The sequence below is a fragment of the Rhizobium mesoamericanum STM3625 genome (assembly GCF_000312665.1).
GTDB classification, from domain to species: Bacteria; Pseudomonadota; Alphaproteobacteria; order Rhizobiales; family Rhizobiaceae; genus Rhizobium; species Rhizobium mesoamericanum.
Genome location: NZ_HF536772.1, coordinates 3,720,030 through 3,766,785, shown reverse-complemented (window position 1 = coordinate 3,766,785; position 46,756 = coordinate 3,720,030). Strand labels below are relative to the sequence as shown.

At 58.8% G+C, this 46,756-nt stretch carries 45 protein-coding genes and 1 pseudogene (1 of these 46 running past the window's edge); 26 read left to right on the top strand and 20 right to left on the bottom strand.

Translation table 11 applies throughout. The features are described from left to right. Nucleotides 1–117 precede the first annotated feature (117 nt). Nucleotides 118–447: a MarR family winged helix-turn-helix transcriptional regulator gene (locus BN77_RS18345; RefSeq protein ID WP_244426193.1), complete on the top strand. Its 330-nt coding sequence runs from the start codon at nucleotides 118–120 to the stop codon at nucleotides 445–447. A 249-nt stretch (nucleotides 448–696) separates the two neighbouring features. Beyond that, nucleotides 697–1,323, top strand: coding sequence for an HAD hydrolase-like protein (locus tag BN77_RS18340; protein ID WP_007534626.1), 627 nt, complete (start codon nucleotides 697–699; stop codon nucleotides 1,321–1,323). Between the two features lie 391 nt (nucleotides 1,324–1,714). On the opposite strand, the pseudogene BN77_RS18335 reads toward BN77_RS18340, so the two are convergent. After that, nucleotides 1,715–2,622, bottom strand: a pseudogene (locus tag BN77_RS18335) (sigma-70 family RNA polymerase sigma factor). Then, the gene (locus tag BN77_RS18330) at nucleotides 2,619–3,362 is read right to left on the bottom strand and encodes an SDR family NAD(P)-dependent oxidoreductase (RefSeq protein ID WP_007534625.1); all 744 of its coding nucleotides are present in this window, start codon (nucleotides 3,360–3,362) and stop codon (nucleotides 2,619–2,621) included. The pseudogene BN77_RS18335 and the gene BN77_RS18330 overlap by 4 nt, the downstream one beginning before the upstream one ends. Nucleotides 3,363–3,708: 346 nt before the next feature. On the opposite strand from BN77_RS18330, the gene BN77_RS18325 reads away from it, so the two are divergent. Both BN77_RS18325 and BN77_RS18320 read left to right on the top strand, forming a co-directional pair. Beyond that, a complete protein-coding gene (locus BN77_RS18325; RefSeq protein WP_007534624.1) occupies nucleotides 3,709–4,398 on the top strand; it encodes a GntR family transcriptional regulator in 690 nt (229 codons plus the stop codon). Nucleotides 4,399–4,400: 2 nt separating this feature from the next. Next, nucleotides 4,401–5,105 carry a GntR family transcriptional regulator gene (locus BN77_RS18320; RefSeq protein WP_007534623.1) on the top strand — a complete coding sequence of 235 codons (705 nt, stop codon included), beginning with the start codon at nucleotides 4,401–4,403 and terminating at the stop codon, nucleotides 5,103–5,105. A 125-nt stretch (nucleotides 5,106–5,230) separates the two neighbouring features. Here the strand turns inward: BN77_RS18320 and BN77_RS18315 are convergent, their stop codons facing one another. Further along, nucleotides 5,231–7,120 (bottom strand): bifunctional sugar phosphate isomerase/epimerase/4-hydroxyphenylpyruvate dioxygenase family protein, encoded by a 1,890-nt coding sequence (locus BN77_RS18315; RefSeq protein ID WP_007534622.1) that lies wholly within the window; start codon nucleotides 7,118–7,120, stop codon nucleotides 5,231–5,233. A gap of 225 nt (nucleotides 7,121–7,345) precedes the next feature. Between BN77_RS18315 and BN77_RS18310 the strand changes: the two genes are divergently transcribed. The 7 genes from BN77_RS18310 (at nucleotide 7,346) to BN77_RS18280 (ending at nucleotide 11,990) form a co-directional block, all read left to right on the top strand. Next, complete coding sequence (locus tag BN77_RS18310; protein ID WP_007534621.1) at nucleotides 7,346–8,176, top strand: transporter substrate-binding domain-containing protein; 831 nt, start codon at nucleotides 7,346–7,348, stop codon at nucleotides 8,174–8,176. 106 nt (nucleotides 8,177–8,282) lie between these two features. After that, complete coding sequence (gene aroQ, locus BN77_RS18305; protein WP_007534620.1) at nucleotides 8,283–8,747, top strand: type II 3-dehydroquinate dehydratase; 465 nt, start codon at nucleotides 8,283–8,285, stop codon at nucleotides 8,745–8,747. Further along, nucleotides 8,744–9,412 (top strand): amino acid ABC transporter permease, encoded by a 669-nt coding sequence (locus BN77_RS18300; RefSeq protein ID WP_007534618.1) that lies wholly within the window; start codon nucleotides 8,744–8,746, stop codon nucleotides 9,410–9,412. Before aroQ ends, BN77_RS18300 begins: the two co-directional genes overlap by 4 nt. A 10-nt stretch (nucleotides 9,413–9,422) precedes the next feature. After that, nucleotides 9,423–10,067, top strand: coding sequence for an amino acid ABC transporter permease (locus BN77_RS18295; protein ID WP_007534616.1), 645 nt, complete (start codon nucleotides 9,423–9,425; stop codon nucleotides 10,065–10,067). Nucleotides 10,068–10,145: 78 nt separating this feature from the next. Next, nucleotides 10,146–10,874 (top strand): amino acid ABC transporter ATP-binding protein, encoded by a 729-nt coding sequence (locus tag BN77_RS18290; RefSeq protein ID WP_040677922.1) that lies wholly within the window; start codon nucleotides 10,146–10,148, stop codon nucleotides 10,872–10,874. Nucleotides 10,875–10,884: 10 nt separating this feature from the next. Next, complete coding sequence (locus BN77_RS18285; protein WP_007534612.1) at nucleotides 10,885–11,166, top strand: Gfo/Idh/MocA family oxidoreductase; 282 nt, start codon at nucleotides 10,885–10,887, stop codon at nucleotides 11,164–11,166. Then, complete coding sequence (locus tag BN77_RS18280; RefSeq protein WP_007534610.1) at nucleotides 11,163–11,990, top strand: shikimate dehydrogenase family protein; 828 nt, start codon at nucleotides 11,163–11,165, stop codon at nucleotides 11,988–11,990. The genes BN77_RS18285 and BN77_RS18280 overlap by 4 nt, the downstream gene beginning before the upstream one ends. A gap of 184 nt (nucleotides 11,991–12,174) precedes the next feature. Here the strand turns inward: BN77_RS18280 and BN77_RS18275 are convergent, their stop codons facing one another. Continuing rightward, nucleotides 12,175–12,375: a hypothetical protein gene (locus tag BN77_RS18275; protein WP_007534608.1), complete on the bottom strand. Its 201-nt coding sequence runs from the start codon at nucleotides 12,373–12,375 to the stop codon at nucleotides 12,175–12,177. Nucleotides 12,376–12,588: 213 nt separating this feature from the next. Between BN77_RS18275 and BN77_RS18270 the strand changes: the two genes are divergently transcribed. Continuing rightward, nucleotides 12,589–12,921, top strand: a complete 333-nt coding sequence (locus tag BN77_RS18270) for a GYD domain-containing protein (RefSeq protein WP_007534606.1) — start codon at nucleotides 12,589–12,591, stop codon at nucleotides 12,919–12,921. 302 nt (nucleotides 12,922–13,223) lie between these two features. Here the strand turns inward: BN77_RS18270 and BN77_RS18265 are convergent, their stop codons facing one another. Genes BN77_RS18265 through BN77_RS18255 form a run of 3 tightly spaced genes read right to left on the bottom strand, consistent with a single transcriptional unit; the run spans nucleotide 13,224 to nucleotide 18,668 of the window. After that, nucleotides 13,224–16,484, bottom strand: a complete 3,261-nt coding sequence (locus tag BN77_RS18265) for an error-prone DNA polymerase (RefSeq protein WP_007534604.1) — start codon at nucleotides 16,482–16,484, stop codon at nucleotides 13,224–13,226. Then, nucleotides 16,481–17,992: a Y-family DNA polymerase gene (locus BN77_RS18260; protein ID WP_007534602.1), complete on the bottom strand. Its 1,512-nt coding sequence runs from the start codon at nucleotides 17,990–17,992 to the stop codon at nucleotides 16,481–16,483. The genes BN77_RS18265 and BN77_RS18260 overlap by 4 nt, the downstream gene beginning before the upstream one ends. Then, nucleotides 17,913–18,668 carry an ImuA family protein gene (locus tag BN77_RS18255; protein ID WP_007534600.1) on the bottom strand — a complete coding sequence of 252 codons (756 nt, stop codon included), beginning with the start codon at nucleotides 18,666–18,668 and terminating at the stop codon, nucleotides 17,913–17,915. Before BN77_RS18255 ends, BN77_RS18260 begins: the two co-directional genes overlap by 80 nt. Before the next feature lie 444 nt (nucleotides 18,669–19,112). Between BN77_RS18255 and BN77_RS18250 the strand changes: the two genes are divergently transcribed. After that, nucleotides 19,113–19,754 (top strand): GNAT family N-acetyltransferase, encoded by a 642-nt coding sequence (locus BN77_RS18250; RefSeq protein ID WP_051177158.1) that lies wholly within the window; start codon nucleotides 19,113–19,115, stop codon nucleotides 19,752–19,754. Between the two features lie 145 nt (nucleotides 19,755–19,899). Here BN77_RS18250 and BN77_RS18245 read toward each other — a convergent pair whose 3' ends face one another. Further along, nucleotides 19,900–20,679 carry a thermonuclease family protein gene (locus BN77_RS18245; protein WP_007534596.1) on the bottom strand — a complete coding sequence of 260 codons (780 nt, stop codon included), beginning with the start codon at nucleotides 20,677–20,679 and terminating at the stop codon, nucleotides 19,900–19,902. 171 nt (nucleotides 20,680–20,850) lie between these two features. Here BN77_RS18245 and BN77_RS18240 point away from each other — a divergent pair, with 171 nt between their 5' ends. Continuing rightward, nucleotides 20,851–21,624: an SOS response-associated peptidase gene (locus BN77_RS18240; RefSeq protein ID WP_007534594.1), complete on the top strand. Its 774-nt coding sequence runs from the start codon at nucleotides 20,851–20,853 to the stop codon at nucleotides 21,622–21,624. Nucleotides 21,625–21,717: 93 nt separating this feature from the next. Then, nucleotides 21,718–22,761 carry a non-homologous end-joining DNA ligase gene (ligD, locus tag BN77_RS18235; protein WP_040677913.1) on the top strand — a complete coding sequence of 348 codons (1,044 nt, stop codon included), beginning with the start codon at nucleotides 21,718–21,720 and terminating at the stop codon, nucleotides 22,759–22,761. A gap of 236 nt (nucleotides 22,762–22,997) precedes the next feature. Here the strand turns inward: ligD and BN77_RS18230 are convergent, their stop codons facing one another. Beyond that, nucleotides 22,998–23,255, bottom strand: a complete 258-nt coding sequence (locus tag BN77_RS18230) for a hypothetical protein (RefSeq protein WP_007534590.1) — start codon at nucleotides 23,253–23,255, stop codon at nucleotides 22,998–23,000. 329 nt (nucleotides 23,256–23,584) lie between these two features. Beyond that, a complete protein-coding gene (locus BN77_RS34415) occupies nucleotides 23,585–24,244 on the bottom strand; it encodes a hypothetical protein (protein ID WP_007534588.1) in 660 nt (219 codons plus the stop codon). A gap of 416 nt (nucleotides 24,245–24,660) precedes the next feature. On the opposite strand from BN77_RS34415, the gene BN77_RS18220 reads away from it, so the two are divergent. From BN77_RS18220 to BN77_RS18210, 3 genes are all read left to right on the top strand, one after another. Beyond that, nucleotides 24,661–25,614, top strand: coding sequence for a C45 family autoproteolytic acyltransferase/hydrolase (locus BN77_RS18220; protein ID WP_040677383.1), 954 nt, complete (start codon nucleotides 24,661–24,663; stop codon nucleotides 25,612–25,614). A 343-nt stretch (nucleotides 25,615–25,957) separates the two neighbouring features. Then, a complete protein-coding gene (locus BN77_RS18215; protein WP_040677379.1) occupies nucleotides 25,958–26,191 on the top strand; it encodes a hypothetical protein in 234 nt (77 codons plus the stop codon). 178 nt (nucleotides 26,192–26,369) lie between these two features. Beyond that, entirely contained in the window at nucleotides 26,370–26,573 is a 204-nt protein-coding gene (locus BN77_RS18210) for a heavy-metal-associated domain-containing protein (protein WP_007534582.1), read from the top strand. A gap of 40 nt (nucleotides 26,574–26,613) precedes the next feature. Here BN77_RS18210 and BN77_RS18205 read toward each other — a convergent pair whose 3' ends face one another. Beyond that, nucleotides 26,614–28,080, bottom strand: a complete 1,467-nt coding sequence (locus tag BN77_RS18205) for a multicopper oxidase family protein (protein ID WP_007534578.1) — start codon at nucleotides 28,078–28,080, stop codon at nucleotides 26,614–26,616. A 565-nt stretch (nucleotides 28,081–28,645) separates the two neighbouring features. Here BN77_RS18205 and BN77_RS18200 point away from each other — a divergent pair. Together BN77_RS18200 and cueR are read left to right on the top strand one after the other, a co-directional pair. Continuing rightward, a complete protein-coding gene (locus BN77_RS18200; protein WP_007534577.1) occupies nucleotides 28,646–31,123 on the top strand; it encodes a heavy metal translocating P-type ATPase in 2,478 nt (825 codons plus the stop codon). 53 nt (nucleotides 31,124–31,176) lie between these two features. Continuing rightward, nucleotides 31,177–31,647 carry a Cu(I)-responsive transcriptional regulator gene (gene cueR, locus BN77_RS18195; protein ID WP_007534575.1) on the top strand — a complete coding sequence of 157 codons (471 nt, stop codon included), beginning with the start codon at nucleotides 31,177–31,179 and terminating at the stop codon, nucleotides 31,645–31,647. 4 nt (nucleotides 31,648–31,651) lie between these two features. On the opposite strand, the gene BN77_RS18190 is transcribed toward cueR, so the two are convergent. Beyond that, on the bottom strand, nucleotides 31,652–32,182 hold the full coding sequence (locus tag BN77_RS18190; protein ID WP_007534573.1) for a cytochrome c: 531 nt from the start codon (nucleotides 32,180–32,182) through the stop codon (nucleotides 31,652–31,654). 160 nt (nucleotides 32,183–32,342) lie between these two features. Between BN77_RS18190 and BN77_RS18185 the strand changes: the two genes are divergently transcribed. The 4 genes from BN77_RS18185 to BN77_RS18170 all read left to right on the top strand — a co-directional run bounded on the left by BN77_RS18185 (nucleotide 32,343) and on the right by BN77_RS18170 (nucleotide 35,590). Continuing rightward, entirely contained in the window at nucleotides 32,343–32,657 is a 315-nt protein-coding gene (locus BN77_RS18185) for a hypothetical protein (protein ID WP_007534571.1), read from the top strand. Between the two features lie 115 nt (nucleotides 32,658–32,772). Further along, nucleotides 32,773–34,899: a copper-transporting P-type ATPase gene (locus BN77_RS18180; RefSeq protein ID WP_425280239.1), complete on the top strand. Its 2,127-nt coding sequence runs from the start codon at nucleotides 32,773–32,775 to the stop codon at nucleotides 34,897–34,899. After that, nucleotides 34,896–35,084, top strand: coding sequence for a DUF2933 domain-containing protein (locus BN77_RS18175; RefSeq protein ID WP_007534566.1), 189 nt, complete (start codon nucleotides 34,896–34,898; stop codon nucleotides 35,082–35,084). The genes BN77_RS18180 and BN77_RS18175 overlap by 4 nt, the downstream gene beginning before the upstream one ends. After that, nucleotides 35,084–35,590, top strand: a complete 507-nt coding sequence (locus BN77_RS18170; RefSeq protein WP_007534563.1) for an SRPBCC family protein — start codon at nucleotides 35,084–35,086, stop codon at nucleotides 35,588–35,590. Before BN77_RS18175 ends, BN77_RS18170 begins: the two co-directional genes overlap by 1 nt. A 36-nt stretch (nucleotides 35,591–35,626) precedes the next feature. Here BN77_RS18170 and BN77_RS18165 read toward each other — a convergent pair whose 3' ends face one another. Further along, a complete protein-coding gene (locus tag BN77_RS18165) occupies nucleotides 35,627–35,959 on the bottom strand; it encodes a four-helix bundle copper-binding protein (protein ID WP_007534562.1) in 333 nt (110 codons plus the stop codon). A gap of 8 nt (nucleotides 35,960–35,967) precedes the next feature. Beyond that, nucleotides 35,968–36,426 (bottom strand): CopM family metallochaperone, encoded by a 459-nt coding sequence (gene copM, locus BN77_RS18160; RefSeq protein ID WP_007534559.1) that lies wholly within the window; start codon nucleotides 36,424–36,426, stop codon nucleotides 35,968–35,970. Nucleotides 36,427–37,041: 615 nt separating this feature from the next. On the opposite strand from copM, the gene BN77_RS18155 reads away from it, so the two are divergent. After that, the gene (locus BN77_RS18155; RefSeq protein WP_007534557.1) at nucleotides 37,042–37,551 is read left to right on the top strand and encodes a cytochrome b; all 510 of its coding nucleotides are present in this window, start codon (nucleotides 37,042–37,044) and stop codon (nucleotides 37,549–37,551) included. A gap of 468 nt (nucleotides 37,552–38,019) precedes the next feature. Here the strand turns inward: BN77_RS18155 and BN77_RS18150 are convergent, their stop codons facing one another. Continuing rightward, the gene (locus BN77_RS18150; RefSeq protein ID WP_007534554.1) at nucleotides 38,020–39,804 is read right to left on the bottom strand and encodes a trimethylamine N-oxide permease; all 1,785 of its coding nucleotides are present in this window, start codon (nucleotides 39,802–39,804) and stop codon (nucleotides 38,020–38,022) included. A gap of 248 nt (nucleotides 39,805–40,052) precedes the next feature. Between BN77_RS18150 and BN77_RS18145 the strand changes: the two genes are divergently transcribed. Then, the gene (locus tag BN77_RS18145) at nucleotides 40,053–42,422 is read left to right on the top strand and encodes a trimethylamine N-oxide demethylase (protein WP_007534553.1); all 2,370 of its coding nucleotides are present in this window, start codon (nucleotides 40,053–40,055) and stop codon (nucleotides 42,420–42,422) included. 5 nt (nucleotides 42,423–42,427) lie between these two features. Here BN77_RS18145 and BN77_RS18140 read toward each other — a convergent pair whose 3' ends face one another. The 5 genes from BN77_RS18140 to BN77_RS18120 all read right to left on the bottom strand — a co-directional run. Beyond that, nucleotides 42,428–43,024 carry a methyl-accepting chemotaxis protein gene (locus BN77_RS18140; protein WP_040677910.1) on the bottom strand — a complete coding sequence of 199 codons (597 nt, stop codon included), beginning with the start codon at nucleotides 43,022–43,024 and terminating at the stop codon, nucleotides 42,428–42,430. 117 nt (nucleotides 43,025–43,141) lie between these two features. Then, nucleotides 43,142–44,479, bottom strand: a complete 1,338-nt coding sequence (locus BN77_RS18135; protein ID WP_007534551.1) for an NAD(P)-binding domain-containing protein — start codon at nucleotides 44,477–44,479, stop codon at nucleotides 43,142–43,144. A 66-nt stretch (nucleotides 44,480–44,545) separates the two neighbouring features. Next, the gene (locus BN77_RS18130; RefSeq protein ID WP_007534550.1) at nucleotides 44,546–45,586 is read right to left on the bottom strand and encodes a heme-dependent oxidative N-demethylase family protein; all 1,041 of its coding nucleotides are present in this window, start codon (nucleotides 45,584–45,586) and stop codon (nucleotides 44,546–44,548) included. 29 nt (nucleotides 45,587–45,615) lie between these two features. Beyond that, nucleotides 45,616–46,581 (bottom strand): PDR/VanB family oxidoreductase, encoded by a 966-nt coding sequence (locus BN77_RS18125; protein ID WP_007534549.1) that lies wholly within the window; start codon nucleotides 46,579–46,581, stop codon nucleotides 45,616–45,618. Then, nucleotides 46,578–46,756, bottom strand: the end of a protein-coding gene (locus tag BN77_RS18120) for a dimethylamine monooxygenase subunit DmmA family protein (RefSeq protein ID WP_007534547.1). Its footprint extends 427 nt past the window's final position; only the last 179 of its 606 coding nucleotides appear in the window; its start codon lies beyond the right edge, outside the window — the gene reads right to left on this strand; its stop codon occupies nucleotides 46,578–46,580. The genes BN77_RS18125 and BN77_RS18120 overlap by 4 nt, the downstream gene beginning before the upstream one ends.

The following is a 46,756-nucleotide window of genomic DNA, read 5'->3' as shown; positions in this document are numbered from 1 at the left end:
GGTTCCAGGTGACTAGCTTCTCGGTGCCGTCAAAGTCCCCGATCGGCGTGCGGACTGCGAATGGGATGGGGTGCTGTGCTGCGGGGGCATCTCGACACCCAACTTAGGAACATCGGATTGACGACTCCACAGTACTCGGTACTGGCGGGGCTTGAATTCAGCGCCGGCTTATCAAGTGCGGAGCTTGCGCGGCGGGCCTTCGTAACGCCGCAGACGATGCAGTCCATCATAGCGACACTCGAACGGGACGGACTCATCAGGCGAACGGCCCACCCAGTGCATGGCAGGGTCTTGACGACCGAACTGACGCCGGACGGGCGGTCGGCATTGCGTGCGGCTCACGAGATTGTCGCTGAGGCCGAGACTCTGACGCGAAACGCCGTTGCGCCAAATGATCCGGAGATCATTTATGCAGCCTTGCTACGGATAGCAGAAGCCATGCGGTGAGGTCCTCCGCTGACAAACGGCCGAAGATGCTTGACCGTCGAGCCTATTTCGCGACCCCGGGGCGAAACCCGTCTAACGGCCACGCGCCCTCGTGCGCGACATTGCGGATCAGGGCGAAGCCGGAAGGCCGCCATTCGCTACGTGGCGCGCGGATACCTTTCAATATCATCCGGAACGGCAGTGGGTGATAAATGCCTTTGCGCGCTCGACGTGTTGCTTGGCCGGCTGCTGTAAGGCAAAGTTCCGGCGATGAGACATGATCTAGTCATTTTCGACTTCGACGGAACGCTTGCAGATAGTGGAGAGTGGTTCTTCGGCTCGCTCAACGACGTGGCTGATCGTTTTGGTTTCCGACGGACAACCGTCGAAGAGAGAGAGGCGCTCCGGCGTTTGGGCAACCATGAGATAATTCGGAAGCTACGAGTGCCGATGTGGAAGATGCCGGCTATCGCCGCATATATGCGGCGAAGGGCGACAGAGGACATCGAATCGATACAGCTATTCGAAGGGGTGGCACCGGCATTGAGAATGTTGCGCCAGCGCGGCATGAAGCTCGCGATCGTCAGTTCCAATACAGAGCAGAACGTACGAACGGTTCTTGGCCCGGAGCTTGTCGAACTCATCAATTTCTATGGATGCGGGTCTTCAATGTTTGGCAAAGCCGTGAAATTTAGACGCGCGATGAAGCAGCTCGGGACCGCGCCCGAGCGCACCATCTGCGTCGGCGACGAGACGCGCGACATCGAGGCAGCCAACGCAGTCGGTGCGTCATCCGCGGCGGTCACTTGGGGATTTGCAGCACCGGAATCGCTTCGGCGGCTGAAGCCGACGCTGCTGCTCGAGCAAGTGCATGAACTAGGGAGACTGGCCGGGTAACCATCCAAGCCTGCTTATCGCAATCGCCTTGGATCGTTCGCGATACCATGGCGGTCCGGGCGGGGCATGCCTTGGAACAGAGACTGCCAAAGCTCGCTAAGTAGTGCCCGTGTCATCACTTAGGCTAATCTGACCTGATCCAATCCTCGTTTGTTTAACCGCTCGTGGGCCTGAGGAACACTCGCGCAGACTATTAGAGGGGTACTGGTGCGAAGGGGCAAAGCCATTAAGTAATTTCCCTGCCTCTTCGCTAGCAGAGAAGTTGCATGGCGATGTAGCATGGCGCCTTTTGCGGCTGCGTCTCGCGAGCTACCGCGTAGGTTTATTGCTTGGTCGCATGACAGCCTTCGACCGCGCATAGCGGACCGCGAGACAGCTCTATCGACCACGGTCACTGCGATGCGGCCGGCATGACATCAGCGCCATCCATGATATATCTCGCATAACGATGGTCGCGGATCAGGCTTATCTTCTGCTCCCGCCATTCGAGCAGCATGAAATAGGAAGGACCGCCCGACGGTTCGGCCGATACCAGCAATATTTCCCGGCCCTCCAACCAGGCCGGTTCGATCCTGACCCGTGGATATTCGGCATAATAGGTGAAAAATCGACCGACGTCGGCGGCACCCGAAATTTCCGGCCGTCGCGCCTGACGAAGCCGCACGTCGTCGGCAAGCATGCGACGCAACGCGTCCCAGTCTCGGGCGTTGAAGAGCGCTGCAAAGTTCACGGCCTCTGGACTTGGCGATGGCACAACCTCGGACCGCACGTCGGAGATCGCGCGCAATCTCGCCCGACCCGCGACAGATGGGCCTTGACGGCATCGACACTCAGTTCCAACAGCGCAGCGATTTCCGCAAGCGACTCCCCCAACAAATCCTTGAGGATCACCGCGCTTCGTTGCGGTACCGACAATTCTGCAAAATGACTGAGGGCGACCCGCACTGTGTCCTGCCGGATCAGCGCGTCCTCGGGGCCGACGGCGCTGATGTCGGCCAGATCAAAGACCGTCTCAAGCGGCTCCGACCGGCGCGTCCTGCGCTGGCGCAGGGCATCTATGGCTCGATTGTGTACGATGCGAAATAGCCAGGGTCTAAGAGGCGTGCCCGGTGGCATCGATCCAGCCGTCGCCAATACCCTGGCAAATGCGTCCTGAATCACGTCCTCGCCGTCGATCACCGAACCCACCAGACGAGCAGCATAGCGATGCAATTCGGGGCGAAGCGCGTCCGCTTCCCTGGCCAGGTCTGCGAGCAGTGTTTTCCGCTCTTCGGCCCCGAGGGCTGCGTCTTTTGTCATTCGATGACCGTCACGCCCGTATCCCCACGCACGGCATAGACCACGGCCTCAGCGAGGCCCGTCTTGCCGATCAGTTCGGCGACCGTATCACCGAAAGCCCGAGGCGTCATGTTCGGCCAGGTGGCGGCCTGTGCGGCAAACGTCCGACCTGCCTTCGCCGCATAGGCCCCGATGCCGATATCGCCCACACCGGTTCCGACGAACATTTGCCGGGGAACGATGATCCGGAAGCGCAAACCTAGCCCGAGTTCAGCCGACAAGTCATCGGCATATTTTGCAATGAACCACTGCGCGCGCTTGGCGCCGGCATAACCTCCCGACAGCGGCGACCCCTGCACGGCGGCTCCGCTGGAGACCAGGACGACGAGCCCGCCTGGCGCCATTGGCAAGGTCAGGGCAGCCTGTACCCAATGCAGTGCGGCCTTTACGTCTACATTCCAGTTGGTCGTGAATGCCTCCCAGCCAATCCGGTCGATCCGTTCCATGGGCGGTTCGGCACCGGCATTCATGATGACGACATCAGGTCGCGTCTGCTCCATGATCCGCCACGCCGCGTCGGCATCGGTTGCATCAGCCGACATGGCGGTGACGGCCGGTTCGTCAGCAGGCCCCTGCACGGCCGCCGCCTTTCGGGCAACCACGGTGACTTCGCTCGCGCGAGCAACGAATGCCTCGGCAAGCCCCCTCCCCAAGCCGCGGCTCCCGCCGACGATCACAATTCGCTTTCCTTCGAGATCCATTTCTCAGTCCTCCTTCCAGTCGTTTCGACCACTCGATGACGGTCGCAACAACGACGTTTCAAGGAGGTGAAAAGAGTCATCGCCATCTGCGATTTGTGGAAGCCGCAGTCAAAGAAGCCTGGCTCGACCAACTGCCGCCGTGGTGACGGCCGGCCATTGCGGTCGTCAGCTCGTGCGACGAACTAACCATCGCAAAGACGAGATATGACGGCGCTTCCTGCGACATGACAGATATCGGTGCCCTGGTACCCGCTCAGCCACAGGACCAGAACGCAAAACATCAGACGCCTGATTGAAAAGAGCGGCGTACATATATATGACAAAACTGAAAATCTCTGAGGGACCCATGTACACCGAGCTTCCCATCGAAACGATAGCAGAAAGCAGTTATCGCCGGATACGCGGAGACATCATCTTTGGTCGGTTGACCCCGGGCCAGAAGTTGAAACTCGATGGTTTGAAAGTCACCTACGAGACCAGCGTCAGTACCCTGAGGGAAATTCTTAACCGGCTGACCTCAGAAGGCCTGGTTGTGGCCGAGGGCCAACGCGGGTTCGAGGTCGCGGGGGTTTCCGTTGCGGATCTGCGCGAGATCGCGGCGCTGCGGCTGCTGTTGGAGGAACATGCACTGGAACAGTCCTTTGAACAGGGCGATGTGGAATGGGAGGCGCAGCTTGTTTCGGCTCATTACAAGCTCGCGTGCATGGAAAAGGTGATGGCTTCGGGCGATACCAGCCAGACCGAAAACTGGAAACGTTATGACTGGGAGTTCCACCAGGCACTGATTGCAGCCTGCGGCTCGCGCCTGCTGATGGAAACCCATGCTGCCGTCTTCGACAAGTATCTGCGCTACCAGATGGTGGCCCTGTCGTATCGCGGTGGTGTTGCCGAACAAGAGCACAAGCAGTTGCTCGATGCGGCACTCCATCGTGACAGCAAGACGGCCAAGGAGATCCTGCAGCGACACATCCAGGGCGGCGTTGAGCATGCTCTGGGTAAAGGCCCGCTTTCCTCCACCCGCAAGCCTGCGAGATAGCCATGGGGCTGGCGCACAAGACAGAGAAATCGATCCCCAAGAATGCGGGCGAACTTTCCGAGACCGTCAGCGACGTCGTCTTCCGACAGATCCGGCAGGATATCATTTCAGGGATTCTGGCGCCGGGGGCAAAGATCAAACTGGAACAGGCGAAGGAGCACTATTCGATCAGCGTCTCGTCGCTGCGCGAAATACTTAGTCGCCTTGCCATGGAAAACCTGGTCCTAGCCGAGGGCCAGCGCGGCTTCGAGGTGAGCCCGGCTTCTCGCAAGGAGTTGGAGGAGCTCGCTGATCTGCGCACCGTGCTCGAGACCCATGCGGTGGCGCTTTCCTTTGAGGCCGGCACATTGGAGTGGGAAGGCCGCATCGTCGCTGCCCATTACAAGTTGGCGGCGGCCGAGCGCAAGCTCCTTGGCGGAGATGACTCCAGGACCGTCGACTGGGTTCGCTATGATTGGGAATTCCATCAGGCGATCGTCTCGGCCTGTAATTCGACGACCTTGATGGCGACGCTCTCTTCCGTCTTCGACCGCTTTTTGCGCTATCATATGCTGGCAAGAAGCTTTCGTGGCAAGGACGTCGCCGATGATCACAGGTTGCTGTTCGAGCTTGCGCTGAAGCGCGACGTCGAAGCGGCAAGAGCAGTCATCCGCAGGCATGTCCAGAGCGGCGTTGACCATGTGCTAGCGAGCGGTCGGATCAACTGAGCGCCTTATTGTTTGCCGTCATCGCTTCGGCTTGTCGCATGGAGATCTAACACGCGGCGACAGATATCAAGGACAGGCTTCCGGCAAGATGAAAGTCGCTTAACGCCTCAGCGGCAGACCCCAACTCACACGGCATCCTTGGGGACACCCTCCGGCCGCATCTGCTTTTTCAGAGCCGCAATGCGAAAGATCGCATTCTGCGCCCCATAGCCGCGATAGGCACGTCGTTCAACGACCTCGAAGAAAAACCCTTCTCCGTATGTGCCGCTATAGAGCTGGAAATATTCGCCTTGCTCATCTCGATCGTAGAGGATGTTTTCTGCCTTCAGCCGTTCGGTAAGCTCGGGTTCAAGACCGAAGCGGGCCTCGACGTCGCCGTAGTAATTGGGGGAGATCGGCAGGGGCTTGAAGCCCTTGGCGCGCAGGCGCGCTGCAGTCAGAAAGATGTTGTCCGTCGAAAAGGCAAGATGCTGTATGCCAGCGCCGAATTTTTCGGCCATGAAATGTCCGGCCAGCGTACGGCGGTTTTCGGCGCCATTCATGGTAATGCGCAATGTGCCGGTCTGATTTTCAATCACCTGGCTACGCACCACGCCGGAGGGATCGATGATATCGACCATTGGGGTTTTGCGGGTTTCGAAGATGGAGGTGTAGAAAAGCAGCCAAGTCAGCATCTCGTCATAGGCAACGGTCTGGGCAATATGGTCGACCTGGAGAAGACCGGCATCCTCGTCCTCCCCCTCCTGCTCCACGGCCTCAAAGTCAATCTCGGAGAAGCGGCCGAGTGGGCTCTTCTCATCGATGAGATAAATCAGACCGCCGCCGACCTCGCGGATCCCGGGTAACTGCAACTCACCCTCGGCTACAGGCTCGGCGAAAGGCTCGGCATCGAGAGCCAAGGCGCGAGCATATGCTTGCGTGGCATCATCGACGACAAGCGCCATCGCATAGGCGAAGGTACCATGCACGGCGTAGGCGGCATTGGCGAAGCCCAACGGATCGACGTTGATCACGATGCGGATGTCGCCCTGCTGATAGAGTGTCACTTTCTTGGAGCGATGTACCGCAACCTTGCGGAAACCGAGTGCCCGGAGGATGTCGACCAATTCCACGGCCCCCCCCTCATCAGTCGCAAATTCGATGAAGCCGACGCCTGTGACGGCGGCGCGATCGGGCATTTCGATGCCGATCGGTGTCTCCACTTTGCGACGAACCTGGTCCGCCAGATAAATCAGCGAACGATGCCCATCTGCGGCGATCTTCCGTGTCGACCCGCCTCGGAACTGATCGTTGAAAATCTCGAGCGAGAAGAAGCCGTCATAGCCGGTCGAGGCCACGGCTTCGGTAAACTCCGCCACCGGCAAATCCCCCTCTCCCGGCATGTTGCGGAAGTGCCTAGACCAGTAAAGCAGGTCCATGTCGATCAGGGGTGCGTCGGCAAGCTGTACGATGAAGATCTTTTCCTTTGGGATCGAGCGGATCGAATTGATGTCGATCTTGCGTGACAGCGAATGAAAACTGTCGAGGATCAGCCCGACATTCGCATGATCAGCACGACGTACGATCTCCCAGGCATCACGATGGTCGTTGACATAACGACCCCAGGCAAGCGCCTCGTAACCCACCTTGAGGCCGCGTTTTGCAGCCCTCTCCCCCAATTCACGGAAGTCTGCGGCCGCCCGGTCGATGCCGCCGAGGGCTGCCTGCGAGACATTGGAGCATACGAGCACCATGTCGGTGCCAAGCTCCTGCATGACGTCGAACTTGCGCTCGGCGCGGTCGAAGGTACGCCCTCGCAATGCCTCTGGCATGCCCTCGAAATCGCGGAACGGCTGGAAGAGTGTGATCGTCAGCCCGAGATCCCTGGCCATCTTTCCGACATCGGCCGGACTACCGTCGAAGGCGAGGAAGTCGTTCTCGAAAATCTCCACGCCCTCAAAGCCGGCTCTTGCAATCGCTTCCAGCTTTTCTGGCAACTCGCCGGATATCGTCACCGTCGCTATCGAGGTCTTCATGGCACGCTAATCCTCCTCATGTTCTGACGCGACGGCTTTAGCGCCGCGGTCGGCAAGACGGTATTATGGCGAATGTCGTTGGCAATTCAAATCAATTGGTCAAACACAAAGTATCATATGATTTTGAAAAACTATGTTGCTTTCTCGATGGCCCTCTGGCAAAGGTTGCTCATGCAGTCTGGAGGATGACTGTTGGTCCGTGCGACCGCCAAAGAGGAGGAATCCATGTTGAAGTCTATGCTGACGCGCCGAAATGCCATGCTTTGTGCCGCTGCGCTCGCAACTGTGATCGGGCTCGCAGGCCCGGCCGCCGCTGTCACGCCAGAGGAAATCAAAGCCAGAGGAAAACTTATTGTTGGCATCCAGGGCGACAACCCACCATGGGGGTTCGTCACCAGTGCTGGCAAGCAGGATGGCCTCGATGCCGACGTCGCCACCCTCTATGCCAAGGAACTGGGTGTTGACGTCGAATTCGTACCGCTGGAAGTCAACAACCGCATTCCCGCGCTGACGACCGGCCGCGTCGACGTGCTCTTCGCCACTATGGCGATGCTGCCGGACCGCGCCAAGGCCGTGCAGTTTTCCAAACCATATGTCGCCAACGCAATTGTGCTGATCGGCGCGAAATCCGCCTCGATCAAATCCAATGCCGACATGGCAAATCTCACGATCGGCGTTGCCAAGGGTGCAGCACAGGATACCCAGGTGACGAAGAACGCGCCCCCGAGTGCCACAATCCGTCGCTTCGATGGCGATGCGGCGAGCGTCCAGGCGCTTGCCTCCGGCCAGGTGCAGGCTCTCGGAGGAAACATCTTCTACATGGACCGGGTAGAAAAGGCTCGGCCCGGCGAATTCGAAAACAAGCTTGAGTTTCAGAAACTCTATAACGGCGCCTGCACGCGTCTCGGAGAAAAGGAAATCAATGCCTCGATCAATGCCTTCATCGATAAGATCAAGGCCAATGGCGAATTGAAGAAGATTTACGACAAGTGGATGAAGGTGCCGGTTCCGGAATTCCCCGAGAGCCTTGAGGGCATTCCCTTCAGCGCGAACTGAGCCATGCGCTCATCCTCTCGGAAAGTGACAGGGCGGGCATTTCGATGCCCGTCAACACCACCCTTAAATCGCCACGCCCTTGGATTTGTCCCGTTGAGGTGACGACATGACCAGAACGATCTTTGTGCTCAACGGACCAAACCTCAACCTTTTGGGTGAGCGTGAGCCTGCGATATACGGCTCAGTCACACTTTCCGACATCAGGCAGAGGTGTCTCGCCAAAGCAAAGAGCCTTGGCTTAGATATCGATTTCCGCCAGACGAACTACGAGGGCGAGCTGGTGGAGAGCGTGCATCAGGCTCGCAAAAGCGCGTGCGGCATCATCATCAATCCTGCCGCCTACACCTTCACCTCGATTGCGCTACTCGATGCACTCAAAACCTTCGACCCGCCGAAGATCGAGCTGCATATCTCCAACGTCCATGCCCGTGAAGAGATCTACCATAAATCGCTCATCTCCCGCATCGCGACCGGCATCATGATCGGCTTTGGTGCGCGCGGCTATGAGCTGGCGATAGAGGCGATGGCTGGAATGCTGGAGAGCGGAATGGGGGGCCAAAAGGCATCATGAACTATCAGCTGGATTTCACGCCCGTCATCGACGGTCTGCCGAACCTGCTGCTCGGCTGCCTCGGCACCTTTCTGCTGGCGCTCTGCGGCATGGCGCTTGCCATCGTCATCGGAATAGGCGGGGTGGCGCTCAGGGACTCGCCCATCAAAATTCTGCGCTGGTCGGTCATCGGCTTCGTCGAGGTCATCCGCAATACGCCTTTTCTCGTGCAGATCTTCTTTCTCTATTTCGCCCTGCCCTTCGCCGGCATTCGCCTCGAACCGACACCGACCGCCATCATCGCCCTCGGCATCAATGGTGGTGCCTATGCAATCGAGATCATCCGAGGCGGCGTGCAATCCATTCCCAAGGGTCAAATGGAAGCGGGCCTGGCACTCGGCTTGCATAAGGTGCAGGTCTTCCGCCTGATCATCCTGAAGCCCGCGCTGCGAGCCATCTACCCGTCGCTCACAAGCCAGTTCGTGCTCTTGACGCTATCGACAAGCATCGCCTCGGCAATCTCAGCCTATGAGTTGACGTCGGTTGCCCAGCGCATTGAATCCGACAGCTTCCGCAGCTTCGAGGTCTATTTCACCGTCACCATCTTCTATCTCGTCATTTCCTGGCTGATGATGCGCCTCTTCGCACTCTTTTCGGCCCGCTATTTCACCTATCCGGTCAAGTGAGGGCGCCAACATGGGCAGCGAAGAATTCACCTTCCTTCTGATCGGCCTAAAATGGACCGTCCTTCTCTCCGCCGTCGGTTTCATTTGCGGCTGCCTTGCTGGTCTTGGAGTGGCCCTTGCGCGCACGTCGGGCATATCGCTCCTGGAACGGGTAACTGCGACCTACATCGCCGTCTTCCAGGGCACGCCGCTGTTGATGCAGCTCTTCGTCACCTACTATGGCCTGGCGCTCATCGGCCTCAAGCTCGATGCCTGGGAAGCGGTCGCAATCGGTCTGACACTTCATGCCAGCGCCTATCTCGGCGAGATCTGGCGCGGTTCGATCGAGGCCGTGCCGCGGGGGCAGACTGAAGCGGCCAAGGCACTCAGCCTGAGATATGTATCACGAATGAAGGATATCATTTTGCCGCAGGCAATCCGCATCTCGTTGCCAGCGACGATCGGCTTTCTGGTGCAGCTCATCAAGGGCACGTCGCTCGCCTCGATTGTCGGCTTCACGGAGCTGACGCGCGCCGGCAACATCATCTCCAACCAGATCTTCCAGCCCCTCACCGTCTTCGGCATTGTCGGCGCCCTTTATTTTCTGATGTGCTGCCCGCTGACGATCGTTGGCGCGCGCCTGGAGCGGCGCTTTGCCGCCGCCCATGCGCGATAATGGGGACCGAGCAATAATGGAAACACGATCATGACAACAGCAACTGCCCCCACCCGGAACACGATCACGGGCGAAACCATGATCGCCATGAGACATGTCGAGAAATGGTATGGTGCTTTTCAGGCCCTCCACGATATCAATATCGAAGTGCGCAGAGGCGAGCGCATCGTGCTTTGCGGGCCGTCGGGCAGCGGAAAGTCGACGCTTATCCGCTGCATCAACCACCTTGAGACCTATGAGAAGGGCGAGATCCGCGTCGGCGGCATCCTCCTTGGCAATCAGGCCAAGGCGATCGATGCAATCAGACGCGAGGTCGGCATGGTCTTCCAGCAGTTCAACCTCTTCCCGCATCTGACCGTACTCGAAAACTGCATGCTGGCGCCGATGCGCGCACTTGGCATATCGAAGGTCGAAGCCGAAGAGCGGGCGCGCATCCTGCTTGCCCGCGTGAAGATTTCCGAGCAGGCGTCCAAATATCCCGTGCAGTTGTCGGGCGGCCAGCAGCAGCGCGTGGCAATTGCACGGGCGCTCTGCATGCGCCCCAAAGTCATGCTTTTCGACGAGCCGACCTCGGCGCTAGATCCGGAAATGGTCAAGGAAGTGCTCGACACCATGATCAGCCTCGCTGAGGAAGGCATGACGATGATCTGTGTGACGCACGAAATGGGCTTTGCCCGCCAGGTGGCCAACCGGGTGATCTTCATGGCAAGCGGCGCGATCGTAGAGGAGGCGCCGCCCAGCGAATTCTTCACCAATCCTCGCCATGAACGCACCCGCAAATTCCTTGGCGAAATCCTGCGAAACTAGGACAGGAATTATGCGAGAACTGTCGCAGGGGCGAATAAACATCGCGATAGCGGGCACTGGCCTGATCGGCAGGCGCCATATCGAAGGTGTCCTATCGGAGCCGCGTGCAGCACTTGCTGCCATCATCGAACCCTCCGGATCCGCCCGGGATTGGGCCCTCGCCGAAGGTCTGCCACGGTTTGCGAGCCTTTCTGAGATCTTGGCAGAGAGCCGCCCCGATGTCGTGATCGACGCGATCAAGCAGTCGGCCCGAACAGCCCAAACGATAGCTCTCGAAAGGTCACGCCCATGATTAGCGGAACCACCCGGCTGATCGCCCATCTCGGCTACCCGACGGAAAGCTTCAAGGCACCGTTGATCTACAATCCCTATTTCGAGGAGCAGGACATCGACGCCGTCGTCGTGCCCATGGGTTGCAAGCCGGAAGACTACCCTGATTTCCTGCAGTTGATCTTCCGCCTGTCAAACATCCACGGCGCGCTGATCACCATGCCGCACAAGATCACAACCATGGGCCTGCTGGACGAAATATCCACCAACGCCCGCGTGGCAGGTTCCTGCAATGCCGTTAAACTCGATTCATACGGCAGGCTGATTGGCGACATGTTCGACGGTGAAGGCTTTGTGCGCGGGCTTAAGCGCAAGGGCCAGACGATATCAGGCGCCAAAGCGCTGATGATCGGCGCGGGCGGCGTCGGGTCTGCAATCGCGGCTTCACTGGCAGCTGCCGGGCTCGCCCATCTCGCGCTTTACGACGACAATAACGCGGCGCTTGCGGGCCTTAAGGCCCGCCTAAATTCTTATTATCCGTCAACCGAAGTCGCCACTGGTTCCAATGACCCGGTAGGCTTCGACATCGTCATCAATGCCACGCCGCTCGGCATGAACCAGAACGATCCCCTGCCCGTGGATATCAACAGACTGTCACCTGAGACCTTTGTCGGAGAAGTGGTGATGAAGGAGGAAATCACGCCGTTTCTGGCTGCCGCGCGTGAGCGGGGATGCCGGTATCAGGTGGGCACGGATATGCTGTTCGAGCAGATACCGGCCTACCTGGAGTTCTTTGGTTTTCCGACGACAACGGCTGAACATTTGAGGAAGGTTGCGCGGATTTGATATCCCCCGAGCGATGTGTGGATGTCCACGAATTGAAATCTGTACGCACGGCAAGTGGTGGAAAGACAGTCATTTAGATCAGGATCTTGCATGATCTCGTCACTTGGCCCTTCTGAGGAAAAGGCATATTCGACCTTATTCAACCCACTGCGCGGAACTGAAAGTCCGCTCCAGAACGGCGGTTCTAGTGGCTCGCGATGCAAGCAACCTCTGGAGCCCCCCCTGCTTGAACCCGCAGCCACGCGAGAAGCCCTTCGGCCTCGGACTGAGTGAGCTGAATCGATGTCGCACCGACATCGGCGGGAACGCCTGTCACGATGTCGACAACCGAATAGAGACCGTGATCTGCTTTGCGCACTTGGTATCGAAACGAGTGCTTGCTCATGCTCAATAAGCCCTGAAAGACGCCCGCGCATGTTTCAAGCCGAACCTGCTTGGAGTCAAGAAAGCGGGCATCCTGTGAGACTTCAGTCTGATGACGCGGCGTGCGCTCGCGTGTTGGGCTCTGCAGCTTAACACTCGTCTTACCCCAAGATTTTTGAGATAATGAGCATTGGGCAGAGCATCCGCTCTGCCCAATTTTCGAGGGAGGATGTCCATGCCACTTTTCGTAACAACAGGGCGCTATACAGCCACGTCAGCGAAGGGAATGATTGACAATCCATCGAACAGAGAAGCGGCGGCCCGCGGCGTAATGGAAGCAGCGGGCGGAAAACTGCATTCTTTCTACGTCACGACCGGCGAGACCGACTGGATGGCAATCACCGAATTCGACGACGGTGCTGACTTGGTGCCTGCACTTCTCGTCATCGGCGCGTCGGGAGCCGTATCGCATGTCAAAACCGTAAGAGCTTATACAGGCGCAGAATTCAAGGCTGCGCAGGAGAAGGCGGGCACAATCGCATCTTCCTACAAGCCTCCGGCAAGATAATGCCACTCGTTGAAACATCTCTGGCAGCGGATCGAACCTCCGCTGCCAGATGCGATGTGTGCCTTTCAGGCCTCTTGCGGTCATTAAATCCCCAATTCTGTGGCAAGTTGCCAGTCCCTTTCTGCTTGCTGTGGTGAGGCGCCATCAACTGTGCAGGACAGCCAGCCAAGGTGAGATAGCTACGGCTTCTAGTCGGATAGAGCCGCTTGTATCGCTCCGCGGACGAGCACGGTGTCGCTGTCCCGCCCGTTAGCTGAGACTGTAAGCTGAATCCTTCGCGACGTACGCGCGCTTGGCGCAACCTAGTGAAAGTTCCTGCTCTTCAACTTCAGCGTATCAATGCGCAGATCCGGAACGAAGATGTCGCGAGGTCTCGCTGCCGCCCGGTCTCTCGAATCCACAGCTCCTGAAGAACCGTGCGCGAATTCGTCGCCTCGGCCGGTCGGCAACCGGAATTCCGCATCGCGATCTGCAAGACTTGAGAGATCGCCTGAGAGATCAAAAAGCTGTTGTGCAACGAGATGCACGACCTCCCCTTCCCGCTGAATGCGGCCGTTGATCGCCATCATCGAAGCCCCAAGGGCGACGCCTCGACGCCGCTCGAACAGGCTCGGCCAGATCACGACGTTGGCAGGAGCCGTCTCGTCTTCAATCGTCATGAACATCACGCCCTTGGCAGATCCGGGTTTCTGACGGACCAACACAAGCCCCGCCGTCATGAGCCAGCGGCCGTCACGCGCGTTCATGGCTTCCGCGCAGGTGACGACCCGGCGTTCACTCAAGTCCTTCCTAAGGAACGAAACAGGATGATCCCGCAGGGTCAGGCCAACATGGCCGTAATCCTGAACGACGTTATGTCCTTGTGTCATCTGGCGAAGCGCCACCACAGGCTCCTGTTGTTCTGCGATCACCTTTTCCTCGCGCTCCGAAGCCGCGGCAAACAACGGTAGCGGCTCGTCGCGAAGCGCCTTGATCGCCCACATGGCATCCCGGCGCTTCAGGCCCAAGGAAGGCAGGAACGCGTCAGCTTTGGCAAGCTGCACCAGCGCTTCGGTTGGAACACTTGATCGTCGCCAGACATCGTCAACGGATTGGAAGGGTGAACTCATCCTTGCAGCCACGATGCGCGCGGCGTCTGCGACTGCCAGCCCCTTGACCATCCGCATGCCCAGCCGAACCGCATGGCGGTCGGTATCTCCGATGCGTTCGAGCGTGCAGTCCCACCGCGACTGATTTATGCAGACAGGTCTAACCTCGACACCACGTGCGCGCGCATCGCCGACGATCTGGGCAGGTGCATAGAAGCCCATCGGCTGCGAGTTCAGAAGCGCCGCACAGAAGGCGTCCGGGAAATGGCACTTCACGAAACTACTGGCGTAGGCGATCAGTGCGAAGGAGGCGGCATGGGATTCCGGAAAGCCATAAGAACCGAATCCTTCGAGCTGGCTGAAGGTCTTCTCGGCGAACTCGGCAGAATATCCGTTCTTGATCATCCCGGAGACGAGCTTGTCCTTGAAGCGCGAGACGCCGCCCGTGAACTTGAAGGTCGCCATCGACTTGCGGAGTTGGTCCGCCTCCCCACCGGTAAAACCGGCGCAGACCATCGCGACTTTCATTGCCGACTCCTGGAAGAGCGGGACACCAAGCGTCTTGCCGAGGACGGCTTCCAGCTCGGGCGTCGGGTATTCGACCGCTTCCTTGCCTTCTCGACGTCTCAGATAGGGATGGACCATGTCCCCCTGGATCGGGCCCGGACGGACGATCGCGACCTGGATGACGAGATCATAGAAGGTCCTCGGCTTCATGCGCGGCAACATTGCCATCTGCGCGCGGGACTCGATCTGGAACGTCCCCAGCGTGTCTGCCTTGCGGATCATCGCATAGGTCGCCGCATCCTCTTGAGGTATCGTAGCAAGATCGAGGTCTATGTCCTTGTGTTGACTCAACAAGGCAAAACTCTTCGCCATGCAGGTCAGCATGCCGAGCGCCAGAACGTCGACCTTCATGAACTTGAGCGCCTCGATGTCGTCTTTGTCCCATTCGATCACCTGGCGATCGGCCATTGCCGCCGGCTCGATCGGAACGAGATCGTCGAGACGATCGTTCGTCAACACGAAGCCGCCCGGATGCTGGCCAAGGTGGCGTGGAGCGCCCATCAACTGCTGCGCAAGCTTGAGCGTCAATGCAAGACGTCGGTCTTCCGGATTGAGGCCTTGCTCGCGAACCTTGCGATCGCTGACCAGTTCCTCGGACCACGACCACATGCCAGATGACAGCGCCTTGATGATGTCCTCGGGAAGGCCAAGTGCCTTGCCGATGTCGCGGATTGCACCTTTGGCACGATAGCGGGTGACGGTTGAGCAAAGCGCTGCCTTGTCATGACCATAGGTCCTGTAAATCCACTGGATCACCTCCTCCCGCCGCTCGTGCTCGAAGTCGACGTCGATATCGGGTGGCTCGTCGCGCTCTTGGGATATGAAGCGCTCGAACAGGAGATCGTTGGTCTCCGGGTCGATCGAGGTAATGCCGAGGATGTAGCAGACGGCCGAATTGGCCGCCGACCCTCTGCCCTGGCAAAGAATCCCTTGGGAGCGCGCAAAGCGGACGATGCTGAAGACCGTCAGGAAGTACGGCGCGTACTTCATCGACCGGATGAGGTCGAGTTCGTGTTTGACGACCTTGAGCACCTTGCGCGGCAGACCTTCGGGATAGCGGATCGGGATGCACGCGCGGACATAATGCTCGAGCGACTGCTGGGCATCCATGCCCGGCACGATCGCTTCTTCCGGATACTGGTAGGAAAGCTCTTCCAGGCTGAAACGACAGCGGGCAACGATCTCCATCGTCCTCGCAATCGCATCCCGATAGCGGGGAAACAGACGCTCCATCTCTTCCGGGGGCTTCAGGTAGCGGTCGGCATGCCGCTCCCGCTCGAAGCCGACATCATCGATCGTCGTGTTGTTGCGGATGCAGGTGACGACGTCTTGGAGCTGCCGGCGGCCCGGCTCATGGAAAAGGACGTCGTTGGTGACGACCGTGCGCACGTTGAAGCGCGCGGCCATGGTCGAAATCTCATGAAGCCGCAACTGGTCGTTCGGACGTCGCCTGAGGCAGAGCGAGACGTAGGCTCTGTCCTTGAAGAGGTCGGCCATTTTTCGAAGCTGGATCGCACAGGTCTCGTCCGCGAGGTCGGGCACGAGGATGCCGATCAAGCCGTCTGCGTAGAGTGCAACGTCCTCAAGCGTCAGGATGCACTTTGCCTTGCCGCCGCGGCTCTTTCCAAGCGTCAGAAGCCTGGTCAACCGAGAGTATGCCGCCCGGTCCGTCGGATAGAGGAGGATCGACATTCCGTCCTTAAGATCGAGGCGGCAACCGACGACAAGACGCAGTCCCGTGGCGCGCGAGGCTTCGAGAGCACGAACGACGCCTGCGAGGCTGTTGCGGTCGACGACGCCGATCGCTTCGATGCCGAGTTCCTTGGCCGTTGCAAACAGCTCGTCTGCCGAGGAGGCTCCTCTCAGGAAGCTGAAATGCGTCGTAACCTGAAGCTCGGCGTACATCATGCGAATATCCCGTGCAGGAACCAGCGGTGCGATCCGGTCCCCGGATCGATCCCGTCACCGGAGCGGAAAACCCAGAGCCGCTGGCCGCGTTCATCTTCGACCACAAAATAGTCGCGGACCGCCTCAAGCTCGCTGTCGCGCTTCCACCATTCGCCGAACACCCGTTCAGGACCGTCCGCCCGAACTATTCTGTGGCGCTTGCCGCGCCAGGTGATGCTGACCGGCGGCCGGTCTGGGAGGAGCGCGATGGCTTCGATAGGGTCCGGACTATTGAGAAGCCGCACGGGCCGTGGCCAATAATGGACCCACGCCTCCTCGACTTCCGCGACAGCGGCGGCGACCCTCCGTACGCTACGCTCGGGGACGTCAGAGGCGACGGGAGCGACCCGGTAGACGCGCTGCCCGCGATTGCCCAAAATATCGATCAATGGCGTGATGTCGGTCGTATCCTCCTCCACGAGAGACGTCGATCGCTGCTCCTCCTCGAGCGGCTGCGTCATGATCGCAACGAGCGAAAGCTTTTCGATCCCGAAGCCAGGATCGATCTTCTCGGTCCTGTCGCGGAAGAGTTTAGTCAGCCAGGCGACGTCGCGGGCAGGCTTGGCAGTGCCAGCGCGGATCGCCTGCCTGGTTCCATCGACCTTCTCGACGATCAGGTCGGTTCTGCGGACGCCGAGCCCCTTTCGCTGCAGCTCCGACACGAGCCGCACCACAAGCCGCCCGACGTACTTGTTGATCGTCTCTGCTGCGCCGATCGGCTCAGCAAACGAGCGCGACACCTCGATCAGTTCGGGGCTCCTGATGGGCTCGATCGGCTCGGCCAGACGCCCGTGCATCTGATCAAGACGTCGGCCGATCTCGGGGCCGAACCGTAGGGTCAGCGGCGCGCGCGGCGTTGCGGAGAGTTCGCCTGTTGTCTTGAACCCCAACGTCCTCAGATCGATGACGATTTTCTCGGGAAGCCGAAGCAAATGGACCGGGAGGTGTTCGACTGCGCTGATGGTTTCTCCGCGCGGTACGATGATGGTCTCCTCTTGGATCGTGCGCGCGCAGGCATGAGCCGCACCCCAGGTGTCGGCGATCGCCACGCGAACTGTGAGGCCCTTCGCCCTGAACCGGTTCGCGATACCGGTGAGCATCATGTGCTCGCCACCCTGGAGATGATCGGCACCCTCGGTGTCCATGACGATCCCGTCCGGCGGATCGACAGCAACGATCGGCGAATATTGGGTCAGCGCCCAAAGCGTGATGCGTTCAAGGGCATTCGCGTCCGCGACGGTGTCGGCATCCACGAGCATCAGACCGCGAAACATGGCCTGCGCCTTGGCTGCTGGCATACCCACATGGACGCCTGATTTCCTTGCCGCAGCATCGGCAGCGGAGACCCAGCGCTTGGAACCGCTCCGGGCAATAACCGCGATCGGCTGCTCAACTGGAATGGACGGATCGGCCCGTCTGATCCTGTCGGTCGACAAATCCGGTAGAAAGATCGATACGACCCTGGGCATCACACGCTCCAACTGTAAACTCTGCGCACTCGCCCGCTTTCACTCTCATCAGCTCGACAAGCCACCGTGCCCGGCCGACGCCTGGAACCGGAAGCTCTTCCGACGGCAGCACACTCACGCGCCAGCGTGTCGTCGACGCCGTCGGCTGACCGAAATCACTAGCCTCCGTTTGCCGACGCCATCGTCGGACGACAAGCCCCATGGTTCCCGTCTTTTCGGCCGCAAGCTGCAGCCTCCGCGAGGCCGTCATCGGCAGGCGGACAAGTTCGGCGACGACCGCTCCGAGACCACCGAACGATAGGGCTTCCTCCATGGAGGCCAATACGTCCTCTTCCCTGTGGGCCTCGACGAAGACGACGCGGTTCGGATGAAGGCCGGCTTGCGCCAGCGCCGGGAAAAAGAGGTCGGGCCTTGTGAGACACCAGATCACCTTGCCCATTGTCCGTGCTGCAATCCCGGCTGCGAACAGGGCCGCGGCGGCCCCATCCACGGTTCCGGCTCCCCCACCGGCGAACTCGTGTAATGCTCCATAGGACAATCCGCCACCGGGCAGATGGTCATCGATCTCGCGCACGCCGAATGGCAGGGTCTGCTTCCGGCGTGAGATGCCGCCTTCGAGATGCGAAATGCGTTCCCGAAGCTCGGTGATGACGGGGTTTGCGCCGGATTGCGCCATCTGTGGCCTTCGTCAATTCAAGGGTTCCATCTCGTTCAAAAGCGAGGATGTTCTACATTTGTTCCTTTCTGGATTTCGAGTCAACGGCCGCGTTTTGGGTGGATTTTGAAACAACAGGCCATCCACAGCCATACCGGCTCGCGATCCATCAGGAAAACCAATGCGGTAGCGACAATTGCTCCACAGGTGTACGATATTTTACGGATGAGAAAAAATTCCTGCGATGAAAGAACTGCGCGGCAGCATCGAGGTGCGCCATCCCCATCTCAACCAACGGCCTCGACCTGCTCATTCGACTGCAGACGACGATCCTGACCTGTGAGCCGATCGTGATCGCTCGCGCTGTCGAAGGATGTTACGCTTGGGGGGCAGCGGTTCGCAGCTTTTGTATCGTCCTGCATCGCGCCGACATAAGGGGTGGTTGCGATAAGCTCACAAACTGAGATGGTACGAGAAATCGTGGAGCGTCGGGTGAAAGATTTGGAAGAAATTGCACTTTTGGGTCGGTACGTTGATCTGGTGCCTTTGGTGCACGAGCATCACGACGGGCTTGTTGACGCCGCAAGTGACGGCAATCTCTGGCAGTTGTGGTACACGGGCGTTCCAGCGCCTGATGCGATGTCAGCGTACATAGATCGATGCCTTGCGCTTAAAGCCGCAGGTACCATGCTGCCATTTGCCGTGATCGACAAAATCGGCGAGCGTATCGCCGGGATGACAACATACCTCAATATCGACCTCGAAGTTCCGCGTCTCGAAATAGGAGGAACCTGGTACGCCAACCGCGTTCAAAGAACTCCCTTGAATACCGAAGCAAAGCTGCTCTTGCTTTCACACGCATTCGATAGCTTAGGCTGCTTGGCGGTCGAGTTCCGGACCCATTTTCTGAACCATCAAAGCCGCCGAGCCATCGAACGTGTCGGGGCAAAGCTCGACGGCGTTTTGCGCCAGCATATGCGTATGCGCGACGGCACAGTTCGTGACACCTGCGTTTACAGCATTATTCCATGTGAGTGGCCTGCAGTACGCTCAAATCTCAAATGGCAACTGGAAAAACCTCGCCCACCAGCAGACTCATCGGGCTAGTCGCTTTTACGACATGGACAGGCTCCGCCTGCGGTGTGACTGCGGTCGGATGATACCGCCAATCATACCCAATGCGCGTTGCTGTGTCAGTTGTCTACTGAAGCCCATGCAACTCGGCCATGGCCGATCCTAAGAAGCGGCTAACTCAACCGCACCACGGTCGCGGCGTCGGCGGGCACCTGGTTCCACTGCATACGAACGGCACTGCCAGACCCTCGCTGATCATGATGCTGCTGACATCGTGCCCCCCTGCATAAAGAACGGCACAGGAGCGACCATAATTGCATCGGTCCGTTCCTTCGGTACCAGGCTTGCATGCGCACGGAACCCTTGTGAGCTTTACCGGACCGGCAGCCACCAATTCCTGGAGACGAGCCGTTGCACGGTCTCCGAGATCCTTCTCGGATGCGCAGCGCGGAGTGAACACCTCGGGTGCGTTGTAGCCGACGAGCCGGGTACCGTTGATTTCGCCTTCGATATGGATCGTGTCGCCATCGGTAACCGTGAACTTCGAGGACGCGAACCCGCCCCCGGCCGGCAACGGCACCACGCTTGCCGCATCGAACTTGCTGCCGGTGACAAACTGAATGCACGCAATCGCCGCCAGGACAACGGCTGCTGCCAGGAACCTCTTCTCGCTCCAACTCAGGCGGTAGGACCCCCGCCTGACAAACCTTGGTCGACGGTAGCTGGCTAAACGGTGATGACCGGACGATGATGTCCGCGGTTGAAATTGGACGACGTTGGGGCGATGTCCGAGAATCTCGAAGACCTTTCTCCACTGCTTGTTGCTGAGAGCGAAGTTGTCGCCACTGCAATCGATGCGATCCAGGATGTCGCTGAGGAATTTTCGCTGCCAAGCATTCAGATCGGGGCGGCGCAACGCGACCTCGATATCCCTTTTGAGATTACTGGTGGTTTCCATGGAGCGCCCGGTCCTGTTTGATGGACTTTAGACCGCAAACAACTAAGGGATGCTTTCAATAGCAACTGGCGCCTGAAGTCGAACAGGGCTGATACCGTTATCCGATTGATGCCTTGAATGTTCATCCAGGATATCGGAGGTTCGGTTCGGGAACAGGGAGATGACTGGCGCATGTGTAATCTCTACCGGATGGATGATCGCGACTGGGTCAACAAATGGGCGCAGGATGCCGAAAGCCTGATCAACCTGATGCCGGCCTACCAGATCAATCCCGATCAGTGGGCACCCGTGATCCGAAATACCGCCTATGGCAAAAGGCAGCTTGCAAACTGCCGTTGGGGCCTTCCCTCTCCGCCATATATGCAGAGGAAGGCGGCTGAAGCCCGAGCCGAAAAACTAAGGAAGAAGGGCGTTCCGATTGACATGGACGAAATTCTGCGGATGGAACCGGATGGCGGCGTAACGAACATCCGAAATCTGACTTTACCCCATTGGAAGCGCTGGTTCGGTGTACAACACAGATGCCTCGTGCCCGTGACAACCTTCGCGGAGCCGGACCCGGCGAGCAAAGAAGACGGCGGAAAGACCCCGAACGCCTGGTTCTCCGCTGGCCCCGACAAACCGCTGATGTTCTTCGCGGGCCTATGGGTGCCTCAGTGGAAGAGTGTGCGCAAGGTCAAGGATGGCCTGACGACTGACGACCTCTACGCTATCCTGACAACCGAACCCAACGACATCGTCCGGCCGGTACACGAGAAGGCGATGCCCGTTCTTTTGCAGTCTCGTGAGGAGACTGAAATCTGGATGCACGCTCCCTGGGAGGAAGCCCAAAAGCTGGCCCGACCACTTCCGAATGATCGCATCGTGATCACATCGCGAGAACCTTACGGCTCCACCATTGTGAGCAAGACAGGCGAGCCTCTCGAGCATCCGATGGTGCTCTAACGCAACCCCACCGGGACCTGATGAAAAGCATTAGCGCGCCTACAACCGAAAGATGGAGTGGATTCAACCGGCCTTCTCTGGCGTAATGAAGACATGGCAAAGTCCCCGCCTTCCAAGCCGTTGGTCGCATCCGAGGAACCGGTTCGTAGCAGATCTCGGAAGCCTCGCGATCCGTCGCAGCCGCGCCTTCCCCTCGATCCGATGCCATCGCGTGTCGAACCCTGCCTTGCCCTCAGCAAGCAGAGACCACCGAGAGGCGACGAATGGACCTACGAGATCAAGTGGGACGGCTATCGTATCTGTGCCCACCTTGAGAGCGGACGTGTGCGAATCCTGACGCGTGGCGGTCACGACTGGACGCATCGGTTTCCAGCCATCGAGGACGGCGTCAAGCGCTTGGGTGTCGGAACCGCGATCCTCGACGGTGAAGCGGTGGTGCTCGATGAGTTTGGCCGTCCGGACTTCGGCAGACTGCAACAGTCGCTCGGCGGACGGCTTGGAAAAAGGTTGTCGGACGTCGCGATCATGATGGCATTCGATCTTCTCTACTTCGACGGCCACGACATTCGCAGCCTGGAACTTTCGGCGCGGCGCTACTTCCTAAAATCCCTGCTGCGCGACGAAGATGGTGCGGTGCGTCTGTCGGAGGAGATCGACGGCGACGGCAACGAAATCTTCGAAGCTGCCCGCGAGCATGGGCTCGAAGGCATCATCGCCAAGAACAAAGACAGCACCTACGCGTCCGGCCGCACCGGCGACTGGATCAAGGTGAAGACCACGCAGAGCGACAGCTTCATCATCGCCGGGTACGAACTGTCCGGCGTTGCGCGCGCAGGCATCGGCAGTCTCGTCCTTGCCGCTCGCAAAGGAAATGATTTCGTTTACGTCGGCTCGGTCGGGACCGGTTTCAATGAACAGAACGCCGAGCAACTCCGCAGGATGCTCGATCGATTGAAACGAAAACGTCCATCCGTCGACTATTCAGGTCGAGGAAAAAATCTCGTCTGGGTTCAGCCCACGCTCATCGCTGAAATTGAGTATCGTGCCTGGACGCACGATGGGAAGCTTCGGGCGGCCTCCTACAAGGGGTTGCGGGACATTCAGGACAACGCGGCCATCTACGAGATCGAAACCTAGCAACACTTCGGCCCATAGCAGTCAACGAAATATCAAAGCTGGTCGGGTTCTCGACGCTTCCGTGGCCTTGTTACCGCCCACGTGCAACTTCGCGACGCACGCAACGATTGCCGGGACGGTGATCATTTGATTTCCGACATACGTCCACCCTTTCCAACGGCCACAAGATAGAAACCGCTATGTGGACGCACTCGGGATGACGGCGTGAATAGCGCTATGGGCGCCGCTATTCCTGCCTAGCGATCGGCGCCATCCGTCTGGGCAGCCGGCCAATCGTTCGAGGGCTCGTCCACGACATCACGTAGAGAAGCCGCGGCAGCTCGATCTCCAACGTGGTCCGGCTCCCTCCGGAGCCGCTCCACGGTAGCGGCGATCGCGTTGATTATTTCTTGTTGTTTCACTCCGACGTCAACATACCTGCCGATAAGCTCAAGCAGGCGCAGTTCAAGGTCGGTGCGCCAAGTCGATGGGTCGGGCTCAGTTGAATTGTCCATCGCGCATACCTCAGCGGGAGAGACGACGCCACGTCTTCAGCAAGCTGGTGCTGGGAGAGCGGGAGAAACCCTTCTGCTCATTCAGTGCCCCAGCTGATCTCGCCAAGTCTTCCCCCGGCTTGGCTAAGAACACTATTATCTAACGCTTTCGGCCCAATGCATGCAAGTTCATGGAATCCAGGACCAGCATTCGAGTGGGGAGGCCCCAAGGTCTTGGTGACCGTGTGGCGTCCGGAGAATTCAGAGCTTCCCCGGAGCTGAACGCGAAGATGGGTCCGTAGAGTGGCCATGTCCCGGACCAAGCTAGCGGCCAATCGCCTGCCTGCCCCCTATTCGTCAGGCGTTTTGGGAGCGGACTTCTCCAACGACGCGCGGATTTGGTCGATCTTTCCGTTGGCATCTCCAACGCCAAGGATGGTCTTGGCTTGATTAAGAACAGCGGGGCTGACCTCGCCCGTCTTGGTTGCCGAGGCCAGCGCATCCTCCAAAGCCTCATCCCCGAGGATCGGATCATCGACAGACGGCTCAGTTCCATTGTCGATTTCATATTGGGCATAGGCCATCGCATAAGCGGCAATCGCCGTCATTCGCGGGTCTGAGGTGTGCATGTAGGCCTTGTAGCTCCGGTTCAGGGAGTTCAGGCCTGCAAGCTGCGCCGAGGCATTCTTTTCCTTGGTGACCGTTCCCACCATGTCAGTCTTCGGTGACTGGGACTTGCTGCCAGCCTCCCCGGACTTGCCCTTGACGGCACCTTGAGACTTGTGGCTGCCTTGGTTGTCGCTGCCATCGCTGCTGCTTCCACCGCCATTTCCGCCGCCATGGCCTCCGCCATTGCCGCCGCCATTGCCTCCGCCATTGCCGCCACCATTGCCTCCGCCATTGCCGCCATCTTTGGCTATGGCGGAGATATTGACGCCGGCAATCGTCATAGGGCTCACGGCAACAGCGAGGGAAAGAGCCACCACAGACGCCAAGGTTGAAATACGCATTGCTTTCTCCAAACAGATCAAAATGTCGAGCCAATCGACATACGCAGTCGATGAAACTCGGCTGGCTGAGTCGGAAGTTAGACAGTGGACGTGGATCGCACATCGGGCGGAGGTCCAACATCGATCGGACCATAGTCTTATGGCGCCTGATATCATCAGCAAATGCGAAGAGCTTAGGAACGCGATCTCTCACCCCATCGCGTCTTGTCGGGTTGGTCCCTCCGACAACGACAATCGAGACCCGAATTTACGCACGACGCCTCACCGATTTCGTCAACATCATGCGGTCTGGGGGGGGGCCGCTGATCGGTCTTCATTGACACTATCGTGTCCGGTGCCGCGCCTATGTCTCCTCTTAAATATCGCGCCAGCTCGGCTTGCCACTCAAGGGGAGCGGTTCCTATACTCCTGTTGCTATGGACAAGACGTTCGTCACAGCAAGGGAGGATAGGCCTGGGAAAGCGTGGCTGTCCCGGTTCGTCGAAGGGCGAGCGGAGGCCGAGAAGTGGTATTTCGGTCAAACACGGTCATCTTCGCCATCCGCTAAAGACTGCCGTGCCGCCTTGCGGCAGCATATGCCCGAGTTGATGCCATACTATGAGAGCGCATGTGCCCATGTCGGAGATGATGAGGTGGCGCATCGGATGCTCAGTCACTACCGACCCGCACCGGAACGCTTTGGCTGCAGTCAGGCTGTCTGGCTGGGAAGCGAAGGGCCCGCATTGGTCCGGAACTTCGACTATCCCCCTGATGTCGTTTCGGATCGTTTTGAGCTGTCAGCATGGTCGCAACTGCGGGTCATCGCCAAGGCGCAGCGACCATGGGGAGGTTGTGTAGACGGCATGAATGAGGATGGACTGGTCGCCAGCGTCACTCTCGGCGGGAGCCGCGCTCAGGGCGTCGGGTTCTCGATTATCCTGGTAATCCGTTACATCCTTGAAACTTGTCGTCGGCTTGACCAGGCCGTTGAAGCGCTATGCCGAATACCGGTCGCACTTCCACAAAACGTCACCGTCCTCGACCGCTCGGGCAGCTATGCCACCCTATTCCTCGGCCCTCACCAGCGGCCGATCATTACGCGCCTGAAGGCATGCACGAACCATCAGCGGACCATCAGGCCCTCATCGTCTTCAGTGGCGCGACAGCTTGTTATTAATCAAGCGCTGGAGCAACCGTCCATGTCGCTTTCACGGCTGACCGATCTTTTTCTTCTGCCGCCCTTGTACTCCAACAGCGGTTCGTCCCCAACTCTCTACACGTCCATTTACCGACCTGCAGAAGGACGAGTGGATTATGTCTGGCCAGGCAAACGTTGGACCCAAACGTTCCAGGACTTCCGAGAAGGCTCGTACACACATAGCTTTGCGTAGCTTTCAGGTGATGGCCTCATATGGTGCAAGCAGGTGTGTTGCCTCCTGGTCCCTTGCCGACGAACTCCCCTGGTGCGCGGTCGTTCCTGAACAACGAGCTGGCGGTAGGTGGCTTGGATATTGATCCCTAGCCAACGTTGCTCAAGAAACCCCTCAGGCGACCAACCTGGAAAGCGACGGGCGACTGTCCGCCACACCGGCCATACTTTGTTCGTTGTCCAGCCGTGACATCGCCGTGAATGCCGCCAACAGGATACTTATTGTCGTTATTTCGATACCTGACATTTGGGGCGCGCCTAAGGTTCACGCTCTGCAAACAGACTACGAATCGATTGGACTGAGCATGAGAGCCTCGGAATACAGGGCTGCGGTTGCCGTCACAGGTTTGAGTACCGCAGATATCGAACAGCTGTTCGAAGTCGATCTGGCAACGCATCAGGCTTTGGCCGCCGGCGATCTGGCGGTTCCCCCGGCCGTTGCGCTCAGCCTGCTGCTCATGTTGGTGACGAATACCAACGCCAAAAGCGCTCGCATTCTCGTGGCCGCCAATCATCCCTCCAGGTCGAAAGCTGCTTAAAAGCGGCAATGGCGCCGGTCGCCGCCAGACACATGAAAGCTCGACGTTTTAAGCTCATCATTCCGGGCTGTCATCTCGGGGCCATAGCCTTGCCTCGTCCCGAAAGTGTTGGCTCCTCTTGACCTTCCCATCCTGGGAAGCCCCACATGTTGCTTGTTCCTTGAACTGGAGACCTTCAATGTACGAATTCAGCATCCAGAATATGACATGCGGCCACTGCGCGGGCACGGTAGAAAAGGCAATCAAAGCCACCGATCCGACTGCGCTGGCCAAGGTCGACCTGCCGACCCGAACTGCGAAGGTGGAAACCACCGTCGACCCCGCAACCATTGCGGCAGCCATCGAGAATGCCGGATATCCGAACAGCTTCAAGTCGCTTTAGGACTTCGCGGGGGCCGCCTTCGCAGCCCCCTGCTCCGCCTTCAGGCTTGGTATGCCACATAGGTCATCATGCCGCTCGCCATGTGGTAGAGGTGATGGCAGTGGAACGGCCAGTGGCCCGGATTGTCGGCATCGAAGGCGATGGTGACCTTGGACATCATCGGTAACAAGACGGTATCGCGGATCGCTCCGTTTATCGCCCGGCCGTTGACACCGACGACCTGGAACTTGTGGCCGTGTAGATGCATCGGGTGTGACATCATCGACATGTTGCTGATGGCGACTTCAACGCGGTTACCGACGGCAACATCAAGCGCGTCCCCTTGAATGCTCCAATTGTATGTCGCCATGTCTCCAGTCAGAGCGACCCCGTACGACCGAGGGGACCGACGATCCCCAGCGGGCTTCAGCGGACGCAGGCCCTGTTCGAGATCAAGGCCGAGCACCGGACCGTCCTCATCACCGACGGTGGCAACCCTTGAGACCTTCGCACCAGGCGTTGCGAGGACAAAGCCGGTCCGTTGACGAGCGCCTTCGCGAAGCGCAAGGACCGGGAAGCTGCCGCCTTCCTTTGGAATCTCAACGACAATATCGAGACGTTGGCCCATCGTGGCCGGAAACCGCCGTCCCCGAACCGGCTCGATATCGTGGCCGTCGACGGCAACGAGCGTTGCGTCTATTCCGCCAGTGTCGATGGTGAAGCCCGTGGAAGTCGCGCCGTTGATCAATCGGATTCGAACCCGACCGCCCTTCTCGACCCGGAAGACTTCGGGATCATCCAGCGTGCGGTCATTGGCAAGGTAGGCATCATATTCGATGTCGTTGATGTCCATTCCCGCCATCGCCGTTCCATGGCCCATCGACATGTTGCCCATATCCATCTTCATGGAACCGCCGGACATGTTCATCATTGCCCCCATGTCATGCCCCGACATGTCCATGTCTCCGCTGCCCTTGCCTTTCAGTGCGGCAAGCAATTCCTCGGGGGATTTGAACGAGAAGTCATGCAGGAGAACGACGACCTCCTGCTCGTCGCGCTTCTTGTCGTCCGCGGTGTGGACGATCAACGGCGCAGCAAGGAGGTTCTGCTCCAGGAGCGTGTGGGCGTGCATCCAGTGGGTTCCACCGTATGCAAGGGGGAAGTTATAGTGCCGGCTTTCGCCGGGTGTGATCAGGGCGGCGGGATTGTCCGGTACGCCGTCCTGGTCCCACGGCGGTGTCAGCCCATGCCAGTGGATCAGTGTCGGTGCGTCGATCTGACTAGAAAGCTCGACATCAAAAGGCGCTTCGGCATCGAGTATTAGTCCTGGCGAGCCATCTGGCCGCGTCAGGCCGAACACGCTCGCCGGTTTTCCATTCACCTCGATGGTTCTCTTGACGATTTTCAGCTTCTGGGCTGATCCAGTAACCGCTGTGTTCCCGGCGCTGGCTTGGGTGACGATAGGATTGACAAGGGCATAAGCGGCGGCCCCAGCCAATGTGCGGGTAAGAAATTCGCGTCTGTACATATTCGTTGTCCGGTTTCGAGAGTTGGGCGCAATGCGACCGTGAAGAAACGTCAGACAGCAAGACGGGGCGGATCGAGCCCGGGCGGTACCGATTGTCCCGTCAACGGCGAGACCTGTAGAAAATAGACGGCAGGGTTGGATAGGAGCAGGAACTCGGAGGCTCCAGAGGTCAAAGGCGTCGCACATATCGAACAAATCGAGGCGCAACAGTTTCCGGCGGGCAAATGCGACGGTTCGGAATGTCGGTGGGCATGGACCGCCATCGCAGCGGGATGATCCTCTGCCATAAGGTGCGTAGGAGTTGGAGGATCGGCGCATGGCGCAGCATGTGCAGCTGCAAACGGCGCGAAGGCCAAAACGATGGCCAGGATGACCATCGTGGCGAAACGCATCAATGCTCGATCAAAATTCGCTGCCATGCCATCCAGCTTATTATGGATCCGCTACCAGAGTAAACGCGAATGCGTGTGCGGCGTTGATCTTTATCAAACAGGTGAAAGAAGGCCCTTGACCTTCCCATCATGGGAAGGATTACCTATCTGTGCAGTGAAATGAGGATTCTTCCATGACTGCGCTATCCCAGTTCGAAAAAAGCCTGGCACAGCCTATCCCGACCGAGTTTGAAGTCGAGGGCATGTCGTGCGCATCCTGCGTCGTGCGCGTAGAGAAGGCGATCAAGGCTCTCCCCGGAGTGAACAGCGCATCTGTCAATCTCGCAACTGAACGCGCCAGCGTGACATTCAAGGACGTTGTTGATCCGGGCTCGGTCTTACGCGCCATCGAAGAAGCAGGCTATCAGGTCAAGGTCGATACGGAGGAGTTTGGCATCGAGGGAATGACCTGCGCTTCCTGTGTTGCGCGTGTGGAAAAGGTACTGAAGGCTGTGCCAGGCGTCATCGGTGCGTCGGTGAACCTTGCGACCGAGCGGGTGACCGTCCGTGTGGCCGCTGGTGCTGTGCAGACACAGACGCTTGAAGCTGCCGTGAGGAATGCCGGATATGAAGTCCGCCGCCTGCAACCGACGCATACCCCGGAAGCCAAAGACCATCGAGCCGCCGAAATCTCCAAGCTCAAGGCCAAGCTTGCGGTAGCCGCAACGTTGACCTTGCCGCTCTTCCTGCTGGAAATGGGGTCTCACTTCATCCCCGCGGTCCATAATCTGATCACGGACACGATCGGCATGCGGAACAATCTCTACCTGCAGTTCGTGCTCGCAACCATCGTCCTGTTCGGACCGGGCTTTCGATTCTTCCAGAAGGGCGTTCCGAACCTTCTGCGTTGGGCGCCTGATATGAACTCTTTGGTCGTCCTCGGAACGACGGCGGCGTGGCTGTATTCGGTCGTGGCGACCTTCGCTCCGGGCTTGCTGCCATCCGGTACCGTCAATGTCTACTACGAAGCAGCAGCCGTAATTGTGACCTTGATCCTGCTAGGACGCTTCCTTGAAGCTCGGGCCAAGGGAAGAACGAGCCACGCCATCAAGCGACTGATCGGACTGCAGGCAAAGACCGCCTTCGTTTCGCGCAACGGTGAGTTTGTCAAAACGCGGATTGAAGATGTGGTTGTCGGCGATATCATCCGCATCCGACCAGGCGAGAGGGTTCCTGTTGATGGTCTGGTCGTGAGCGGAAGCTCGTACGTCGATCAGTCGATGATCACGGGCGAGCCGATCCCCGTTGAAAAGGCGGCCGACTGCGAAGTCGTCGGCGGCACGGTCAACACCCACGGCACCTTCACCTTCCAGGCGACCAAGGTAGGCAGCGACACCCTTTTGGCGCAGATCATCAAGATGGTCGAAGCCGCACAAGGGTCAAAACTGCCGATTCAGGCCTTGGTCGACAAGGTTACAGCCTGGTTCGTCCCGGCGGTCATCCTCGCTGCAGCGATCACGTTCCTCGCCTGGTATCTGCTCGGTCCGTCGCCCGCATTGAGCTTTGCGCTCATCAACGCGGTGGCCGTTCTGATCATCGCGTGCCCCTGCGCCATGGGTCTGGCGACGCCGACCTCGATCATGGTCGGAACAGGACGTGCGGCCGAACTCGGCATCCTGTTCCGGAAGGGTGAGGCGCTGCAAAGCCTTCGGGACGCCGATGTCGTCGCTCTCGACAAAACCGGAACCCTGACGAAGGGACGGCCCGAACTGACCGACATCGACGTCATAGATGGATATGCTGAAATTGAGGTCCTGCAACTTGTCGCCAGCCTCGAGACCTTTTCGGAACATCCCATTGCCAGTGCGCTTGTTGCAGCCGCGTTGGAACGAGACATCCATGTTCTCCCTGTCATCGAGTTCCGGGCGAACCCCGGCTTCGGTATCGAAGGTTCGGTGAACGGTCGCAAGGTCCTCGTCGGTGCTGACCGTGCCCTTGCCAAAGCTGGGATCGACATTGGCAGGTTCCACGAGAAAGCGGCCGTACTCGCAAAACAGGGGAAGAGCCCGCTCTATGCGGCTATTGATGGCAACCTCGCCGCCATTATTGCCGTCTCCGACCCCGTCAAGGATACGACGCCGGCGGCCATCGGCGCGCTGCACGCGCTCGGCCTGAAGGTCGCGATGATTACAGGCGACAACAAACGGACAGCTGACGCCATTGCCCACCAGCTCGGAATTGACGAGGTCGTCGCCGAGGTGCTGCCAGACGGCAAGGTTGAGGCCGTGAACCGCCTGCGGACCGGGGGGCGCAAGGTCGCCTTCATCGGCGACGGCATCAATGACGCACCCGCTTTGACCGAAGCCGATGTCGGCCTTGCTATCGGCACTGGAACGGACATTGCTATCGAAAGCGCGGACGTCGTCCTGATGTCTGGCGACCTTAACGGTGTTCCCAAGGCCATCGCTTTCAGCAAGGTGACGATCCGAAATATCAAGCAGAACCTCTTTTGGGCCTTTGCCTATAATGTCAGCCTGATCCCGGTGGCCGCGGGCGTACTCTACCCCGTGAACGGCACGTTGATGTCGCCGGTTTTTGCTGCTGCGGCAATGGCTATGTCCAGCGTCGTCGTCCTCGGAAACGCGCTGCGCCTGCGCTCCGTAAACCCATAACGAATGCGAAGCGGCTGCTCTCGCCGGGAGCAGCCCGTCTAAGGAGATTGAACATGAATATCGGACAGGCATCCAAGGCGAGCGGCGTGTCGGCGAAGATGATCCGGTACTACGAGCAGATCAAGCTGATCACGCCAGCGCAGCGGACGGAATCGAGCTACCGTACCTACACGGACAATGACATCCATACACTGTGCTTCATTCGCCGCGCCCGCGATCTCGGTTTCTCTGTGGAGCAGATGAAAACCCTTTTGGCGCTGTGGCGTGATCGCTCGAGGGCGAGTGCTGACGTCAAGACCATCGCCATGGAACACATCGCCGAGCTGGAGCGGAAAGCTGCCGCCCTTAAGGCAATGACGGAGACCTTGAAGCATCTTGCGAACCACTGCCACGGTGATGAGCGGCCGGACTGCCCGATTATCGAGGAGTTCGCCAACGCAAGCGATGGGGATGAGGTTCCCGCAACAATGAACGGCCGGTTCGGCCTTAACGGCATCAAGCCCGATCAGCCGACGCGGCGCTGAACGCTTACTCGCGGTATCGGGAGTGACAGGTCGTGCAGGTCTGCAACATCAGATGGAACGCGTGCTCAGCCGGGATCGAAGCCAGCTGTGCCTCGCTTTGAACGTGCGTGCCGAGCGGTCCGCCGCCCATCGGCTCGCCGGGTCTCATTCGCATGCTGTCGGTCATTGCCGCCGGATTCTTTTCGGCATCGACTGCCAGTGCTGCCGCATAGGTCTTGAGATCATTCGCCAGACGGTCGAAACGGTCGCGTTCATCAATGATGTTGCGCTTCGCCTTTGAGGCCGCAGATGCAGTTTCCGCCGGGAAGTGGTCGATCAGGGTCTGGCCTGCCTTGTCCCGAATGAGCTCGGCTGCCCACTTGAAATCCGGGGAAGAGTACGTTGAAGGCTTCGCGAACATACCCGCAATGGATTTCACGGCGGCGGCAATGGCCTTCATATCTGCCTGTCGCACAGTCACAATGTCGTCTGCGCAAGCCCCGGCCGATGTGAGAGTTACAAAAATTGCTGACCCGACAATAATCGCGGACTTCATGGTATCCTTTCGTTCAGCACTACATCCTAGCGAACCCGGAAGGCTGCCGCGACCTGAATTTGATCAAGATCAATGTCTGATTTTACATCTCAGCTATCCAGAGACATTGGCGAGATTCAGCCCCATTCGGTTTATCTACGAGGATCAAGGTCGGAAAGTCATGGTCGCGGTTCTCATCGCAATCCTGCTCTTCCTTTCCCCTGTGATGCCAGGCTTCACAGCCGTGTCCTCTGATTTATTCCATGCAGAGATTTCGGCCGTCGAAATTGCCCACGAGGACTGCGACGATTCAAAGCCACACACCGCGCCTGGCCAATGCTGCGCGCTGCAGTGCCTGGTATTTGTTGCGCAAGCGGCTCCGACCGAAGTCCGTCACGTCCAAAGTTTCGTTGACGTCGCCTACCGTCAACGCGACGACCACCTGGTCGGCATCATCTTCCCGCCGTCTCTCGGACCACCCCGTGCCGCAGCCTGATCAATTCGAGCGTGGCCAAGCTCGGCTGCGCGAAAGGCAACGGAAAAACATGGAGTGTCCCGTGACATCGCTACATCATCACAGCCACGAACACACGGCGGCATCACCGCCTCCAATGACAACCGGCGAGCCGGTGATCTATACCTGTCCCATGCATCCGCAGATACGACAGCCCGGCCCAGGGAACTGCCCGATCTGCGGCATGACTCTCGAACCCGAAGTCGTCACGACGGAGACAGGGCCAAGCGCCGAGCTGATCGATATGCAGCGCCGGTTCTGGATCGGCCTGGTGCTCTCGTTACCGGTTCTGGCGCTGGAAATGGGCGGCCACCTCACGAACCTGCACATGCTTTTCGATGCACAAACGTCCAACTGGGCGCAGCTGGTTCTCTCCACCCCTGTCGTGCTTTGGGCTGGTTGGCCATTCTTCCAACGAGGGTGGCAATCCCTGGTGAGCCGTCACCTCAACATGTTCACCCTGATCGCGATGGGAACCGGGGTCGCCTGGATCTACAGTGCGGTTGCAACCGTGGTCCCAGCCGTGTTCCCCGAAACGGTTCGTTCCAGCGATGGTGCGGTCGCGGTCTACTTCGAAGCCGCCGCAGTCATTACCGTCCTCGTACTGCTGGGTCAGGTTCTGGAGCTTCGGGCCCGGGAGCAGACGGGAGGAGCGATCCGGGCCCTCCTCGATCTCGCCCCAAAGATGGCGCGGCGTGTCAAAGCGGACGGCTCCGACGAAGATGTCGGCCTGGATGTCATTGCCGTCGGGGATCGGCTGCGCGTTCGCCCTGGCGAGAAGGTACCGGTCGACGGCGTCCTTCTCGAAGGCAAAAGCTCGGTCGATGAGTCCATGATCACGGGCGAGTCGATGCCAGTCACCAAGGAAGTCGGCTCGAAGCTGATCGGTGGCACCATGAACCAGACCGGCGGCTTTGTCATGGAAACCGGAAAGGTCGGCCACGACACCATGCTCTCCCAGATCGTGCGGATGGTCGCCGAAGCCCAGCGCTCGCGAGCGCCGATCCAGCGCCTGGCTGACCAGGTATCGGGTTGGTTCGTGCCGGTCGTCATCATCATTGCCGTCATCGCCTTCGGCGCATGGTTCCTCGTCGGCCCGGAGCCGCGATTTGCCCACGGGCTGGTCGCTGCCGTGGCCGTCCTGATCATCGCGTGCCCCTGCGCCCTTGGCCTTGCGACGCCAATGTCGATCATGGTGGGCGTCGGACGCGGCGCGAGACTGGGGGTTCTGATCAAGAATGCCGAAGCGCTGGAGCACCTCGAAAAGGTCGATACCCTCGTGGTCGACAAGACCGGTACGCTCACCGAAGGTCGACCGAAACTCACAGCAATCTTTACTGATCAGGGCTTCTCGGAAGACGAGGTACTGAGGCTTGCCGCAAGCATCGAACGCTCCAGCGAGCATCCCCTTGCGCATGCCGTCGTAATCGCGGCAAAGGAACGCAATCTCGCGCTTTCAGATGCGCAAGACTTCGACAGTCCTGTCGGCAAAGGCGTGATCGGAACGATCGACGGCAAGAAGCTCATTTTAGGCAGTCACCGGATTATGGACGATTCCAAAATCGATGTGACTGCTTTGACCATTCGCGCCGAGGAACTGCGAGGCGAAGGGGCGACAGTTATCTTCCTGGCAGTTGACAGGAAGCTCGCAGGACTCCTGGCGATCGCCGACCCCATCAAGGCAACGACGCCCCAAGCAGTCCAGCAATTGGTCCAGGAGGGTGTGCGCATTGTCATGCTGACAGGCGATAACAAGACGACCGCAGCCGCCGTTGCCCGCAAGCTCGGGATTTCCAGGATCGAGGCCGAAGTCCTACCCGAAGATAAGAGCAAGATCGTCTCGCGACTGTGGAGCGAAGGTCGCACGGTTGCCATGGCGGGTGATGGCGTCAACGATGCACCAGCACTTGCTGCAGCCGACGTCGGTATCGCCATGGGCACTGGAACTGACGTCGCTATCGAGAGCGCCGGTGTCACCCTGCTCAAGGGCGATCTTCAGGGGATTGTCAGGGCACGACAGCTGAGCCGCGCGACGATGCGCAATATCCGCCAGAATCTGTTCTTCGCGTTCATCTACAACGCCGCCGGCGTGCCGATTGCAGCGGGCGCTCTCTACCCAACCTTTGGAATACTTCTCTCTCCCATCATTGCAGCCGCCGCCATGGCACTCTCGTCCGTGAGCGTCGTCGGCAATTCCCTCAGACTTAGAAGGATCGGCCTATGAACTCGCGCACCTGGATACTGATGGCGGCATCGCTTGGCATAATCGCAGTGTTCTTCGTGCTGCGGGAGCATTGGTCGCACGCCCTTGGCGTCGCTCCGTACCTTCTGCTTTTGGCATGTCCACTGATGCACCTGTTCCACGGTCACGGTGGTCACAAAGGCCATGATCACAAGGACGGCGCGTGATGACCTACGAGGCGTCCGCGACAAGTACCATTGACCTGCTGGCTCCGCCTCAGCAGGTCTTCGCATTCCTCGACGATCCATCCGTGATCGGAGCCCACATGGAGCGACCGACGCTGATGATGCTCGGTGGCACCATGGAATACGAGGTCGATGAGGGAAAGGGAGAAACGGTCGGCTCCATAATCAGGATGCGCGGAAGGTTCTTAGGTAACAGGCTATTTGTGGAGGAGATCGTCACCGAGCGGGAACCGCCCTGGCGAAAATCATGGCAAACGCTCGGCCGCCCGAAACTGCTGGTCATCGATTCCTATCACATGGACTTCGCAATTAAGCCTATCTCGGAGGGCTCCCGCGTGGTCGTGAAAATCCAATATTCGTATTCCCGCAGCCCACTGGGCAGCTGGCTCGGCTCGCTTCCGGCGAGAGCATATGCAAAGTGGTGCGTATCGAAAATGACGTCAGAGGCTGGAAACCACTTCGCCCAATCCCGACGGATCGGTGATTAGCGGGAGGGCCTGTCTCCTGGCCCTCCCATAAGGCCGTCAGGCCGCCATCTTTTCGCAGCTCTCGGCACAGCGGCGGCAAGCATCAACGCAGCTTTCCATGTCCCCGACGCGCTCGCAGTCGGCAGCGCATTCGCGGCAGATTTCGGCACACTCACGGCACGTGTGCTTGTGATGCGGTGTGCCGATCAACATGAAGTGGGCCGATGTGCGGCAGATTTCCGCGCACGCCATCATCAGCCGGAAATGGTCGGGCTTGGTGTGTTCGCCGCCCATCTCTAGGCAGTGCGTCATCGCCATCGAGAGGCACTCCTGGTAGCAGGCCAGGCAGGTTTCGATGCAGCGCTTCATTTCTTCTGATTGGTGATGCATAAAAACTCCTACTTGGCTTCCTTGTCGAGCCACTTGGTCATCTCGGCAATTTCCTTCTTCTGGGCGGCGATGACCTTCTTCGCCATGGCCCTCGCCGCCTTGTCATCGCCGTACTTAAGTTCGGCCTCCGACATGTTGATCGCACCCATATGGTGTGCAATCATCCCGCATACGAAGGCCACATCGGGGTCTTTCTGCATCATCCCTTGCATCATGTCGTCGTGCATCGACTTCATGTTCCCCATCACGGCCTTTTGGTAGTCGCCCATTTGATCCATGGGCGTGTCAATCTTCATGTCGCCGCCGGACGACATATTCATCTTCATGTCGCCGCCGGATGACGTGTCCGTCTTGGCCATATCCATCGCCTTGCATTTCTCAGGGTAAGACATTTCCTGCGCCGTTGCGGTGGCGGCCAGGGAAAGCAGTGAAACAGTGCAAGCCGCAAAAAGGAGTTTCGCTTTCATCGGTATTCTCCATTGAATTGGGTTGATCGAAACGTCACGAAGGATCGGGTTTCGGCGGCGGATCAATTGGCCGTATCAAAAGGAGCGGGTCGGCTGCGACCCTCACTGAGAAGACGACGCCCTGAGACTCCGCGAAAGTCTCGGCTACTGGACCGTGCGGGATCATGGGACAGCAATGCATGCCGATGCAGCAGGTCGGGCAATAAAGGGGACCTGAGGGGGGGATATCCCGGTGGTATTCAGCGGCATGCGCAGTTGCGCAACGATGGTCGCTCTGATTGAAGGCAGCGGCAAAGGGACCTACGCCAGCCGCCGCCAGTACCAGGACTAGCATCACGTAAAGTCGGGTCGCTTTTCTACGAAAAACCGCCACCGTGGTATTCCTTCCGCCTTCGGACCACGAAAAGAGAACCTTGTTCCCTTCTCGGATATGGATTTGCCGTCCCGGAAGGCAAGCCGAATGGTACGGCCGCAGTTGACCTGAATGAATCGTAAACACCGTCTTGCGCGGTTTCGTGGCTTCTGGCGATGGTTGCCTGGCAGTGAAATCAGTCGGGCATAGCGACTGAAAATTTACGAAACATGCCGCATCTCCTGCGGAAGGCGGGGAAAATGATGCGGCACGGCTACAGAACGTCACAGATAATCTTGCATTGGCTGATAGCCTGCCTGCTTCCCGTCCAATACCTGACGGGCGGTAGCATCGAGCGGACTCATCATACCGTGCATATGGGTGTACAGCCGTCATCCGCCGATGTGTTGCAGCACCTGGTCCACGACTATGTGGGAATGTCTATCGGCGCGCTCATGGTCCTGCGGCTCTTCCTGAGGATTATGCAACCGCCATCAGGGAGTGCATCGTCGACGGGTACAGAACTGTTGGCAAAGGTCCTTCACCTCTGCTTCTATGGGGCGATCATCGCGCAGGCTGCGCTTGGCTTCGTCGCCAGCTATCTGACCTTTTCTGTCGCGCCGCTTCACGTCATAGGCGCGAAGATGATCCTGACGATGGTCGCCATCCATTTCGCCGCCGCTGCCTGGCACACCTTGATCAAGCGGGACGGAACAATCGACCGAATGATCCTTGCCCGCAACGATGAACCTGCGACGCGGATTTTTAAGTGAGCCAGTGATCGCATTGTTCGTCAGCCTACCAAAGGTGGCGATTGGACCTAATCCAGCGCGCATCCTTCCAAATAGATGCACCGCAGGCAGACAGGACATTCGCATCATAGGCATCGGTACAATTTATGCCGGCACACAGAATGACGATATTGCAGCGCCTTACTGATCGGAGCACGAGGAAAGGCCAATGTGTATCGGTTCGTGCTTGCCCTGCTCGGGTTTCTGCACGGAAATGACTGTTCAGGCGCCGGCGTGCGAATGAAATTCGCTTTCAGATATGCTGGTTTGAGCCTCAGCCGCGATTTCGAAAACGGCTTTGCCGGAAGGTTCTCCACTTCGCCATCATCAATTCTCCTGTGTTCCAACAGGAGGCACGGAGGGTACAGATCCGATATCACCGTTATCTTGAAAAAGCCCTGCCGCAGCTTTCCGCGGCAGGAATAGCGTGGCCGATAACCGGTCCCTGCCTTACGACGGTAATTGAAAGGCCCAGTTCGCGATCAGCACGATGGCGAGGCCGCCAGCAAGCGCGAGGTAGGGCAGCATACCCGCCTTTTTGACGCCGAGATCCTGACCGACCAAGCCGAGATCGTCCATGGCCCCGGCGGGGAACTTGCCGCCGTCGCGAACATAGTGGCGATAGGCGAAGACCGGCAGGATAAGCGCTGCGAAGATGAACCCGACCCAGAGCGCGTTGGCATAGCCCCAGACCTTCGCGCCTGCGCCGAGAAAGAGAGCGTTGACGAAGGCAAGCACCGTATTGACGCCGATCAGCCAGGTAGGAGCCTTCCAGGGGCGTTCTACATGACCAGAATCCATCCGATGGATCCAGCCGGAATTAAGGTTGAGGAAGTTGAAGATAATGTAGCCGACATTTGAGACGGCGAGCACGAAGAAATAGCCGCTGGCATCGGAAGCGATCGCCAGCAGGAAAAGATTGAAGGCGAAATCGGTCCACATCGCCCGCGTCGGCGCACCGTGCTCGTTGACGTGGTCGAGATATTTCGGCAGCCAGCCGTCCTTCGAGCCCTGATAGAGCGTGCGAGAGGAACCGGCCATCGCCGTCATAATGGCGAGGAAAAGCGCCAGGATCATCAACACGACGAGAAGCTGGGTGACGATGCGGCCGGCGCCGATCAGGCCGCCGAGCGCTTCGGCGACGCCGGTGCCGTCGACAATGCCGGGCGCCAGCATGCCGGCATGGCCGAGCACGCCCTGGAAGGCGAAGGGAACGAGGAAGAAGAACAGGCAGCAGGCAAGGCCGGAATAGAAGATCGCCTTGAAAGTATCCGTCTTCGGGTTCTTCAGTTCGCGCGTATAGCAGACAGCGGTCTCAAAACCGTAGGTCGACCAGGCGGCGATATAGAGGCCACCGAGGAAAAGCGTCCAGCCGCCATTGCTCCAGGTGCCGTCGGTGCCCGCATTGGCCGCCGTCGGCGGAACCAGCCCGGTAACGTTGGCGCCAACGATCTGGCCACTAATGATCGGATAGAGGCCAATGATGAGCAACGGCACCAACACGATGATTGCCAGCCATTTTTGCACGCTCGCCGTTTCGGAGATGCCGCGATGTTGGATCGCAAAAATGATCAGCATCAGGATGCCACCGATGAAAAAGGTGGCGTTGACATTGGCGGTGGCGAGGAAAGGAATGCTGAAGCTGACGAGCGACCAACTGCGGATTGCCGGCGTCAGCGCGGCAACACCGTCAGCGCTTAATAGCGCCTTGACGGCATCCTCAGGCGAAGTGCCAGCATGGGCCGCAATATATTCGGCAACGCGGGGGCTATCGGCCGTGACCGAAGCGGCATGCGCGCTGATCCAGGCGAGAACCGCCTGAGAGTCCGCTGCCGGAATCGGGAAGAAAGCGTTGAGAATATAACCGGCCGCAATGGCGCAGCCAAGCGAGAGCACCGGCGACCACGCAAACCAGTTGCACCAGACCGACAGCGGCGCGATGAATTTCGAATAGCGCAGCCAGGCCGTGGCGCCATAGACTGAGGCGCCGCCTGACTTGTTGCCGAACATGCCGGCGATTTCGGCATAGGTGAATGATTGTAGGAAGCCCATGATCATCGAGATGATCCAGACGACAAAGGCGAGCTTGCCGGTCGTGCCTGCAATCCCGCCGATAGAAAAGAGAACAAGCGGCGGCACGCCGGCTGCCACCCAGAATGCGCCCTTCCAGTCAAGCGCGCGTATAAGCTTACCTTCGGTGCCGACAGCAACGCCGGCGTCCACGATATCCGTCATCGATGAAATTCCCCATTCTATTTTGTTCGGGACGTAACTTTGCGTACGTCTCCCTGAACGTGCCTCCCGTGGCCTGCATGGGCTGCCCGGCATTTTCCCAATCCGCGTTCCCGAGCGGATTTCCGAGTCTTGACCCTTTATGCATAGTGAAGATATTTTCTTTTTAGTCAATATGCCTTTACTTTCGGGTGGCATTTTGTCAGCATGAGTTAAGTGCCGGAGGGCACATCAAATCCCATGAGGATCATATGCGAGATCACCATCCCGGGATCGTTGGGGTGCGACCAGTATCGGCAAGCATCATCCGCTATCCCGGTATTCCCGCGCTATCGCAGGATTTCGAGCGTTACCGCTGCAAAGGTGGAGCATCCATTGTTGTTGGCGTTGAGGCAGGTGACCACGTCACCATCGTCGACAGCGAGGGAGGACAAGCCTGCGAACTTTCCTTCCTCGACGAAAACGGCCGGTTTCAATGGGCCGGCCTTGGCGCAGCCTTCACCGGCTCGGCGGACGGACTGAAGGCCATTCTCTCTTCGGATGATGAGAGTGCCGCCCGGACCCGCAGGGCGCTTGAGCGACGCGGAGCTGATCTCGGCACGGCAGGCGCGATCCGCATTTTCGGCGAAGCGTCCATTGCGGGCAGCAAGGCAGAGTTTGCTATCGCTATGAAGGGTCTGCTGATTGCCGCCGCACCCGCAGCATTGATGTCGCCTGACGCACAGGATACGGCAACACCGATCGAGGTCCATATCCGGCGCAGCAGGTTGATTCGTGACTATGCAGCGGCCCTCCCCGAGCCAATTGCCGATCCGATCGAAGACATCCGCATCAAGGCGGCGACCGCCTCAGCCTATTTCGTCCGTGCCGGAGAGTTTATCCAGATCATCGACGTCTACGGCCGGCAGTGCACAGATTTCCAGGCCTTTGCCGCCCGCAAGGTCGATAAGGGCCTCGATCTTGCGCTGGATTCCACCGTCACCCGCACCCTGCTCGGTCGCAGCTATCCTGCCCCAGGGCTGCCATCCAAAGCTTTCGACCGAGACTTCGAGCCGCTGGTGGAGATCGTCCAGGATACGGTCGGCCGCCATGACGCATTCGCGACCGCCTGCAATTCGCGCTACTACGATGACATGGGCTATCCAGGCCATGTCAATTGCACCGACAATTTCAATGCGGCGCTGGCGCCCTACGGCATACCCGGCCGCAAAGGCTGGGAGGCACTCAATTATTTCTACAATACGAATATAGACCACAACAACCAGCTCTACCTGGACGAGCCATGGTCTCGACCGGGCGATTATGTCCTGATGCGGGCGTTGACCGATCTCGTCTGCGTCTCCTCCTCTTGCCCCGACGATATCGATGCGGCCAATGGCTGGGATCCGACCGACATCCACGTCCGCACCTTCTCCGGAAAAGAAAAATTCTCACGAGCGGTAGCCTATCGCATGACCCCTGACGCCGATGCAGAACTGACGCGGGAAACCGCCTTTCACCCCCGCCTCGCGGCACTGACGCGGGATTACACCGAATATCGCGGCTACTGGCTGCCAAACCGGTTTTCCTCCGAAGGTCCGGTCGAAGAATACTGGGCCTGCCGTGAAAGGGCCGCTGTCATCGACCTGTCGCCATTGCGCAAATTCGAGGTCACGGGCCCGGATGCGGAGGAATTGCTGCAATATTGCCTGACGCGCGACGTGCGTAAGCTGTCGACTGGACAGGTCGTCTATTCCGCCATGTGCTACGAGCACGGCGGCATGATCGACGACGGCACGCTCTTTCGCCTCGGGGACAAGAATTTCCGATGGATCGGCGGCGACGACTACAGCGGCATATGGCTGCGCGAACAGGCAGAGAAGAAGGGTTACAAGGCCTGGGTCCGCTCCTCGACGGACCAGATGCACAATATCGCCCTGCAGGGTCCGAAGAGCCGCGACATTCTCAAGGAGATCATCTGGACGGCGCCACGCCAACCCGATATCGGCGAGCTCGAATGGTTCCGCTTCACCGTCGGGCGCATCGGTGGCTTCGAGGGAGCTCCCGTCGTCGTCTCGCGCACCGGCTATACCGGCGAGTTGGGCTATGAGATCTTCTGTCATCCGAAGGATGCGTTGACAGTCTTCGATGCGGTCTGGAAGGCCGGCGAGCCCTACGGGCTGAAGCCGATGGGGCTTGAGGCGCTCGACATGGTCCGGATCGAGGCAGGTCTCGTCTTCGCCAATCACGAATTCGACGATCAGACTGATCCATTCGAAGCGGGCATCGGTTTTGCCGTGCCGCTGAAATCCAAGCAGGACGATTTCATCGGCCGCGAGGCGCTCCTGCGCCGCAAGGAGCATCCCCGCCATCTGATGCTTGGCCTGGATGTGAAGGCGAACGAAACGGTTAGCCACGGCGATTGCATCCATCTCGGCCGTGCCCAGATCGGCGTCGTCACCAGTGCGACGCGCTCTCCTATCCTCGGTAAGACGGTTGCGCTCGCCCGCATCGACGTGACCCATGCCACCATCGGCACCGAGGTCGAGATCGGTAAGCTCGACGGCCACCAAAAGCGCCTGCCGGCGGTGGTGGTGCCTCTGTCACACTACGACCCGCAGAAGACCCGGCCGCGTTCGTAAAGGCTTTATTCCCTGCGCTGGGCGCTGGTGATCGCCCTTGCTGCCTCTTCGGAGGAATTGGCGAGCTGACGCATCTCGGCGGCGAGCACGGCGAAACCGGATCCTGCTGTCCCCGCCCTCGCCGCCTCGATACCTGCATTGACGGCAAGGAGCTTCAGGTAGCGCAGCGAGTGCAGGATCTCGTTGGTCTTCGAGGCAGTGATGCGCATACCGGCAGTCTGCTCGTCGATGCGCTGGTAGAGCGACTCGATGTTGATGATGCTGCCCTCGAGATAGAGCAGCTCGCCATTTTCATCCCAGACGCCGCCTCCCGTCTCCGTCACCCAGACATAATGTCCGTCACGGTGGCGGATACGATATTCCATCGTCCAGTCGATGCGGCCTTCCAGCGCGATGCCCACGACCTTATCCATCAGAGGCACGTCCTCCTCGCACATGATCGACGTGAAGGTGCGTTTAACATTGCCGATGATCTCCTCGGCTGGATAGCCGAAGATGCGTTCGATGCCATCGGTCATCTCCAGCATCGTATAGTTTTCGTCTGCCCGGCAGCGGTAAAGAAAACCGGCCATGCGGCCGAGAACGCTTGTCTGGAAATCCATGAAGGCCATGCCCCGAAGAGAAGGTTGCGGATGAACTCGTTTCGTTTCAACACATAAAAGGCCGGCAAAGGCTGCTCTTCGCCTCCCTTGCCGGTTAGGTGGGGAAGTGACCGCGGATCAATTGCGCAGATATTCCTCCATGGAATCATCGAGCGCATCGACCCACGGTGTATGATGTGTCGGCGACATGGTGCCGGTCATCAGCGAGCGATAGGCATTGTCGCGGAAGCCCATGATGTTTTCAGCCTTGTGATGCTCCCACTCCATGAAGGTTCGATTCGTGCCTTCGATGTCGAAGCTCGGATAGTCGGTCTCGGCGAGCAACTCCTTCACATAATCGCCCTGGAACCAGATCATCTGCTCGGCATCCTCGAGCGTTTCCTCGCGGGCGCGCCATTTGTCGAAGTTTGCCTGCAGGTCTTCCTCGTGCGGCAGCTTGATGCGGCCCATCATGACATCGCGCGCCCACCAGGCCTGCACGTCGAACATGTTGAAGGTGTAGAACTGATCCTGCATGCCGATATAGAAGAGCTGCGGATTCTTGTCGAAGATCACGCCCCTGTAGAGGTGGTCGGCCCAAAGGCGGTTTGCCGTCTTCAGCCGCAGGTCATCTGGCAGGAAGGGGAAATGATGCTGATAGCCCGTGCAGAGAATCAGCGCATCGACATCCTTCGATGAGCCGTCGAGGAAATAGGCCGTCTTGTTTTCAAGCCGCGTCAGCAGAGGCCGCTCTTCGAAGTTTGCAGGCCATTTGAAGCCCATCGGCTTGGAGCGATAGCTCGTCGTTACGGATTTCGCCCCATATTTCCAGCATTGCGATCCGATATCCTCGGCCGAATAGCTGCGGCCGACCAAAAGCACGTCCTTGTCCCTGAACTCCAGCGCATCGCGGAAATCGTGCGCGTGCAACACGCGGCCATTGAAGGTCTTTACACCCTCGAAATAGGGCACGTTCGGCGTCGAGAAGTGACCCGAGGCAACGACGACATAATCGAACACCTCGTCATACATCCGGTCCTTTGTGCGGTCGTGCGCCGTCACCGTGAACTTCTTCGTCTCTTCATCGAAGCGCACCATGCGCACCGGCGTGCTGAAGCGCACCCATTTGCGCACATCGGCCTTTTCGACGCGTCCCTTGATATAATCCCAAAGCACAGCCCGAGGCGGATAGGAGGCGATAGGCTTGCCGAAATGCTCCTCGAAGGAATAATCGGCAAATTCCAGGCATTCCTTCGGGCCGTTCGACCAGAGATAGCGATACATGCTGCCATGGACGGGTTCGCCATATTCATCGAGGCCCGTGCGCCAGGTATAATTCCAAAGGCCGCCCCAATCGGACTGCTTTTCGAAGCAGACGACTTCCGGAATATCAGCACCCTTCTTTGCTGCCGATTGAAAGGCCCTCAACTGGGCAAGGCCCGAAGGGCCGGCACCGATAACGGCAACTCGTGTCATGTGGCATTTCCCTCTTCGATTGTATCGACGTTCTTTTGGCAAGCACTGTTTGGCATGGCGTGCGCATCAATCCGGGAAAATGCCGGGACTGGTCGGGACGCCGTCGTCATATTTCGAAAGCCAGTCGATCGTGGTCTGGCGGTAGCGGGTCAGGCCCTTGTAGTCGATGAGTTCCGGCGGCAGGGTTTTCAGCACACGCGGGAAGCGGCGCGCCCATTTGGGCACGGTCACCAGTTCGTTCATGTTCATCAGATAGCAGCGGATGACGAAGAGAATGGCGTTCGACCGCGGCAGGCGCCACAGGCTCTGCAGCTCCACGCGAAGATGCACCTTTTCGCCGACGTTTTCCGGTGTGACCGTGGTGCGGTCCGGACCCCATTTCGGATAATTTTCCGGGCTGGTATCGAGACGCGGATTGATCGTCATCGTCCAGTTGAAACGGCGCGTGGGCTTGCCCTGCTGCAGGTTCAAAAGGAACTTCAGCGCGCGCTCGAAGATGCCTTTCTGGTGGGCAAGCGGCACCGGCCCGTGCCACTCCATGAAGTTCATGCCGATGTCGAAATCGAGCGACCAGTCGGCCTGGGTCGTGACCATGCCGGCATCCATCCACAGATTGGCGTCACGCTGGTCGACGATGCAAAAGTCGCCCTGAGCTTGGCGGGTAATGTATTCGAACGGCTCATAGGGCAGTGTCGACGCGTCGCCGAAGGTGAAGCTGTCGTCGATGCCGAGCGGGCGGTTGATCCAGCGCCACTGTTCGCCATTCCTTATGAGCGTGAAATGTTCGGGATAGCCGGCCGCCTGCTCTTCCATCAGCAGTTCCAGCGTATCCCATTGCGCTGTCATCATGTGCGGCAGCGCCTGATAGCGTAGCGGATCTTCCTTCAGCACCAGAGCCCGGTCGTGCATCTCGGCGACATAGTGCTCGTCGACGTCGATGAGGCTTTCAAAGACCGTATTCTTCTGCCCCTTCACATGCGGTTCCATGTTGACGGAATACATGTATTCGTCGCGGTCGAAGGGAAATGGAAAGCGCCGGATGTTTTCTGGACTGTTGCGATAGCTGAAATCGTCTCGAAACGTTTCCTGCTTGAAGGCGATTGCCATGTCCGTTCTCCTGGATATCGGCCGAATGCCTAGAGGTCGAGATGCAGCGCGCTCCCCTCAAAGCGGGAGACGCAGATCATTACCTTTCGGTCGGAGGCCTTTTCTTCATCGTTCAGATAGACGTCGTTATGCAGAAGTTTGCCATCACAGACGGCAACGCCTGTCTCGCATTGTCCGCATGCTCCGCCGCGACAGAGGTAGGGTGCATCGACACCCGCCGCCTCGATCGCTTCCAGCATGCTTTCGTGATGGCCGACATGTACGGTCTTGCCCGATCGGGTCAGCACGATGGAGAAGGGCTTGCCGGGTTGTGATGACAGGAAGCGTTCCGAATGGAGATTTTGCTCCGGCCATCCGGCTTGGATACCCGTTTTCAGCACGCCATCGATCATCCCGGCCGGACCACACACATAGAGATGCGTGCCGAGCGGCTGACTTTCGAGAAGGCGGGAGACCGGAATGAAATTGCGATCGGAGTCACAATAGATTTTCACGCGCTGCGAGCCATATTGTTCGACAAGCTCGCGGCAGTAAGCGCCTTGATCAAGCGAACGAACAGCATAGTGCAACTCGAAATTGGCACCTTCGCGGGAAAACTGCTCCATCATCGCGATGAAAGGGGTGATGCCGATGCCGCCGGCGATCAAGAGATGCTTGCGGCCACGCCAGTCCGGCTGGAAGAAATTGACGGGATAGGAGACCTTGAGCTCGTCGCCCTCCCTTACCTTGTCATGCATGAAGGCGGAGCCACCGCGCGATTCTTCAACCCGCAGCACGCTGATCTCATAGGCCGAGCAATCATGTGGCGGCGACATGAGCGAATAGGCGTTGCGGCGCACATGGGCTTCATCGTTCATCGAGACGATGACGTGAGCGCCGCCGGAAAAATAGGGCATGGGTTTACCGTCGAGACGCTCGAAACGGAACCGCTTTATCCGTTCGGCAACCGGCGTCACCTTTGCGACGCGGACCGGAATTTCTGTACCACCGCTCACAAAAACAACTCCTCGGGATCGGGCGCACTGCCTGGTTCCTCTGCATCGATATTGACACCCTGGAAGGCGCCCAGGCGGCGCGAATAATGATCGCGGACCAGAAGCGGCAGCCGGCAATGGCCGCAGTTAAACGGGCTATGCGTCACATCGTCTGTGACGCCCTTGCAGTGCACGC

What these genes read in the sequence shown, in the direction of transcription:
- BN77_RS18340 (WP_007534626.1), top strand. Translation starts at nt 697, where the DNA reads ATGAGACATGATCTAGTCATTTTCGACTTCGACGGAACGCTTGCAGAT.
- BN77_RS18330 (WP_007534625.1), bottom strand. Translation starts at nt 3,362, where the DNA reads ATGGATCTCGAAGGAAAGCGAATTGTGATCGTCGGCGGGAGCCGCGGC.
- BN77_RS18325 (WP_007534624.1), top strand. Translation starts at nt 3,709, where the DNA reads ATGTACACCGAGCTTCCCATCGAAACGATAGCAGAAAGCAGTTATCGC.
- BN77_RS18320 (WP_007534623.1), top strand. Translation starts at nt 4,401, where the DNA reads ATGGGGCTGGCGCACAAGACAGAGAAATCGATCCCCAAGAATGCGGGC.
- BN77_RS18315 (WP_007534622.1), bottom strand. Translation starts at nt 7,120, where the DNA reads ATGAAGACCTCGATAGCGACGGTGACGATATCCGGCGAGTTGCCAGAA.
- BN77_RS18310 (WP_007534621.1), top strand. Translation starts at nt 7,346, where the DNA reads ATGTTGAAGTCTATGCTGACGCGCCGAAATGCCATGCTTTGTGCCGCT.
- aroQ (WP_007534620.1), top strand. Translation starts at nt 8,283, where the DNA reads ATGACCAGAACGATCTTTGTGCTCAACGGACCAAACCTCAACCTTTTG.
- BN77_RS18300 (WP_007534618.1), top strand. Translation starts at nt 8,744, where the DNA reads ATGAACTATCAGCTGGATTTCACGCCCGTCATCGACGGTCTGCCGAAC.
- BN77_RS18295 (WP_007534616.1), top strand. Translation starts at nt 9,423, where the DNA reads ATGGGCAGCGAAGAATTCACCTTCCTTCTGATCGGCCTAAAATGGACC.
- BN77_RS18290 (WP_040677922.1), top strand. Translation starts at nt 10,146, where the DNA reads ATGATCGCCATGAGACATGTCGAGAAATGGTATGGTGCTTTTCAGGCC.
- BN77_RS18285 (WP_007534612.1), top strand. Translation starts at nt 10,885, where the DNA reads ATGCGAGAACTGTCGCAGGGGCGAATAAACATCGCGATAGCGGGCACT.
- BN77_RS18280 (WP_007534610.1), top strand. Translation starts at nt 11,163, where the DNA reads ATGATTAGCGGAACCACCCGGCTGATCGCCCATCTCGGCTACCCGACG.
- BN77_RS18275 (WP_007534608.1), bottom strand. Translation starts at nt 12,375, where the DNA reads ATGAGCAAGCACTCGTTTCGATACCAAGTGCGCAAAGCAGATCACGGT.
- BN77_RS18270 (WP_007534606.1), top strand. Translation starts at nt 12,589, where the DNA reads ATGCCACTTTTCGTAACAACAGGGCGCTATACAGCCACGTCAGCGAAG.
- BN77_RS18265 (WP_007534604.1), bottom strand. Translation starts at nt 16,484, where the DNA reads ATGATGTACGCCGAGCTTCAGGTTACGACGCATTTCAGCTTCCTGAGA.
- BN77_RS18260 (WP_007534602.1), bottom strand. Translation starts at nt 17,992, where the DNA reads ATGCCCAGGGTCGTATCGATCTTTCTACCGGATTTGTCGACCGACAGG.
- BN77_RS18255 (WP_007534600.1), bottom strand. Translation starts at nt 18,668, where the DNA reads ATGGCGCAATCCGGCGCAAACCCCGTCATCACCGAGCTTCGGGAACGC.
- BN77_RS18250 (WP_051177158.1), top strand. Translation starts at nt 19,113, where the DNA reads ATGGTACGAGAAATCGTGGAGCGTCGGGTGAAAGATTTGGAAGAAATT.
- BN77_RS18245 (WP_007534596.1), bottom strand. Translation starts at nt 20,679, where the DNA reads ATGGAAACCACCAGTAATCTCAAAAGGGATATCGAGGTCGCGTTGCGC.
- BN77_RS18240 (WP_007534594.1), top strand. Translation starts at nt 20,851, where the DNA reads ATGTGTAATCTCTACCGGATGGATGATCGCGACTGGGTCAACAAATGG.
- ligD (WP_040677913.1), top strand. Translation starts at nt 21,718, where the DNA reads ATGGCAAAGTCCCCGCCTTCCAAGCCGTTGGTCGCATCCGAGGAACCG.
- BN77_RS18230 (WP_007534590.1), bottom strand. Translation starts at nt 23,255, where the DNA reads ATGGACAATTCAACTGAGCCCGACCCATCGACTTGGCGCACCGACCTT.
- BN77_RS34415 (WP_007534588.1), bottom strand. Translation starts at nt 24,244, where the DNA reads ATGCGTATTTCAACCTTGGCGTCTGTGGTGGCTCTTTCCCTCGCTGTT.
- BN77_RS18220 (WP_040677383.1), top strand. Translation starts at nt 24,661, where the DNA reads ATGGACAAGACGTTCGTCACAGCAAGGGAGGATAGGCCTGGGAAAGCG.
- BN77_RS18215 (WP_040677379.1), top strand. Translation starts at nt 25,958, where the DNA reads ATGAGAGCCTCGGAATACAGGGCTGCGGTTGCCGTCACAGGTTTGAGT.
- BN77_RS18210 (WP_007534582.1), top strand. Translation starts at nt 26,370, where the DNA reads ATGTACGAATTCAGCATCCAGAATATGACATGCGGCCACTGCGCGGGC.
- BN77_RS18205 (WP_007534578.1), bottom strand. Translation starts at nt 28,080, where the DNA reads ATGTACAGACGCGAATTTCTTACCCGCACATTGGCTGGGGCCGCCGCT.
- BN77_RS18200 (WP_007534577.1), top strand. Translation starts at nt 28,646, where the DNA reads ATGACTGCGCTATCCCAGTTCGAAAAAAGCCTGGCACAGCCTATCCCG.
- cueR (WP_007534575.1), top strand. Translation starts at nt 31,177, where the DNA reads ATGAATATCGGACAGGCATCCAAGGCGAGCGGCGTGTCGGCGAAGATG.
- BN77_RS18190 (WP_007534573.1), bottom strand. Translation starts at nt 32,182, where the DNA reads ATGAAGTCCGCGATTATTGTCGGGTCAGCAATTTTTGTAACTCTCACA.
- BN77_RS18185 (WP_007534571.1), top strand. Translation starts at nt 32,343, where the DNA reads ATGGTCGCGGTTCTCATCGCAATCCTGCTCTTCCTTTCCCCTGTGATG.
- BN77_RS18180 (WP_425280239.1), top strand. Translation starts at nt 32,773, where the DNA reads ATGACAACCGGCGAGCCGGTGATCTATACCTGTCCCATGCATCCGCAG.
- BN77_RS18175 (WP_007534566.1), top strand. Translation starts at nt 34,896, where the DNA reads ATGAACTCGCGCACCTGGATACTGATGGCGGCATCGCTTGGCATAATC.
- BN77_RS18170 (WP_007534563.1), top strand. Translation starts at nt 35,084, where the DNA reads ATGACCTACGAGGCGTCCGCGACAAGTACCATTGACCTGCTGGCTCCG.
- BN77_RS18165 (WP_007534562.1), bottom strand. Translation starts at nt 35,959, where the DNA reads ATGCATCACCAATCAGAAGAAATGAAGCGCTGCATCGAAACCTGCCTG.
- copM (WP_007534559.1), bottom strand. Translation starts at nt 36,426, where the DNA reads ATGAAAGCGAAACTCCTTTTTGCGGCTTGCACTGTTTCACTGCTTTCC.
- BN77_RS18155 (WP_007534557.1), top strand. Translation starts at nt 37,042, where the DNA reads ATGCGGCACGGCTACAGAACGTCACAGATAATCTTGCATTGGCTGATA.
- BN77_RS18150 (WP_007534554.1), bottom strand. Translation starts at nt 39,804, where the DNA reads ATGACGGATATCGTGGACGCCGGCGTTGCTGTCGGCACCGAAGGTAAG.
- BN77_RS18145 (WP_007534553.1), top strand. Translation starts at nt 40,053, where the DNA reads ATGCGAGATCACCATCCCGGGATCGTTGGGGTGCGACCAGTATCGGCA.
- BN77_RS18140 (WP_040677910.1), bottom strand. Translation starts at nt 43,024, where the DNA reads ATGGATTTCCAGACAAGCGTTCTCGGCCGCATGGCCGGTTTTCTTTAC.
- BN77_RS18135 (WP_007534551.1), bottom strand. Translation starts at nt 44,479, where the DNA reads ATGACACGAGTTGCCGTTATCGGTGCCGGCCCTTCGGGCCTTGCCCAG.
- BN77_RS18130 (WP_007534550.1), bottom strand. Translation starts at nt 45,586, where the DNA reads ATGGCAATCGCCTTCAAGCAGGAAACGTTTCGAGACGATTTCAGCTAT.